Annotated in this window: 39 protein-coding genes (1 of these 39 running past the window's edge); 22 read left to right on the plus strand and 17 right to left on the minus strand. The window is 68.2% G+C overall.

The genetic code is table 11. The features are described from left to right. The 3 genes from U5798_RS19010 to U5798_RS19020 all read right to left on the minus strand — a co-directional run. On the minus strand, nucleotides 1–270 hold the beginning of the coding sequence (locus U5798_RS19010; RefSeq protein WP_124452869.1) for an AAA family ATPase. 324 nt of this gene lie to the left of the window's left edge; the window shows 270 of its 594 coding nt (coding positions 1–270); it begins with the start codon at nucleotides 268–270; its stop codon lies off the left edge, out of view. Further along, on the minus strand, nucleotides 263–1,684 hold the full coding sequence (otsA, locus tag U5798_RS19015; RefSeq protein WP_322082859.1) for an alpha,alpha-trehalose-phosphate synthase (UDP-forming): 1,422 nt from the start codon (nucleotides 1,682–1,684) through the stop codon (nucleotides 263–265). The genes U5798_RS19010 and otsA overlap by 8 nt, the downstream gene beginning before the upstream one ends. A gap of 138 nt (nucleotides 1,685–1,822) precedes the next feature. Beyond that, complete coding sequence (locus tag U5798_RS19020; protein WP_322082860.1) at nucleotides 1,823–2,020, minus strand: hypothetical protein; 198 nt, start codon at nucleotides 2,018–2,020, stop codon at nucleotides 1,823–1,825. Nucleotides 2,021–2,308: 288 nt separating this feature from the next. Between U5798_RS19020 and U5798_RS19025 the strand changes: the two genes are divergently transcribed. Together U5798_RS19025 and U5798_RS19030 are read left to right on the plus strand one after the other, a co-directional pair. After that, on the plus strand, nucleotides 2,309–2,860 hold the full coding sequence (locus tag U5798_RS19025) for a hypothetical protein (RefSeq protein WP_322082861.1): 552 nt from the start codon (nucleotides 2,309–2,311) through the stop codon (nucleotides 2,858–2,860). Beyond that, nucleotides 2,857–3,351 (plus strand): hypothetical protein, encoded by a 495-nt coding sequence (locus tag U5798_RS19030; protein ID WP_322082862.1) that lies wholly within the window; start codon nucleotides 2,857–2,859, stop codon nucleotides 3,349–3,351. The genes U5798_RS19025 and U5798_RS19030 overlap by 4 nt, the downstream gene beginning before the upstream one ends. 54 nt (nucleotides 3,352–3,405) lie before the next feature. Here U5798_RS19030 and U5798_RS19035 read toward each other — a convergent pair whose 3' ends face one another. Both U5798_RS19035 and U5798_RS19040 read right to left on the minus strand, forming a co-directional pair. Then, nucleotides 3,406–4,743, minus strand: coding sequence for an AAA-associated domain-containing protein (locus U5798_RS19035; protein ID WP_124452859.1), 1,338 nt, complete (start codon nucleotides 4,741–4,743; stop codon nucleotides 3,406–3,408). A gap of 22 nt (nucleotides 4,744–4,765) precedes the next feature. After that, the gene (locus tag U5798_RS19040) at nucleotides 4,766–6,523 is read right to left on the minus strand and encodes an ABC transporter permease subunit (protein ID WP_322082863.1); all 1,758 of its coding nucleotides are present in this window, start codon (nucleotides 6,521–6,523) and stop codon (nucleotides 4,766–4,768) included. A gap of 444 nt (nucleotides 6,524–6,967) precedes the next feature. On the opposite strand from U5798_RS19040, the gene U5798_RS19045 reads away from it, so the two are divergent. Continuing rightward, complete coding sequence (locus tag U5798_RS19045) at nucleotides 6,968–7,234, plus strand: hypothetical protein (protein WP_011545926.1); 267 nt, start codon at nucleotides 6,968–6,970, stop codon at nucleotides 7,232–7,234. Between the two features lie 42 nt (nucleotides 7,235–7,276). Here the strand turns inward: U5798_RS19045 and U5798_RS19050 are convergent, their stop codons facing one another. Beyond that, nucleotides 7,277–8,593, minus strand: a complete 1,317-nt coding sequence (locus tag U5798_RS19050) for an ATP-binding protein (RefSeq protein WP_322082864.1) — start codon at nucleotides 8,591–8,593, stop codon at nucleotides 7,277–7,279. Then, nucleotides 8,577–9,302 (minus strand): response regulator, encoded by a 726-nt coding sequence (locus tag U5798_RS19055; protein WP_006493394.1) that lies wholly within the window; start codon nucleotides 9,300–9,302, stop codon nucleotides 8,577–8,579. Before U5798_RS19055 ends, U5798_RS19050 begins: the two co-directional genes overlap by 17 nt. Nucleotides 9,303–9,526: 224 nt before the next feature. Here U5798_RS19055 and U5798_RS19060 point away from each other — a divergent pair, with 224 nt between their 5' ends. Continuing rightward, nucleotides 9,527–10,078 (plus strand): periplasmic heavy metal sensor, encoded by a 552-nt coding sequence (locus U5798_RS19060; protein WP_124452856.1) that lies wholly within the window; start codon nucleotides 9,527–9,529, stop codon nucleotides 10,076–10,078. A gap of 69 nt (nucleotides 10,079–10,147) precedes the next feature. Here the strand turns inward: U5798_RS19060 and U5798_RS19065 are convergent, their stop codons facing one another. Continuing rightward, on the minus strand, nucleotides 10,148–10,846 hold the full coding sequence (locus U5798_RS19065; RefSeq protein ID WP_322082879.1) for a pirin family protein: 699 nt from the start codon (nucleotides 10,844–10,846) through the stop codon (nucleotides 10,148–10,150). Between the two features lie 364 nt (nucleotides 10,847–11,210). Between U5798_RS19065 and U5798_RS19070 the strand changes: the two genes are divergently transcribed. The 4 genes from U5798_RS19070 to U5798_RS19085 all read left to right on the plus strand — a co-directional run bounded on the left by U5798_RS19070 (nucleotide 11,211) and on the right by U5798_RS19085 (nucleotide 14,420). Further along, nucleotides 11,211–11,993, plus strand: coding sequence for an ABC transporter substrate-binding protein (locus U5798_RS19070; RefSeq protein ID WP_148092902.1), 783 nt, complete (start codon nucleotides 11,211–11,213; stop codon nucleotides 11,991–11,993). A 229-nt stretch (nucleotides 11,994–12,222) separates the two neighbouring features. Then, nucleotides 12,223–12,912 carry an ABC transporter permease gene (locus U5798_RS19075; protein WP_124452854.1) on the plus strand — a complete coding sequence of 230 codons (690 nt, stop codon included), beginning with the start codon at nucleotides 12,223–12,225 and terminating at the stop codon, nucleotides 12,910–12,912. Continuing rightward, nucleotides 12,909–13,622 carry an ABC transporter permease gene (locus U5798_RS19080; protein ID WP_059233487.1) on the plus strand — a complete coding sequence of 238 codons (714 nt, stop codon included), beginning with the start codon at nucleotides 12,909–12,911 and terminating at the stop codon, nucleotides 13,620–13,622. The genes U5798_RS19075 and U5798_RS19080 overlap by 4 nt, the downstream gene beginning before the upstream one ends. An 18-nt stretch (nucleotides 13,623–13,640) precedes the next feature. Beyond that, nucleotides 13,641–14,420: an ABC transporter ATP-binding protein gene (locus tag U5798_RS19085; RefSeq protein WP_124452853.1), complete on the plus strand. Its 780-nt coding sequence runs from the start codon at nucleotides 13,641–13,643 to the stop codon at nucleotides 14,418–14,420. Between the two features lie 54 nt (nucleotides 14,421–14,474). On the opposite strand, the gene U5798_RS19090 is transcribed toward U5798_RS19085, so the two are convergent. After that, on the minus strand, nucleotides 14,475–14,972 hold the full coding sequence (locus tag U5798_RS19090; RefSeq protein ID WP_124452852.1) for a GNAT family N-acetyltransferase: 498 nt from the start codon (nucleotides 14,970–14,972) through the stop codon (nucleotides 14,475–14,477). Nucleotides 14,973–15,105: 133 nt separating this feature from the next. On the opposite strand from U5798_RS19090, the gene U5798_RS19095 reads away from it, so the two are divergent. Together U5798_RS19095 and U5798_RS19100 are read left to right on the plus strand one after the other, a co-directional pair. Then, nucleotides 15,106–16,032 carry a LysR family transcriptional regulator gene (locus tag U5798_RS19095; RefSeq protein ID WP_322082880.1) on the plus strand — a complete coding sequence of 309 codons (927 nt, stop codon included), beginning with the start codon at nucleotides 15,106–15,108 and terminating at the stop codon, nucleotides 16,030–16,032. A 544-nt stretch (nucleotides 16,033–16,576) separates the two neighbouring features. Continuing rightward, on the plus strand, nucleotides 16,577–17,656 hold the full coding sequence (locus tag U5798_RS19100; protein WP_124452851.1) for a porin: 1,080 nt from the start codon (nucleotides 16,577–16,579) through the stop codon (nucleotides 17,654–17,656). Between the two features lie 142 nt (nucleotides 17,657–17,798). On the opposite strand, the gene U5798_RS19105 is transcribed toward U5798_RS19100, so the two are convergent. Next, entirely contained in the window at nucleotides 17,799–18,137 is a 339-nt protein-coding gene (locus U5798_RS19105; RefSeq protein WP_006398637.1) for a P-II family nitrogen regulator, read from the minus strand. 83 nt (nucleotides 18,138–18,220) lie between these two features. Continuing rightward, complete coding sequence (locus tag U5798_RS19110) at nucleotides 18,221–19,927, minus strand: NAD+ synthase (RefSeq protein WP_322082865.1); 1,707 nt, start codon at nucleotides 19,925–19,927, stop codon at nucleotides 18,221–18,223. Between the two features lie 109 nt (nucleotides 19,928–20,036). Between U5798_RS19110 and U5798_RS19115 the strand changes: the two genes are divergently transcribed. Then, nucleotides 20,037–21,215: a GNAT family N-acetyltransferase gene (locus tag U5798_RS19115; RefSeq protein ID WP_322082866.1), complete on the plus strand. Its 1,179-nt coding sequence runs from the start codon at nucleotides 20,037–20,039 to the stop codon at nucleotides 21,213–21,215. Nucleotides 21,216–21,276: 61 nt separating this feature from the next. On the opposite strand, the gene U5798_RS19120 is transcribed toward U5798_RS19115, so the two are convergent. Then, complete coding sequence (locus tag U5798_RS19120) at nucleotides 21,277–23,523, minus strand: glycoside hydrolase family 3 C-terminal domain-containing protein (protein ID WP_322082867.1); 2,247 nt, start codon at nucleotides 23,521–23,523, stop codon at nucleotides 21,277–21,279. 145 nt (nucleotides 23,524–23,668) lie between these two features. Here U5798_RS19120 and U5798_RS19125 point away from each other — a divergent pair, with 145 nt between their 5' ends. Together U5798_RS19125 and U5798_RS19130 are read left to right on the plus strand one after the other, a co-directional pair. Continuing rightward, on the plus strand, nucleotides 23,669–24,703 hold the full coding sequence (locus U5798_RS19125) for a helix-turn-helix transcriptional regulator (RefSeq protein WP_322082868.1): 1,035 nt from the start codon (nucleotides 23,669–23,671) through the stop codon (nucleotides 24,701–24,703). Between the two features lie 49 nt (nucleotides 24,704–24,752). Continuing rightward, nucleotides 24,753–25,571 (plus strand): GIY-YIG nuclease family protein, encoded by an 819-nt coding sequence (locus U5798_RS19130; RefSeq protein WP_322082869.1) that lies wholly within the window; start codon nucleotides 24,753–24,755, stop codon nucleotides 25,569–25,571. Nucleotides 25,572–25,625: 54 nt separating this feature from the next. On the opposite strand, the gene ppa is transcribed toward U5798_RS19130, so the two are convergent. Then, on the minus strand, nucleotides 25,626–26,153 hold the full coding sequence (ppa, locus tag U5798_RS19135; protein ID WP_011352863.1) for an inorganic diphosphatase: 528 nt from the start codon (nucleotides 26,151–26,153) through the stop codon (nucleotides 25,626–25,628). A gap of 261 nt (nucleotides 26,154–26,414) precedes the next feature. Between ppa and U5798_RS19140 the strand changes: the two genes are divergently transcribed. From U5798_RS19140 to U5798_RS19160, 5 genes are all read left to right on the plus strand, one after another. Next, the gene (locus U5798_RS19140) at nucleotides 26,415–27,854 is read left to right on the plus strand and encodes an aldehyde dehydrogenase family protein (RefSeq protein WP_322082870.1); all 1,440 of its coding nucleotides are present in this window, start codon (nucleotides 26,415–26,417) and stop codon (nucleotides 27,852–27,854) included. 75 nt (nucleotides 27,855–27,929) lie between these two features. Further along, on the plus strand, nucleotides 27,930–28,688 hold the full coding sequence (locus tag U5798_RS19145) for an SDR family oxidoreductase (RefSeq protein ID WP_322082871.1): 759 nt from the start codon (nucleotides 27,930–27,932) through the stop codon (nucleotides 28,686–28,688). Nucleotides 28,689–28,835: 147 nt separating this feature from the next. After that, entirely contained in the window at nucleotides 28,836–30,140 is a 1,305-nt protein-coding gene (locus U5798_RS19150; RefSeq protein ID WP_124452836.1) for an MFS transporter, read from the plus strand. A 231-nt stretch (nucleotides 30,141–30,371) separates the two neighbouring features. After that, complete coding sequence (locus U5798_RS19155; protein ID WP_322082872.1) at nucleotides 30,372–30,785, plus strand: helix-turn-helix domain-containing protein; 414 nt, start codon at nucleotides 30,372–30,374, stop codon at nucleotides 30,783–30,785. Beyond that, complete coding sequence (locus U5798_RS19160) at nucleotides 30,782–32,008, plus strand: alpha/beta fold hydrolase (protein ID WP_322082873.1); 1,227 nt, start codon at nucleotides 30,782–30,784, stop codon at nucleotides 32,006–32,008. The genes U5798_RS19155 and U5798_RS19160 overlap by 4 nt, the downstream gene beginning before the upstream one ends. A gap of 94 nt (nucleotides 32,009–32,102) precedes the next feature. Here the strand turns inward: U5798_RS19160 and U5798_RS19165 are convergent, their stop codons facing one another. The 3 genes from U5798_RS19165 to hemC are packed head-to-tail and all read right to left on the minus strand — an operon-like array spanning nucleotide 32,103 to nucleotide 36,267. Then, entirely contained in the window at nucleotides 32,103–33,290 is a 1,188-nt protein-coding gene (locus U5798_RS19165; protein ID WP_322082874.1) for a heme biosynthesis protein HemY, read from the minus strand. 2 nt (nucleotides 33,291–33,292) lie between these two features. Beyond that, nucleotides 33,293–35,263: a fused uroporphyrinogen-III synthase HemD/membrane protein HemX gene (gene hemDX / locus U5798_RS19170; protein ID WP_322082875.1), complete on the minus strand. Its 1,971-nt coding sequence runs from the start codon at nucleotides 35,261–35,263 to the stop codon at nucleotides 33,293–33,295. Then, a complete protein-coding gene (hemC, locus tag U5798_RS19175) occupies nucleotides 35,263–36,267 on the minus strand; it encodes a hydroxymethylbilane synthase (RefSeq protein WP_124452826.1) in 1,005 nt (334 codons plus the stop codon). Before hemC ends, hemDX begins: the two co-directional genes overlap by 1 nt. A gap of 208 nt (nucleotides 36,268–36,475) precedes the next feature. Here hemC and ppc point away from each other — a divergent pair, with 208 nt between their 5' ends. Then, on the plus strand, nucleotides 36,476–39,490 hold the full coding sequence (gene ppc / locus U5798_RS19180) for a phosphoenolpyruvate carboxylase (protein ID WP_322082876.1): 3,015 nt from the start codon (nucleotides 36,476–36,478) through the stop codon (nucleotides 39,488–39,490). Nucleotides 39,491–39,593: 103 nt separating this feature from the next. Here the strand turns inward: ppc and U5798_RS19185 are convergent, their stop codons facing one another. After that, the gene (locus tag U5798_RS19185; RefSeq protein ID WP_124452822.1) at nucleotides 39,594–40,346 is read right to left on the minus strand and encodes a class I SAM-dependent methyltransferase; all 753 of its coding nucleotides are present in this window, start codon (nucleotides 40,344–40,346) and stop codon (nucleotides 39,594–39,596) included. Nucleotides 40,347–40,563: 217 nt separating this feature from the next. Here U5798_RS19185 and U5798_RS19190 point away from each other — a divergent pair, with 217 nt between their 5' ends. From U5798_RS19190 to U5798_RS19200, 3 genes are all read left to right on the plus strand, one after another. Beyond that, nucleotides 40,564–41,370, plus strand: coding sequence for a helix-turn-helix transcriptional regulator (locus U5798_RS19190; protein WP_124452820.1), 807 nt, complete (start codon nucleotides 40,564–40,566; stop codon nucleotides 41,368–41,370). 103 nt (nucleotides 41,371–41,473) lie between these two features. Next, a complete protein-coding gene (gene argH / locus U5798_RS19195; protein ID WP_322082877.1) occupies nucleotides 41,474–42,883 on the plus strand; it encodes an argininosuccinate lyase in 1,410 nt (469 codons plus the stop codon). Between the two features lie 96 nt (nucleotides 42,884–42,979). After that, a complete protein-coding gene (locus U5798_RS19200; RefSeq protein WP_124452817.1) occupies nucleotides 42,980–43,663 on the plus strand; it encodes an HAD family hydrolase in 684 nt (227 codons plus the stop codon). The last annotated feature ends 134 nt before the right edge of the window (nucleotides 43,664–43,797 follow it).

The following is a 43,797-nucleotide window of genomic DNA, read 5'->3' on the forward strand; positions in this document are numbered from 1 at the left end:
CGCGAGGTGATACGAACGCAGCTCCCAGCTCAGCATCAATTCGGCGAACGCCGCCGGGTCGCGCCACGGCAGCGCGAGGCCGTCGATGGCCATCTGGTCGCGGATCACGCCGCGCCCGGCCTCCTGCGAGCGCGCAAAGCCGGCACGCTCCAGCGCATCGAGCAGCGTGCTCTTGCCCGAACCCGGGCCGCCCGTCACGACGAAGAAGCGGCCGACGGCAGCGTCCGTCGCCTCGTCCTCGGCACCGGCGCCCGGTGCGAACTCACGCATGCGCAACCCGCCGGCCCGCACGCTGCGTGACCGACGCAGCCGCCGCGACACTGCGCAGGTCGGCGACGAACGTGTCGCGCCAGACCGACAGGTCGTTGTCACGGAGCCGCGCGAGATTCTCCTCATGACGCGCCTGCCGCTCCGCGAGCGGCATCGACAGCGCACGTTCCAGCGCCTCGGCCATCTGCGACAGATCGTACGGATTGACGAGCAGCGCGCCGGTCAACTCAGCCGCCGCACCGGCGAACTCCGACAGCACGAGCACGCCCGGATCGGCCGGGTCCTGCGATGCGACGTACTCCTTCGCGACGAGATTCATCCCGTCGCGCAGCGGCGTCACGTAGCCGACCTGCGACATCCGGAAGAACGCCATCAGCAGGTTGCGCTCGTACTTGCGGTTCAGGTACTGGATCGGCGTCCAGTCGAGTTGCGAGAAACGGCCGTTGATGCGGCCGGCTTCGCCTTCGAGCGTCTCGCGAATGTCCTGGTAGGTCTGCACGTCGGAACGCGTCGGCGGCGCGATCTGCAACAGCGACACGCGCCCCTGCCAGCCCGGCGCGTTCGCGAGCATCCGCTCGAACGACTGGAAGCGCTCGACTAGCCCCTTCGAGTAGTCGAGACGGTCGACGCTCATCACGAGCTTGCGGCCGTCGAGCGCCTCGCGCAGCATCTTCACGGGTTTGCGCGTGCCGTACTGGACGGCCGCCTGCGCGATCGCGTCGGGATTCACGCCGATCGGATAGGCGGCGACCTTCACGACCCGGCCGTGCGCGTGCAGCATCCCGTCGTCGCTTGCCGCGCCGATCCCGCGCCGTTCGATGTAGTCGGTAAATGCCTGCTCGTCGGCCTCGGTCTGGAAGCCTGCGACGTCGTACGCGCACATGAACTTCACGAGTTCCTCGTGCGGCGGCACGAGGCGCAGCATGTCGGGCGACGGGAACGGGATGTGCAGGAAGAAACCGATCGGGTTCTTCACGCCGAGCTCGCGCAGGTAATGCGCGAACGGCAGCAAATGGTAGTCGTGTACCCAGATCAGGTCGTCGGGCCGCAGCAGCGCGGCTAGCTGCTTCGCGAGCATCGCGTTCACGCGCAGATAACCGGCGTACTCCTGACGATCGAAGCGCGCGAGATCGCCGCGGTAGTGGAACACCGGCCACAGCGTCGCGTTCGAGAAACCGCGGTAGTACTGATCGTAATCGCGCCGGGTCAGCCCGACCGTCGCATACGTGACGTTGCCATCCCGCTGGATCGCGGGTTCGGCGGCGGGCGCACCTACGATCTCGCCGTTCCAGCCGAACCAGACGCCGCCGCTTTCCTTCAGCGCATCCATCACGCCGACGGCCAGGCCGCCCGCGCTCGGGCGCGTGTCCTCGCCGGCGGCGACACGGTTCGATACCACGATCAATCTGCTCATGCGGCTTCCCCTCCTCGATTCGATTGGCTGGCGCGCGACGCGCGCCCAAGCGGGCACGACTGCCCGAAGGCGGCCGTGCGGCGATTCAGTTCCGAGAAATGCAATGAAATACGGCGATGGAATGCGGCGACGACAGCATCAGGCGTCCTGCTCCTGGCCGAGATCGCGTTGGTAGTCGAGCCCTTCCGGGCGAGCGCCGCCCTGGTTGTGATCGCCGTCGGACGGCGTCTCGTCGGGCGCGCCGGCAGGCGGTGCCGACGGCGCGTCGGTCTGCGGACGCGGGCGGTCTGCCCCCGTGTCAGGTGGCTGGTGTGACAACCGTTTTGAACGACGCATGGCTGGGTGTCTCATGTGCGGCGCGGCTCGAGGCCGTCGTAGAAACATTCCATAACAAAACAGTCTAGGTCGGTTCCTTGCACGCCAAGGTAACAATTACCTTCAATTTGTAACGTTTCGACCCCTGGCCAACCATCTATCCGACAATAACGCCGCGCGTGCGCACGCGGCATGCCGGCCGGCGATTTGTCAAAGCTTTGCAGTTTTCCTATGACAATTGCGAAACAATGATGCGGCATCAGGGCGTGCATGCGCCGCCGCTCACCCAGACAGGACTTGCACTCAGGGATGAACATTCGTTTCGAATCGCCGCGTCGGGCCATGCCGGCGCGCGTCGTGCTGGCCATCATCGCCACGGCCGCACTGCTGTCGGGCTGCAACTCGCTGTACAGCGAAGGCGCGACAGCCGGCGCCGGTATCGCGGGCGCCGCGATCGCTTCCAAGGTCACGAACAACGCCGCCGTCGCGACGGGCATCGGCCTCGGCGCCGTGGCCGGCGCGCGGGCCGGCGTCCAGTACTCGCAGCGCGTCGCACACCGTTACACACAGGAACAGATCGCGAAGGCGGCCGGGCCGCTCGACGTCGGTGGCGTCGCGCCGTGGTCGACACACCACTCGTTCCCGATCGAGGACGACGAACAGGGCCGCGTGACCGTGAGCCGGCTGATCAGCGTCGGCCCGCTCGACTGCAAGGAAATCGTGTTCGCGGTCGACACGCCCGCCAAACCCGACAAGGCCGCGCAATCCGCGTTCTACGTCGCGACCCTCTGCCGCGACGGCGCCGTATGGAAATGGGCCTCGGCCGAGCCGGCGACCGAACGCTGGGGCGCGCTGCAATGAGCGTCGCGATCCGTCTCGCGGCCATCGGCGCACTGTGCGCGGCGACGGTCGCGCTGTCGGGCTGCGGCTCGGTCGGCGCCGCGAGCGGCGCACTGGCCGGCGCGGCGACGGGCCTCGTCACCGCGAACCCGGCGGTCGGCGTCGGCGTCGGGATCGCCGTGCAGGCCGCGACCGACGAGGCCGTCAACCGCACGATGAAGCAGCTCCATCAGAACCAGCAGGATGCGATCGCGAAGGTGGCCGGCAGCCTGGCCGTCGGCGAGGTGAAGCCGTGGAAGGTGAAGAACACGCTGCCGCTGGAAAACGGCGAAGGCGAAGTGCGCGTCGCGCGTGCTTATTCGACGCCGCTCGCGCTGTGCAAGGAATTCACGTTCTCGGTGAAGGACGGCGACAAGGCCAGCTGGTATTTCGCGAATGCGTGCCAGCAAGGCACGCACTGGAAGTGGGCGTCGGCGGAACCGGCGGTCGACCGGTGGGGGAATTTGCAGTAACGGCGCGATGCGCGGCGCGCTCGCCTCGCCGGAAACCGCGCGGCCCCGCCTATTTCAGGACTCGACGTCCTCGAGACTGAAGATCTCGGTCTGGTCGTTGTACGAGAAGATCTCGCCGTAACGGCCCCAGTCGATCACCGCATCGAGCGTTTCCTCGGCCGCACCGTCGGACAGGAAATCCTCGAGCTCCTGCTCGAAGCGCACGCGCGGCGCGCGATGGCCCGGACGCTCGTTCAGCACCTTCTTGATCCGCGCGGCCAGCGGCACGTGCTTCAGCAGGTGATCCGCGAACATCAGCTTGCGCTCCTGCGTGCCGAATTCCGCGAACACGCGCCCCGGCGGCGTCAGGAACACGTCGCCTTCGCGCACGTCCGCGAAGCCGAGGTACTGCAGCACTTCGGCGATCGGGAACAGGTCGTCGACCTCCAGATGCAGCGTGCGCGCGATTTCCGGCATGTCCGCGCGGCCGTGGTACGGCGCCATCGCGAGCGTTTCGATCAGACCGGCCATCAGGTTGGTCGACACCTGCGGCAGCCAGCTGCCGAGTTCGAGCCCCTTCTTCGTCGCTTCGCCGGTCTGGCGCGCGGTCATCTTCGCGTAGATGTCGTCGACGAGCTTGCGGAACGCCGGGTCGAGCCGGTTGCGCGGATGCTTGAACGGCACCTTGATCTCGGCGATCACGCGGCCCGGGTTCGACGACAGCACGAGGATCCGGTCGCACATGAACACGGCTTCCTCGATGTTGTGCGTGACGATCAGCACCGACTTGATCGGCATGCGGCCTTGCGTCCACAGGTCGAGCAGGTCGGTACGCAGCGTCTCGGCCGTCAGCACGTCGAGCGCCGAGAACGGCTCGTCCATCAGCAGGATCGTCGGGTCGACGACGAGCGCACGCGCGAAGCCCACGCGCTGGCGCATGCCGCCCGACAGCTCGCGCGGGTACGCGTTCTCGAAACCGTCGAGGCCGATCAGGTCGATCGCGGCCAGCGCACGCTCGCGCCGCTCGCGTGCGCCGACGCCGAGCGCCTCCAGTCCGGCTTCCACGTTCTGCAGCACGGTGAGCCACGGGAACAGCGCGAAGGTCTGGAACACCATCGCGACGCCTTCGGCCGGGCCGCTCAGCGGCTTGCCGAGGTAGGTCACTTCGCCACCGGTCGGCTCGATCAGGCCGGCGATGATGCGCAGCAGCGTCGACTTGCCCGAGCCGGACCGGCCGAGCAGCCCGACGATCTCGCCTTCGCGCAGCGACAGGTTCGCATCGTCGAGCACGAGCAGCTCGCCCTGCGTCTTGTTGAAGCCGCGGCAGACGTGATCGACCCGCAGGATTTCCTCACCGAGGCGCGGCGGCTGGGACGTCTGGACGGGGGCGTTTACAGCATTCGGATTGTGCATCGCGTTTCGCTCTCAATCGGACTCAGTCGAGCCGCAGCTTCGCTTCGGCGAAGGCATACAGCGGGCGCCACAGCAGGCGGTTGAACAGGGTGACGAACAGGGACATCACGGCGATGCCCAGGATGATCTTCGGGAAATCGCCGGCGGCCGTGGTCTGCGCGATGTACGCGCCGAGGCCATGCGCCTCGATCCTGGTGTTGCCCCACTGCACGGCTTCCGACACGATGCTCGCGTTCCATGCGCCGCCCGACGCGGTGATCGCGCCCGTCACGTAGTACGGGAAGATGCCGGGCAGGATCGCCTGCCGCCACCACTGCCAGCCGCGGATGCGGAAGTTCGTCGCCGCTTCGCGATAGTCGTTCGGGTAGGAGGTTGCACCGGCGATCACGTTGAACAGGATATACCACTGCGTGCCGAGCACGATCAGCGGCGACAGCCAGATGTCGGCGTTCAGGTGGAAGCGCGCGATCACAATCACGAACACCGGGAACAGCAGGTTGGCCGGGAACGCGGCGAGGAACTGCGCGAGCGGCTGCAGCTTCTCGGCCAGCTTCGGACGCAGCCCGACCCACACGCCGATCGGCACCCAGATCAAGGAAGCAATCGTGATCAGCACGACCACGCGCAGCAGCGTGATGAGCCCGAGCACGATCACGTGGCCGACCTCGGCCATCGTCACGCCGGTCGACACGAAGCTGACGACGCGCCACACGATATAGGCCGTGCCGAGCAGCACGAGGATCGCCCATGCGATGTCGACCGTGCGCGACGCCTTCTTCTCGACTTTCGGCAGCGAGAAGCGCATCGCGCCCGACAGCGGCAGGCGCAGCGGAATCCGCGCGGCCTTCGCGAAGAACCAGCCGGCCGGCACGAGCAGCTGATGAATCAGGCGCGTGCGGCGCACGAGGTCGAGCAGCCAGGACTGCGGCGCATCGCCCGACGCGGTGTTCTCCATCCGGAACTTGTCGGCCCACGCGATGAGCGGGCGGAACAGGAACTGGTCATAGGCGAGGATCACGACCGTCATCGTGACGATCACCCAGCCGATCGCGCCGAGGTTCTTGTCCGAGATCGCCTGCGCGAGATACGCACCGATGCCCGGCAGCGTGATGGTCTGGTTGCCGACGGTGATCGCCTCCGACGCGACGACGAAGAACCAGCCGCCCGACATCGACATCATCATGTTCCAGATCAGGCCCGGCATCGAGAACGGCACCTCGAGCTTCCAGAAGCGCTGCCACGACGTCAGGTGGAAACTCCGCGCCACTTCGTCGAGGTCGCGCGGCACCGTGCGCAGCGACTGGTAGAAGCTGAACGTCATGTTCCACGCCTGGCTCGTGAAGATCGCGAAGATCGCCGCGAGCTCGGCGCCGAGCACGCGGCTCGGGAACAGCGCGAGGAAGAACGTGACGGTAAACGAGATGAAGCCGAGCACCGGCACCGACTGCAGGATGTCGAGGATCGGAATCAGGACCATGCCCGCGCGACGGCTCTTGGCCGCGAGCGTGCCGTAGACGAGCGTGAACGCGAGCGACGCGACCATCGCGGCCAGCATCCGCAGCGTGGTGCGCAACGCGTATTCGGGCAGGTTCGACGGATCGAGCGAGATCTTCTGCGTCTGCAGCACGCCGATCGGCGCCATCGTTTCGTGGAAACCGACGACCGCCATCGCGATCAGGCAGATGATCAGCGGAAACGCGATGAAGTCCCACCGGTTCGGCAGCACGCGCCACGCGGACGCGTTGGCGGTCCGGTTCGGATTGAAGAATCCGACGTTCATCAGGCGCCCTCCCCGGTAAGGCCGAACGAAGCCGGCAGTCGATGTTGATTCATGGCAAAGCGCACGGGCGCGGTAATTCGATTGACTGACGATCTCGCGCACGCGCGACGCGCCGTGCGTGCAAGCTGCGCCCGCGATCCCGGGCGCGTCGGCCCGCGACGGCACGACACTACACCAACCTGTATTTCAGGTACAACCGTCCGGGGCCGGCGCACGGACCGTGCCCGACGCGCGGGCGGACGGCCGGTGCGCGGCATGGCGCAACCCGGCCTGAGACCTTCGGCCGGCAGCAGGCCCGAATTATGCCGTGATCCGGCCCGGTCGGGAACCCGCCAGCCGCACGCGGGCGCAAACCGTGTCGGGCGTCACGAGCCGGATGCGGCGAAGCGGGTATGATCGGGGCTAGCCCCCTTGGGGATCGATCGACGAGCGGGAGGAAAGGGAATGGCAGGAAACTTGGTGATCGTCTGCCGCGATCAGGATGCCGACGCGTTCTACGAACTGATGCAGGAGTACGGGTCGTTCCAGACGCGGCTGTCGTCGACGGCGTGGTACCTGAACATGAACGTCGTACCGGAATCGCTGCAGGAGGAAATCCTGGAGCGCCTCGGCCGGTATACGACCGTCTACATCTTCGAGGCCACCACCGTGACCTACAACACGATCGACAGCAACGCGGCCGAGACGCTCGGCACGCTGTTCGGCGAATGATGCCGCGCGGCGCCTGCCCGGCCGGGCAGGCGCCGCAGCTGCCTATGCAGCCTGTGCGTGGGGTTCGTCCTTCGGCACGGCCTCGAACGGGAACGTCATCGCGACGCGCAGGCCGCCTTCGGGGCGGTTGCCGATGTCGCATGCGCCGCCCAGCCTGAGCACCAGCCGTTCGACGATCGCGAGCCCGAGCCCGCTGTGGCCGTTCCCGCCGCGCGCGGGGTCGAGCCGGACGAACGGCCGCGTGGCGGCCGCGAGGTCGCGCGGCGCGATCCCGCCGCCGCTGTCGCTGACCGACAGTACGTAGCCGGCCGGCGTGCGCGCCGTCTCGACGAACACGGGCGGTGCGCCATACGCATGCGCGTTGTCCAGCAGGTTCGACAGGATCCGGTCGAGCGTCGCGGTCGGCAGCCGGAAGCCTGGATCGGCCTCCAGCCGCGTCTGGACCGTCGGTGCGTTCGGCGCGACGGCGCGATAGCTGCGTGCGATCCGCTCGCATGCCTGATCGACCGGCACCGGTTCGCTGCGATCGGCCCCGCCGTGCGCAAACACCAGGAACTGATCGACGATGTGCGACATCGAGTCGACGTCGCGCACGACGCCGTCGCGCAACCGTGCGTCGTCCATCATTTCCGCCCGCAGGCGCATCCGCGCCAGCGGCGTGCGCAGGTCGTGCGCGACGCCCGCCAGCATCACCGCGCGATCGCTCTCGGCCTGCGACACCTGCTCCACCATCTGGTTGAAGCCGTGCGTGAGCTGGCGCAGCTCGCGCGGGCCGCGCTCGCGCAGCGGCGGCACCGGCTGCCCGCGGCCGAACCGCGCGACCGCGCGGGCGAGCGAGCGCAGCGGCTGCTGCAGCTGCCAGGCCGCGAACAGCGCGGCGATCACGCCGGCCGAGAAGATCGTGCCGAGCCACAAAAGCATCCGGTCGAGCGAACGCGGCGGCCGCAGCGGCTGCACGGGCACGACGATCCAGTTGCGGTCGGCCGGCTCCTTCACCCACAGCACGGGCGGATGACCTGGTGTGCCGATCTCGACCTGCGTGCCGGGCGGCATGCGCTCGCTGACGTCGTCGCGAAACCGCTTGAGCGGCGGCGGCAGCCCCGCATTGCCGCCCTTCGGCACGTCGGCACTGTCCGGCGACACCAGCCGCACGCGCGACGGCAGCGGCTGGTCCGGCGTGCGCGCGACGTGCTGGCGCACGGCGTCGACGAGGAAGGCGGCCTCCTCGACCGCATAACGCGTCTGCATCTGGTTGCGCTCGAGCCGCATCGCGAAGAACCACGCGAAGTGCGACAGGAGCAGGACACCGATGACGAGCAGCGCCAGCCGCCCGAACAGTGAATCAATGGGTTTGCGCATGAGCCTCGCCGTCGGGCACGAACACGTAGCCGCGCCCGCGCACCGTCTGGATGAAGCGCGGCGTCGACGGATCCGTTTCGAGGATGCGGCGCAGGCGCCACACCTGGACATCGATGCCGCGGTCGGTACCGTCGTACTCGGGCCCGTGCAGCAGCTCGAGCAGGCGCTCGCGCGTGAGCGTGCGCAGCGCATGGTTCACGAAGATCTTCAGCAGCGCGAATTCGCTGCTCGACAGCGTGGCCGGCTTGCCGTCGACCGACAGCGTGCGCGCCTGGAAGTCGAGCAGGAAACGGCCGAACGCGAACGGCTCGCGCTGCTCGGGCGCGGCCGCCGACGGCGTCGCGCGGCGGCGGCGCAGCACGGCCTGCACGCGCGCGAGCAGCTCGCGCGGGTTGAACGGCTTGCCGAGGTAGTCGTCCGCGCCGAGCTCGAGCCCGACGATGCGGTCGACGTCGTCCGCGCGTGCCGTGAGCATGATCACGGGGATGTCGTCGCCGGCCGCGCGCAGCTGGCGCAGCGCGGTCAGGCCGTCCACGCCCGGCATCATCAGGTCCAGCACGATCAGGTCGGGCCGCTCGCGCTCGAGGCGCTTCTCGAGCGTCGCCGCGTCGTGCAGCACGGACACTTCCATCCCCTGGCGCACGAGATAGTCGCGCAGCAGGTCTCGGAGTTCTTGGTCGTCGTCGACGATGAGGATCTGGGTAGTCATGGCTCGAAGTTTACCGCGCGAGGGCGGAGTCGAAGAACGAAACAAAGGGACGAAAGGGTTACTGCGGGTTACCGCGCAAGGGAACTGTAATGCGCGGTAACCGGGCCGCCGCCCCACGTAACACCGGCCGGAGCCTGCATCGCTAACCTGCGTCTTACCGGATGCGGTACCCGGCTTTCCCGGCACCGCATCGCCGGACCCTTTGGATTCAAGGAGTTTCTGAAATGTATAAGAAGACTTCCCGCGTGGCCATTGCGGCCGCCACCGTGCTCGCTCTCGCATTCGGCACCGCGCACGCCGCGCAGCCCGACGACATGCCGCCTCCGGGCGGCCCCGGCATGCACCAGATGCACGGCGGGCACGAAGGCGGCCCGTTCGGCGCGATCATGAAACTGCACGACCAGCTGAAGCTCAACGCGTCGCAGGAGCAGCAATGGCAGGCGGCCGTCAGCACGATGAAGCAGAACCACGACGCGATGCGCAAGAGCCACGAGCAGATGCGCGAGCAGTTCAAGGCGCAGCAGAACCAGCCGATCCTCGACCTGAGCGCGATGCATTCGGCGCGCCAGCAGGCGGAGGCGCAGAACGCGCAACTGCGCGAGCAGACGTCCGCCGCGTGGCTCACGTTCTACAACGGGCTGAACGACCAGCAGAAGACGATGGTCAGCACGGCGCTCAAGCAGCAGTTCGCGAAGATGGAGCAGCGCCACGAGAAGATGAAGGAGCGCTGGGAGCAGCATCGCGCCGCCAAGGGCGCATCGGCGCCGGCGCAGTAAGCCGGCAGGCCGCTTCCCGGAGCGGCACCGGAGGGGACGCGGGCACCGGCCCGCGTCCCCTGTTTCGTTTCAGGCGACGTCGAACAGCAGCACCTCGGCCGTCCGGCCGCGCGCGAACGCCACCGTGTCCACGCCGCCGATCCGCGCGCCGTCGCCGGCGGCCAGCGCACGGCCGTTGACCTCGACGTCGCCGCGCACCACGTGCACATAGGTGCTGCGCCCGGCGCGCACGTCGAACGTCGCCGTCTCTTCGCCGTCGATCAGCCCCGCGAAGATGCGGGCGTCCGAGCGCATCGTCAGCGCACCGTCGCCGCCGTCCGGCGCCGCGACGAGCCGCAGCCGGCCGCGTTTCTCGTCGTCGGCAAAATGCCGTTCCTCGTAGCCCGGCCGCCCGCCCCGCTCGGCCGGCTGCAGCCAGATCTGCAGCAGATGCAGCGGACGGTCGCGCGACGCGTTGGTTTCGCTGTGCATGAGCCCCGTGCCGGCGCTCATCCGCTGGATACCACCGGCGCGGACGATCGCGCCGCAGCCGAGGCTGTCGCGGTGCGCGAGCGTGCCGTCCAGCACGCAGGTCACGATCTCCACGTCGCGCCGCGGCTGCATTCCGAAACCGCGCGTCGGCGCGATCAGGTCCTCGCTCAGCACGTGCAGCGCGCCGACCGGCGGATGCGCGTTCGCGGCGCGGCCGGCGGCCGAAAAGCTGTGACGCGATTCGAGCCAGCCTTGGCGCGTGTGGCAGCGGTCTTCGGCGCGGCGGATCTGGAACATGGCGCGGACACTCCGGGGGCAGATTACTTGTTCGGGTTTACCTCCACTGTAGGGGGACACCGAACGCACCACAATCCGCCGTCGGCGCACCGCATCGTTGCGCTTGCGCAACCAATCGCCAGAATATTCGTTGCGAATATCGCGATTGTCGCAACAGCCGAATCGAGGAATCGATCGAACGCGCCGGATTGCGGTTTTCCGGGTATCGCGTTCGGGTAAAATACCGCCCTTTTGGCGTTCGCCGTTGCGGCGACCGCCCATGCCCAAGCGCCGTTCGGCGAATTTTGGCCATCTAGAATACGCCGCGGCGCCCGATACGACCGGCCGCGAGCGTCCCCGGAAAGTCAGCAACAGAAGGATGGAAATGAAGAAGGCCGCCCTGTGCGCCGCCCTCGCCCTCGTGGCGGGCAGCGCCTTCGCGAAGGAGTGGAAGACCGTGCGGATCGGCGTCGACGCCAGCTACCCGCCGTTCGAGTCGACCGCGCCGAGCGGCGAGATCGTCGGTTTCGACGTCGATCTCACCAAGGAAATCTGCAAGCGGATCGACGTGAAATGCGTGTGGGTGGCGCAGGATCTCGACGGGATCATCCCGGCGCTGAAAGCGAAGAAGTACGACGTCATCGTGTCGTCGCTGACGGTCACGGACAAGCGCCGCGAGCAGATCGACTTCTCCGACAAGGTGTACGACGCGCCGGCGCGGATGATCGCGAAGACCGGCTCGCCGCTGCTGCCGACGGTCGCGTCGCTGAAGGGCAAGCGTGTCGGCGTCGAGCAGGGCTCGACGCAGGAAACCTACGCGAAGGCGTACTGGGAACCGCAGGGCGTGACGATCATTCCTTACCAGAACCAGGACCAGGTCTATACCGATCTCGGCTCGGGCCGCCTCGACGCGACGCTGCAGGACGAGTTGCAGGCCGACTACGGCTTCCTGCGCACGCCGCGCGGCAAGGGCTTCGCGTTCGCCGGGCCGGAAGTGAAGGATCCGAAGACGATCGGCGACGGCACCGCGATCGGCCTGCGCAAGGAAGATACGGACCTGAAGCTCAAGATCAACAAGGCACTGGCCGACATGCACAAGGACGGCACGTACGACCGGCTGTCGCACAAGTACTTCTCGTTCAGCGTCTATTCGGCTCCGGCCCGCTGAGCGCCGACCGGAAGAAGCAACGGATGCGGGGGCGGCCCCGTATCCGTGCAGTACAGGCAGTCAACCACGCGCCGCCCGCCCCCTTGCCCGCCGCTCGCGCGACGGGCTCGCCCGGCACCGTTGCCGGGGCGGACGGTCATGATACGCACGGGGCGTTCCGCGCAGCTTGGCGGACGCGTCTTTCGCGGCGCACGACGTGCGCCCTCAGGGACCACACCAGGGACCCCATATGTTTCTACAAGGCTACGGCCCGCTGATCCTCGCTGGCACCTGGCAAACCGTCAAACTGGCGGTGCTTTCGCTCGCGCTGTCGTTCCTGCTGGGGCTGCTCGGCGCCGGCGCGAAGCTGTCGCGCAACCGCGTGACGAACGGCGTCGGCACCGTCTACACGACGCTGATTCGCGGCGTACCCGACCTCGTGTTGATGCTGCTGCTGTTCTACAGCCTGCAGATCTGGCTGAACATCGCGACCGACGCGCTCGGCTGGGACCAGATCGACATCGACCCGTTCCTCGCCGGCGTGCTCGTGCTCGGCTTCATCTACGGCGCGTACTTCACCGAAACGTTCCGCGGCGCGTTCCTGTCGGTCCCACGCGGCCAGCTCGAAGCCGGCAGCGCATACGGGATGACGAACTGGCAGGTGTTCACGCGGATCATGTTCCCGCAGATGATGCGCTTCGCGCTGCCGGGCATCGGCAACAACTGGCAGGTGCTCGTGAAGTCCACCGCGCTCGTGTCGATCATCGGCCTGGCCGACGTCGTGAAGGCCTCGCAGGATGCCGGCAAGGGCACGCTGCGGTTCTTCTTCTTCACGCTGATCGCCGGTGCGGTCTATCTCGCCATCACGACGATCTCGAACTTCGTGCTGATGTGGCTCGAAAAGCGCTACTCGACCGGTGTCCGCAAGGCTGACCTATGATCGAACTCATCCAAGAATACTGGCGCAACTATCTCTACACCGACGGCTATCGCATCACCGGTGTCGCGATCACGCTGTGGCTGCTCGTCGTGTCGATCGGCCTCGGCTTCTGCCTGTCGATACCGCTCGCCGTGGCGCGCGTGTCGAAGAAGAAGTGGCTGTCGAGCGCCGTGTGGCTGTACACGTACGTGTTCCGCGGCACGCCGCTCTACGTGCAGCTGCTGCTCTGCTACACGGGCCTCTACAGCCTGCAGGCCGTACGCGGCACGCCGATGCTCGATGCGTTCTTCCGCGACGGGATGCACTGCACGCTGCTCGCGTTCACGCTGAACACCTGCGCGTACACCACCGAGATCTTCGCCGGCGCGATCAAGGCGACGTCGTACGGCGAGATCGAAGCCGCGCGCGCGTACGGGATGTCCACCTTCACGATGTATCGCCGTGTGATCCTGCCGTCGGCGCTGCGCCGCGCGCTGCCGCTGTACAGCAACGAAGTGATCCTGATGCTGCATGCGACCACCGTCGCGTTCACCGCGACCGTGCCGGACATCCTGAAAATCGCGCGCGACGTCAACTCGGCGACCTACATGTCGTTCCACGCGTTCGGCATCGCCGCCCTGCTCTATCTCGTGATCTCGTTCACGCTCGTGTGGCTGTTCCGCCAGGCCGAGCGCCGCTGGCTCGCGTATCTGCGCCCGCAAGGCAAGTAAGTTTTCGCAGGAATATTGATGAATTCCCAGACCCAGAAGCTTTTCGTCGACGAACTCCACAAGCGGTACGGCGACAACGAGGTGCTCAAAGGCGTGTCGCTGAGGGCGAACTCGGGCGACGTGATCAGCGTGATCGGCTCGTCCGGCTCCGGCAAGAGCACGATGCTGCGCTGTATCAACTTCCTCGAGCAGCCGAACGCGGGCCGCATCTTCGTCGACGGCGAGGAAGTGCGCACCGCGCTCGACAAGACGGGCGCGCTGCGCGCGGCCGATACGAAACAGCTGCAGCGCGTGCGCACCAAGCTGTCGATGGTGTTCCAGCACTTCAACCTGTGGTCGCACATGAACGTGCTCGAGAACGTGATGGAAGCGCCCGTGAACGTGCTCGGCATCCCGAAGAAGGAAGCCGAGGATCGCGCGCGCGAGTATCTCGAGAAGGTCGGCCTCGCACCGCGCGTCGAGAAGCAGTATCCGTCGCATTTGTCCGGCGGCCAGCAGCAGCGCGTGGCGATCGCCCGCGCGCTCGCGATGCATCCGGACGTGATGCTGTTCGACGAGCCGACGTCGGCGCTCGACCCGGAACTCGTCGGCGAAGTGCTGAAGGTGATGCAGAAGCTCGCCGAGGAAGGCCGCACCATGATCGTCGTCACGCACGAGATGGGCTTCGCGCGCAACGTGTCGAACCACGTGATGTTCCTGCACCAGGGCCGCGTCGAGGAAGAAGGCGTGCCGTCCGAGGTGTTTGCCAACCCGAAGAGCGAACGCCTGCGCGGGTTCCTGTCGGGCAGCCTCAAGTAACCCGCACGAAACGCACGCCGTTCGAACGGGCGCCCCGCGGCGCCCGTTTTGCGTTTACGCGGCGCTCACCGGCGCGCCGTCGGCGAATGCGCGCAGTGCATCGCCCGCCAGCCGGTAACGCACCCATTCGCTCTGCGGCGCCGCGCCGACGCTCTCGTAGAAGCGGATCGCCGGTTCGTTCCAGTCGAGCACGCTCCATTCGAACCGGCCGCAGCCCGACTCGACCGCGATCCGCGCGAGCGTCTTCAACAGCCGCAGCCCGGCGCCCGCCCCGCGAAAACGCGGCGACACGTACAGATCCTCGAGATACAGGCCCTGCCGCGCGAGCCAGGTCGAATACGAGAAGAAATAGATGGCGAAGCCGGCCGGCTCGCCGTCGACCTCGCAGACCAGCGCACGCGCCGGCGAGCCTTCGCCGAACAGGCTGCGTTCGAGCGACGCGGGCGTCGCGATCACTTCATGCTCCGCCTTCTCGTAGACGGCCAGCTCGGTAATGAACCGCAGGATCAGCGGCACGTCGGCGACGGTGGCGGAACGGATATCGATTTGCACGGGTTGAGCCCTCCTCCGGCCCGGACTTGAAACGGAAAGCGACGCCATGCGCGTGCGCTGGCACCGATCGAACCGTCATGCTACGTTCATGCCATGCCTGCAGGAAGTGCAGTTTCTTCATCCTTACCTGAACATGATGCATCCTGAACTGCGCCGCCTCGACCTGAACCTGCTGCTCGTGTTCGACGCGCTGTACCGCCACCGGTCGGTCGCGGCAGCCGCGCACGAGCTCGCATTGAGCCCGTCCGCGTTGAGCCACGCGCTCGCGCGGCTGCGCGACGCGATCGGCGACGCGCTGTTCGTGCGCCTCGGCAACGAAATGCAGCCGACCGTGCGCGCTGACGACATCGCCACGTGGGCCGGCGACGCGCTCGACGCGATGTCGAAGGGGCTCGCCCGCGCGCGCCGCTTCGATCCCGCGCACAGCGACCGCACGTTCGTGTTCGCCGCGACCGACTACACCACGTTCGCGGTGCTGCCGGCATTCCTCGCGCGGATCCAGCACGTCGCACCGCACCTGCGGATCCGCGTCGTGCATTCCGACCGGAAGATATCCGTGGACGAGCTCGCGGCCGGCCGCATCGACTTCGCGCTCGGCTATCACGAGGAATCGGCGGCCGACGCGCCGGGCATCGAGGATTTCGACTGGTTCTCCGACGACTACGTCGTGATCGCGAGCGCCGCGCATCCGGCGATCCGCCGGCGGCTGACGCTCGATCAGTACCTGGCCGCCCGCCACGTCGTCGTCACGCCGTGGAACGAATCGCGCGGCGTGGTCGACTACGTGCTAGACCGGCTCGGCCTCGCGCGGCACGTCGCCGTGCAGTTGCCGACGGTGCTGGCCGCGCCGTTCGTGATCGCGGAATCCGAACTGCTGATGACCGTGCCGAACCGCGCCGCGCAGGCGCTGCGGCACGCGGCGCCGATCCGCCTGTTTCCGGCGCCGTTCGAGATTCCGCGCTACACGGTGAAGGTCTACTCGCACGCGAAGCATGCACGCACCGATGCGCACCGCTGGATTCGCGCGCAGTTGCTCGCCGCGCGGCCGGGCCCGGACTGAGTGCCGCACGCCTTGCGCGGCGGGCGTTTCAGGCGCCACCCGGCAGTCGCCGAAACTGCCCGAATCATTACGAAATACTTACCAATTTCGCGACTTTCGCGCTTACGCCCGCGCTTTCGCAACGTCAATAGTGGCAATCCTTGACCCCTATTCGCGGAATTCGTGTCTCCCTTGCAGGACAAGGGTTTTCCGGTAATCGCCAACCCCAGGTGCACCTGTTGCGCACCGTGTTGCATGGCAATTTGGCGACAGCGGTTAGTCAAACAACGATTTCCATCGCCACAAAATTGTATTTTTGCTAAATTAGTAACCAAAGTAGCAAAACGAAGTTCGTGAAATGTAGTTTAGCTTCACGACACAACAAGGAGACCCCGCAGGCCGACCCGGCTGCGCGGGACCGCTCAACGGTTTTCCGTCTGCTTGCCCGCGTGCCGCGCTTACCGGCCCTGCACGAGGTCTCCCTGGTTATCCCGCTTTTGCCCGGCGCTCGCGCTCCGGGCATCTCGTGCAGTCTGGGTTGACTTTTTGACAGGGTATGGAGGAGATGATGAAGAAAGCTTTGGTCGCGGCCGCGCTGATGGCTGCTGGGGTGGTGACGGCGCACGCGCAGAGCAGCGTCACGCTGTATGGTCGCCTGGATGCCGGCCTTGAGTACCTGAACGGCCTGCAAAACGGCCACCAAGTGCGCGCGGAAAGCGGCGACTGGGGCACGAGCCTGTGGGGCTTGAAGGGTAGCGAGGACATCGGCGGCGGCAACAAGGTTCTGTTCCACCTCGAAGGCGCGTTCAACACGATGACGGGCGGCTTCAGCGGCTCGATCTGGGATCGTTTCGCGACCGTCGGCATCTCCAACGACCGCTACGGTACGCTGCTGCTGGGTCGCGAACTCGCGATCGCCAACGGCGTGTGGGACTTCGACCCGTTCGGCCAGTCGGCCTGGTCGACGGCCTCGCTGGTGCGCGGCCGCAACTGGAACAAGACCAGCAACAACGTGTCGTACCAGTCGCCTTCGCTCTACGGCCTCGACTTCTACGGCCAGTTCTCGTTCTCGAACTCGACCAGCTTCAACGGCAACACGACGGCCGGCCAACCGGGCCGTGCAATGGGCGGTCAGGTCACCTATACGAACTCGCTGTTCCAGTTGCGCGGCATCTACGACGAAACGCGCGACAGCAACGGCCGCTTCTCGGACGTGTTCAACTACTCGCGTGAATACTTCGCGGGCGTGAACGTGTTCCTCGGCCAGTTCAAGGTTCAGGCGGCTTACCAGGCATCGCGCGCCGACGGCAGCGGCGGCCCGGCAGTGAACGCCGGCGTGACGGGCACCCAGCAGGTGTGGGGCGGCGTGACGTGGCAGGCCACGCCGGCAGCGGCGCTGATCGCAGCCGTGTATCACGTGAACGCGAACCACGGCGGCGGCAACGCGAACATCTACACGGTCGGCGGCTCGTACAACATCTCGAAGCGCACGCTGTTCGACCTGCAGGTCGCAACGGTGCGCAACAGCAAGAACGCCAACTTCGGCCTGAACGCGAACGGCGCCGGTACGGCCGTGTCGACGGGCAACCCGAATCCGGGCGGCAGCCAGACCGGCGTCTACGCCGGTATCCAGCACCTGTTCTGATCAGGCGCCGTCAAAGAACGATTCGACAACACTTTCCACGCTGCTGCGAGAGGCGCGTATCGGTGCGGTACCCAACCGGGTATCCGCACCGTTTTTTATTCGGCGGGACCGACTTGGTACGGCCCGGTGACGAACGCGGCGCTCAGACGGCCGCTTCGTTCTCTTCGCCGGTGCGGATGCGGATCACGCGCTCGACGTCCGACACGAAGATCTTGCCGTCGCCGATCTTGCCGGTACGCGCCGCGCCGATCACCGCGTCGATCACCTGGTCGACCTGCGCTTCCGCGACGACCACTTCGATCTTCATCTTCGGCAGGAAGTCGACGACGTATTCGGCGCCGCGATACAGCTCGGTATGGCCCTTCTGGCGGCCGAAGCCCTTCACTTCCGTCACGGTCAGGCCCGTGAGACCCACTTCGGCGAGCGCTTCGCGGACTTCGTCCAGCTTGAACGGCTTGATGATGGCGGTGATGCGTTTCATGATGGTTGTCCCTCAATGCTCGTTTGGATGAAAAATCGCGTTCCCGATTGTAAGCCGGCGAGCCGCATCCGGCCCAGCACGGCTCAATCGAGACGTTCGGTAAACCGCGACGTGATCGGGTAGCGCCAGTCGCGCCCGAATGCGCGGTGCGTGACGCGGATGCCGATCGGCGCCTGGCGGCGCTTGTATTCGTTGACCTTGATGAGCCGCGTCACGCGCTCGACGTCGGCCTGCGCGTAACCGGCCGCGACGATCTCGGCGAGCGGCCGGTCTTCTTCCATGTACATCCGCATGATCGCGTCGAGCACGTCGTACGGCGGCAGGCTGTCCTGGTCGGTCTGGTTCTCGCGCAGCTCGGCCGACGGCGCGCGCGTCAGGATCCGCTCGGGGATCACGTCGCGCAGCGGGTAGTCCGCCGTTTCGTTCCGATAGCGGCAGAGCCGGTACACGAGCGTCTTCGCGATGTCCTTGATCACCGCGAAACCGCCGGCCATGTCGCCGTACAGCGTGCAGTAGCCGACCGCCATCTCGCTCTTGTTGCCGGTCGTCAGCACGATCGAGCCGAACTTGTTCGACAGCGCCATCAGCAGCGTGCCGCGGATGCGCGCCTGGATGTTCTCCTCCGTCGCGTCTTCCGCGCGGCCCGCGAACTCGTCGGCGAGCGCCGCGCGGAACGCGTCGAACATCGGCGCGATCGCGATCTCGTCGTAGCGCACGCCGACGCGCCGCGCCATCTCCGCCGCATCGGTGGTCGAGATGTCGGCCGTGAAGCGCGACGGCATCATCACCGCGCGCACGCGTCCGGGCCCGAGCGCATCGCACGCGACGGCCAGCACCAGCGCCGAATCGACACCGCCCGACAACCCGATCAGCACGCCGGGAAAACCGTTCTTGCCGATGTAGTCGCGCACGCCGGTCACGAGCGCACGGTACACCTGCGCATCCGTCGACAGCTCGGGCGCGATCGCGCCCGGCAGCGGCCGCGCACCGTCGAATTCGACGATCGCATGGCCTTCGTCGAACTGCGGCATCTTCGCGACGAGCGCGCCCTCGCCGTCGAGCACGAACGAGCCGCCGTCGAACACGAGCTCGTCCTGGCCGCCGACGAGGTTCACGTACACCATCGGCAGCCCGGTCTCGCGGATCCGCGCGCGCAGGATGTCGACGCGCACCGCTTCCTTGTTCATGTGGTACGGCGAGCCGTTCGGGATCAGCAGCACCTGCGCGCCGGCCGCCTTCGCGATCTGCGCGGCCGAGGCATGCCATGCGTCCTCGCAGATGATCACGCCGTATTTCACGCCGTTCAGCTCGAACACGAGCGGCTCGGTGTCGGTCGCGAAGTAGCGTTTCTCGTCGAACACCTCGGCGTTCGGCAGATCCTGCTTGCGGTAGGTGCCGACGATCTCGCCGCCGACGATCAGCGACACGGCATTGAAGGTATCGGTGGGCGGCACGCCGCGCTCGATCGGGCGGTTTGCATTACCATCGACGCCTGGCGCGCGCGCATCGCTGCCCGGACCGCGCAACGGATGGCCGACCAGCACCGCGAGCCCGTCGAACGCCTTCAGCGCATCGGCCAGGGCATCGAGCGCGGCGGCCGCCGCCGCGTAGAACGCGGGCCGCAGCAGCAGGTCTTCCGGCGGATAGCCGGACAGCGCGAGTTCGGGCGCGACCATCAGCTGCGCACCATCGTTGTGCGCGGCGCGCGCGGCCGCGACGATCCGCGCGACGTTGCCGGCGAAGTCGCCGACGGTGACGTTGATCTGGGCAAGTGCGAGTCGGGTCTTCATGGCGGGATCGGCGCAGCCCGGCGGCGCGCCCTGAACGGCTGACGAAATCGGCCCGGACGCGCGCCATGGCGGCACGCATCCGGCAACATCCAACGGTACGGATTCACGCTTGAAACACGAACGCATCGATTATCGCACGGGCATCCTGTCGTCCCCCGCCGAGGTGCCGGCCGACGAATGGAACGCGCTGCTCGCACGCGACGCGCAGCCGACGCCGTTCCTGCGCCACGAATTCCTCGACGCGCTGCACGTCGCACGCTGCGCGGTCGACGATACCGGCTGGTCGCCGCACTTCGTCACGCTGACCGACGAGCGCACCGGCCGTCTCGCCGCCGCCGCGCCGGTTTACGCGAAACAGCATTCGTACGGCGAATACGTGTTCGACTGGGCGTGGGCCGACGCGTACCAGCGCAACGACCTGCCCTACTACCCGAAGCTGCTGTGCGCGGTGCCGTTCACGCCCGTGCAGGGCACGCGCCTGCTCGCGGCCGACGACGACGCGCGCCGCCGGCTCGCGGCCACGCTGCTCGCGTTCGCCGAGCAGAGCGACGTGTCGTCGCTGCACGTGCTGTTCCCGACCGGCGACGAAGCGCGGCTGCTCGAATCGATGGGGATGATGCTGCGCGAAGGCGTGCAGTTCCACTGGCTCAACGACGGCTACCGCCACTTCGACGATTTCCTCGGCACGCTCGAGCAGAAGAAGCGCAAGAACATCCGCGCGGAGCGGCGCAAGGTGCACGATGCGGGCGTAACGTTCCGGCGGCTGACCGGCGACCAGATTACCGACCCCGACTGGCGCTTCTTCTCGCGCTGCTACCGGCAGACCTACCGCGAGCACTTTTCGAGCCCGTACCTGAACCTCGATTTCTTCCGCACGATCGGCGCGACGATGCCCGAGAACCTGCTGCTCGTGATCGCGGAAGCCGACGGCCGGCCGATCGCGAGCGCGCTCGCCGTATACCGGCGCGACGAGCACGGCGGCGGCACGCTGTACGGCCGCTACTGGGGGGCGATCGAGCACGTGCCCTGCCTGCATTTCGAAACGGCCTACTACCAGTTGCTCGAATTCTGCATCGAGGCCGGGCTCGATACGTTCGAAGGCGGCGCGCAGGGCGAACACAAGCTCGCACGCGGTTTCCTGCCGACCGTCACGCACTCCGCCCACTGGCTCGCGCACCCGGCGTTTTCCGACGCGGTCGCGCGCTTTCTCGAACGCGAGACCGAACATATCCACGCGTACGTCGACGAACTGCGCGAACACGATCCGTTCCGGCGCGGCAGCGCGTAGCATACAAAGATGCAGCGAGGCCGCGACCGGCCTCGCCACATCACGCACGGCCGCCCCCGGCTCAGTGCGCGGCGAGCGTCACCGCCTGCGACAGCGCCTGCGGATCGCGCGACGACGCGGCCGCCGACAGCGTGTAGCTGCCCGCGCCGATCCGCCACGCATGCGCATTCGCATCCCAGACCGCGAAGCGCTGCGCCGGCACCGCGACGCTGACCGTGCGGGCCTCGCCCGGCTGCAGCGCGACCTTGGTCCAGCCGACGAGCCGCTTCGGCGGCTCGCCGAGCGACGCCGGCAGCGCCGCGTAGATCTGCACCGTCTGCGCACCGGCCCGCGCGCCCGTGTTCGTCACCGTCACGCCGACCGTCACGTTGCCCGATGCGTCGGCCTTGGCCGACATCGCCGACAACCCGTACGTCGTGTACGACAGCCCGTAGCCGAACGGGAACAGCGGCTCGATCGCCTTCGCATCGAACCAGCGATAGCCGTACGCGAGGCCTTCCGCATAGACGGTCTGCGTGCGCGACGGATCGATCGTCGGCTGCGGCAGGTCGGCCTCCTGCTTCGGGAACGTCAGCGGCAAGCGGCCCGACGGGTTCGCGTCGCCGAACAACAGGTCGGCGATCGCCTGGCCGCCCTGCGCGCCCGGATACCACGCGTCGAGCACGCCATGCACGTTCGCGAGCCACGGCATCAGCACGGGGCTGCCGTTCTCGAGCACGACGATCACGCGCTTCGCCTTCGCGGCGACGGCCGCGATCAGCGCGTTCTGGTCGTATTGCTGGTTGTACGGATCGGCCTTCGCGTCGGGCAGCGACAGGCTCGCGAGGTCGAGCCCTTCCGTCTGCCACTGCGTCGCGAACACGATCGCGACATCGGCCTGCGCGGCCGCGCTCGCCGCGGCATTCGCGTCGGTGCCGTCGAGATAGCTGACCGATGCATTCGGCGCCTTCGCGCGGATCGCCGCGAGCGGCGCGGACTTGTACCAGGTCGCGCAGCCGCCGAACAGCATGTCGGCCGGTTGCTGGCAGGTCGTCACCGCGTTGCCGTCGATCGCCGGCACCGCGCCCGAGCCGCCGCCCGACAGCACGCCCGCGTCCGCATGGCCGCCGATCACGACGACCGACTTGAGCGCGCCGGCCGCGAGCGGCAGCACGGGCTGCGCATCGCCCGGCGCGGCTGCGTTCTTCAGCAGCACGGCGGACTGCCGCGCGATCGCGAGCGCATCGGCGTTGCCGGCGGCCTCGTCGATCGCGCCGCCCGCCTTCGGCGGAGCATCCATCACGCCGATGCGGATCAGCGTGCGCAGCTTGCGCTGCACCATGTCGTTCAGCCGCGCGGCCGACACGCTGCCGGCCTGCAGCGCCGCGCGCAGCTTCGCGTTGAAGTACGAGCCGAGCGGCGCGTTGCCGTCGTCGGCCGCGCCCGGCTGCTCCTCGTCGAGCCCGGCCTGCACGGCCGCGACGGTCGAATGCGTCGCGCCCCAGTCCGACTGCACGACGCCCTTGAAGCCCCATTCGTTCTTCAGCACGGTCGTCAGCAGAGTCGGGTTCTCGCACGCGTACACGCCGTTCAGCTTGTTGTACGAGCACATCACGTTGCCCGGCTGGCCGTCCTTCACGCCGATCTCGAACGCGAGGAGTTCGGCCTCGCGCATGGTCCGCTCGTCGACGACCGAATCGATCGTCATCCGGTTGGTTTCCTGGTCGTTGAACGCGAAATGCTTGATCGTCGCGATCACCTTCTGCGCCTGCGTCGCCTGCGTGCGCGCGGCACTCAGCGTGCCCGCGAGCACCGGATCCTCGCCCATGTATTCGAACGTGCGGCCGTTGCGCGGCTCGCGCGCGAGGTTCACGCCGCCGCCGAGCCCTTCCGCGAAACCGAGCGCGCGCAATTCGAGCGCGATGCGCGTGCCGTAGGTGCCCGCGAGCGCCGGGTCCCACGTCGCCGCGAGCGCGACCGGCGCCGGCAGCGCGGTCACGCGCGCGTTCTTCACGTTCACGCCGCCCGCCGAATCGGCGCTGCTGACCGCCGGAATGCCGAGCCGCGGCACGCCCGGGATGTAGCTCGCGCCGTTCAGCGCGCCGGCCGGGAACGGGCCGCCCAGGTCGAGTGCGGGCATGCCCGTGCCGTGCACGAGCTGCAGCTTCTCGTCGGTCGTCAGTTGCGCGACGAGCGCGGCCGCGCGCTGGTCGGCCGCCGCATCGGGGTCGGCCGGGGCGTGGATGTCGTCGCCGCCGCACGATGCGAGCAGCACCGTGAGCGCGCACGCGGACGCAATCGTCGAACACCGGAACAGCGAAGTTTTCATTGATCCTCCAGAATCGTTCTGTTGTACTTGTGGCTCGACTCCAGAGTCTAAAAATTGACCGGTCACCACGCTTGACCGGCAGGAGCATGCGTTGACCTCTCGCAGCGGGGACAAACCCGAACGGCATGACGACAGGGAGACAGACATGGAGTTGCAACAGAAATCGGTATCCGTCCGGATCTACCGCTGGCTGTGCGAAGACGCGCGCGCGAACGGCATCGATCCCGCACCGCTCTTCGACACGCTCGGCATCGGGCCGGCCGAACTCGCCGACGACACGCGCCGCATCGCGGGCGACCGGCATGTGGCCGCCATGCAGCTGACGAGCGGCTGGCCGCTGTCGTGGCATCGGCCGCCGCCGCAGGTCGTGCCGTGGCTCGTGCCGTTCCCGGAACTCGCGGGCGTCACGTGCAATGCGGCGACGCTGCGCGACGCACTGCACGGCTACCTGCACTATCGCGAGCTGATCGGCAACGTCGACTGGGTGTTCGCGCACGAGAACGGCGACGCGATCGCGCTCGAATACGTGAACGAAGGCGACGGCCGGCACGCGGGCAGCGCATTCACGAACCTCGCGATCCTCGCGGCGCTCGCGCGCCTGTACGATCCGCACGCCCGCATCGACGACGCCGAATTCGCCGGCCGCGCGTTCGCGCCCGTTGCCGCGCTGCGCGACATGCTCGGCGCACCGGTATCGTTCGACGCCGCGCACAACCGCCTCGTGCTGCGCTCCGCGCACTTCGACACGCCGTTCGAGCGCTACAACGCGCCGCTCGCCGGCATCCAGCGTCACGCGGCCGACGCCGCTCGCGAGCGCGTGCGTGCGCGCTCGACGTTCGGCTCGTCGGTCGCGCAATGCGTGCGCGACTGGCTGCGCACGTCCGACGAGGTCGACGTGCCGACCGACACGCTGATGCAGCACGTGTGCACGCGCTTCGCGATGTCGCGCTGGACGCTGCGCCGGCGGCTGCATCGCGAGGCCGTCGGGTTCCATGCGCTCGTCGCGCAGGCGCGGCTCGGCGAAGCGCGCGACCTGCTGCTGAACACACAGCTGCCGATCGGCGAGATCGGCGCGCGCGTCGGCTTCCGGTCGACGAGCGCATTCACGCGCTTCTTCACCCGCGAACTCGGTGCGGCGCCGAGCCGCTTTCGCGACGGGCACGGCGACCGGTGGCGTTGACGGGCGCTTTTTCTGAGACACTGGCGGCTTCGCATCCCGCCGCCCTGCCATGTCCTGGTTTCTGTACCTGATCGAATGCGCCGACGACAGCGTCTACACGGGCATCACGACCGACGTTGCCGCGCGCTTCGACGAACACGCGTCCGGCAAGGGCGCGCGCTACACGCGCTCGCGCAAGCCGCGCGCGGTGCTCGCATCGTTTCCGTTGCCCGACCGGTCGAGTGCGTCGCGCGCCGAGTACTGGGTGAAGCAGCTCACGGCCGCGCAGAAGCGCGAGCTGGCGACCGGATTGCGGACGCTCGAATCGGTGTTGCCTGTCGTGGTGACGCTCGATGAAAGCGAAGACGCGGCCGGGTTGAAGGCTGGCACGCGCAGACGGAAGAAGGTAAAGGCGGAAGCCGCCGACGATACGGCGCAGGCGGTTGCAACGGATCCGGTTGCCGGCAAAAACGCGACGACCGGGAAAGTCGCCAAGTCTGCGAAGCCTGCAAAAGGCAAGCAAGCCCCGAAGGCCGCGAAGGCCACGCCGGACACGAAACGTGAGAAAACCGGCACCGACACAGTCGCAAAAAAGACCTCGCCGGGTAGCGCGTCGGTAAAGAAGACCAACACGTCCGGATCCGCGTCATCGAAAAGGAAAACCCCGGTCGCCGCCGGCAAACCCGTCGCGAACGGCCGCGAAGACGCCGCGCCCGCACCGGCTCGTCGCCGTTCGTCGGCCGCGAAAGCCGTGAAAGAGATCGCGCCCTCCGTTACCGCGCCCCGCGTAAAACGCACGAAGGGTTCACCGGTCGCCTCGCCCCCGCCGGCCCCCACACCCGCACGCAAGAAACCCGCGCGCACAAAACAAAACCGCGCGGCCTCCTGAGGAGACACGCGCGGTTTGCGTTCCGTACGAACCGGCCGCCGGCCGGTACGCCGCTTACTTCTTGTAGTTCGCGGCGCCGTCGGTGATTTCCTTGTGCGCGGCTTCGATGCCGGCCCAGCCTTCGACCTTCACCCACTTGCCCTTCTCGAGCGCCTTGTATTGCTCGAAGAAGTGCTTGATCTGGTCCTTCAGGTACTCGGGCACGTCGTCGATCGACTTCAGGTTCGCCGTCATCGGGCAGACCTTGTCGTGCGGCACGGCAACCAGCTTCGCGTCGACGCCCGACTCGTCGGTCATCTGCAGCATGCCGAGCACGCGCGAACGCACGATCGAGCCGGCCAGCAGCGGGAACGGCGTGATCACCAGCACGTCGACCGGATCGCCGTCACCCGACAGCGTCTGCGGAATGTAGCCGTAGTTCACCGGATAGCGCATGCCCGTGCCGATGAAGCGGTCGACGACGAGAAGGCCCAGTTCCTTGTCCGCCTCGTACTTCACCGGATCGCTTTGCGCGGGAATCTCGATGATCACGTTGAAATCTTGCGGCAGGTCCTTGCCGGCCGGAACATGATTGAAGCTCATGAGCACTCTCTGTAGGTCGATGGGAATTCGGGACAGGGCGCCGCGGCCGTTGCACCGCCGCGGGCGTCCCCCAAGGGAATGCGCCATTATAGCCAATCGACCGGTGGCGTCCGGATGACGATCGGCGCGATAATCGTTCCGGATGGTCGGCCATCGAATCGCCGGCCGCGTCGCACGGGGCCTGCCTCGGCGCTGAAGCGCCGTCGCCGGTCGGCCGGCCGCGACGCATGGAAACCGAGTCAGCGCAGGACAGGAGCAGGCATGGAAGAGGCGAAGCACTTCATTGCGGGCGAATGGACGTTGCCCGCACAACTGGAAACCATCGCGGTCGTCGATCCGTCCGACGGCCAGCCGTTCGCGACGATCGCCCGCGGTACCGCACCCGACATCGAGCGCGCGGTCGCCGCGGCCCGCGACGCCTTCGCGGGCCCGTGGGGCGCCACGAGCGCAGCCGAGCGCGGCCGCGTGCTGATGCGGCTGTCGGCGCGCGTCGCCGATTCGATCGAGGAACTCGCCGCGATCGAGGCGCGCGACACCGGCAAGCCGCTGAAGCAGGCGCGCGCCGACGCGGCCGCGCTCGCGCGCTACTTCGAGTTCTACGCGGGCGCCGCCGACAAGCTGCACGGCGAAACCCTCCCCTACCAGGCCGGCTACACGGTGCTGACGGTGCGCGAGCCGCACGGCGTCACGGGCCACATCGTGCCGTGGAACTACCCGATGCAGATCTTCGGGCGCAGCGTCGGCGCGGCGCTCGCGGCCGGCAACGCCTGCGTCGTCAAGCCGGCCGAGGACGCGTGCCTGTCCGTGCTGCGCGTCGCCGAGCTCGCCGCCGAAGCCGGGCTGCCGGTCGGCGCGCTCAACATCGTCACCGGCTACGGCCATGAAGCCGGCGCCGCACTCGCGCGCCATCCTGGCATCGACCACATCTCGTTTACGGGTTCGCCGGCCACCGGCAAGCTGGTCGCGCAGATGGCGGCCGAGAACCACGTGCCCGTCACGCTCGAGCTCGGCGGCAAGTCGCCGCAGATCGTGTTCGCCGATGCCGATCTCGAAGCGGCGCTGCCCGTGCTCGTGTCGGCGATCGTGCAGAACGGCGGGCAGACCTGCTCGGCCGGCAGCCGCGTGCTGATCGAGCGCGCGGTGTACGAGCCGCTCGTCGAGCGCCTCGCCACCGCGTTCAACGGCCTGCGTGTCGGCCCGAGCCGCGCCGATCTCGACTGCGGCCCGCTGATCAACGCGAAGCAGCAGCAGCGCGTGTGGGATTTCCTGTCCGACGCGCAGCACGACGGCATTCCGATGGCCGCGCACGGGCAGGTCGTCGCCGACGCACCCGAAAGCGGCTTCTACCAGGCCCCTGCGCTGTTGCGCGACGTACCGCCGCCGCACCGCCTCGCACAGGAAGAAGTGTTCGGCCCCGTGCTCGCCGCGATGCGTTTCGTCGACGAAGACGAAGCCGTCGCGCTCGCGAACGGCACGCCGTACGGCCTCGTCGCGGGCATCTGGACGCGCGACGGTGCGCGCCAGATGCGTCTTGCGCGGCGCCTGCGCGCGGGCCAGGTGTTCATCAACAACTATGGCGCGGGCGGCGGCGTCGAACTGCCGTTCGGCGGCGTCGGCCACTCGGGCCACGGCCGCGAAAAAGGCTTCGAGGCACTGTACGGCTTCACCGCGCTGAAGACGATCGCGATCCGCCACGGCTGAACGCGCGGCGCGCGATACGCGGCCGGCCGCATCGCGACACACGACGACTCTCATAACCAGCACAGGAGACACACCATGCGGTTGAGCGGCAAGACGGCCATCGTCACGGGCGGCGGCTCGGGTTTCGGCGAAGGCATCGCGAAGACGTACGCGCGCGAAGGCGCGAACGTCGTCGTCAACGACCTGAACGGCGCGGCAGCCGAGCGCGTCGCGAGCGAGATCGCGCTCGCGGGCGGCAAGGCGATCGCGGTGGCCGGCGACGTGTCGAAGCAGGAAGACTGGCATGCGCTGCTGCAGGCCGCGCTCGACGATTTCCACGCGGTGCAGATCGTCGTGAACAACGCGGGCACCACGCACCGCAACAAACCCGTGCTCGACGTGACGGAAGCCGAGTTCGACCGCGTATACGCGGTCAACATGAAGAGCCTGTTCTGGTGCGTGCAGACCCTCGTGCCGTACTTCCGTGCGCAGGGCGGCGGCGTGTTCGTGAACGTCGCGTCGACGGCCGGCGTGCGGCCGCGCCCGGGCCTCGTCTGGTACAACAGCACGAAGGGCGCGATGATCACCGCGAGCAAGTCGCTCGCGGCCGAACTCGGTGCCGACCGCATCCGCGTGAACTGCATCAACCCCGTGCTCGGCGAGACGGCGCTGATGACCGAGTTCATGGGCTGCGAGGACACACCGGAAAATCGCAGTCGCTTCCTCGCGACGATCCCGCTCGGCCGCTTCTCGACGCCGCAGGACATCGCGAACGCCGCGCTGTACCTTGCGTCCGACGAAGCCGAATTCATCACCGGCGTCTGCCTCGAAGTCGACGGCGGGCGCTGCATCTAGCTGTAACAGGCGGCACGATTACCCTTCTTGCTTCACACGAAACCGGATCGGACACGCCGCTGCGTCTGCTCCGGCCAACTACAAGGACAGCGGTACATGGGATCCAAGCAACCGCTAAAGCGCTAACTTGGATCGACAGGAGACAACATGGCAACATCGACGCAATCGCTGCCGGGCTCGTCCGGCGCATTCGAGGAAGCAACCTACCGAAAGGTGTCGTGGCGGCTCGTGCCGCTCCTGCTGCTGTGCTACGTGGTCGCGTATCTCGACCGCGTGAACGTCGGGTTCGCGAAGCTGCAGATGGCGAGCGACCTGAACCTGAGCGACACCGTGTACGGGCTCGGCGCCGGAATCTTCTTCTTCGGCTATTTCCTGTTCGAAGTGCCGAGCAACATCATCCTGCACAAGGTCGGCGCGCGCGTATGGATCGCGCGCATCATGGCGACCTGGGGCGTGATCTCGATCCTGACGATGTTCGTCACGACGCCCGCGATGTTCTACGTGATGCGCTTCCTGCTCGGCGTCGCCGAAGCGGGCTTCTTCCCCGGCGTGATCCTCTACCTCACGTACTGGTATCCCGCGCACCGGCGCGGCCGGATGACGACGTTCTTCATGACGGCCGTCGCGCTGTCCGGCGTGATCGGCGGGCCGATCTCGGGCTTCATCCTGAAGGCGTTCGACGGCGTGAGCGGCTGGCACGGCTGGCAATGGCTGTTCCTGCTCGAAGGCATCCCGTCGGTGCTCGCCGGCGTGCTCGTGTTCTTCACGCTCGACGAGCGGATCGCGAAGGCAACGTGGCTCACCGACGAGGAAAAGGCGCTGCTCACCCGCAACGTCGACGCGGAAGAAGCCACCAAGGAGGACCTGCCGCTCGGCGCGGTGATGTCGAGCCCGCGCGTGTGGCTGATGGCGCTGATCTATTTCTCGTTCGTGATGGGACTCTACGGCGTCGGCTTCTGGCTGCCGACGATCATCAAGGCGACGGGCGTGACCGACACGATCATGATCGGCCTGCTGTCGGCGATTCCGTACGCGGCCGCGGTGGTCGCGATGATCCTGATCGCCCGCAGCGCGGACAAGCGCCGCGAACGCCGCTGGCACCTCGCGATTCCGGCCGCGATCGGCGCGCTCGGGCTCGTGCTGTCGGTGATCTGGGCGCACCAGACCGCACTCGCGATGCTCGGCCTCACGCTCGCGACGATCGGCATCCTGACGACGCTGCCGCTGTTCTGGAGCCTGCCGACCGCATTCCTCGGCGGCGCGGCCGCCGCGGCCGGCATCGCAATGATCAATTCGATCGGCAACCTCGCCGGTTTCCTGAGCCCGTACCTGATGGGCTGGCTCAAGCAGGCGACGGGCGCCAACGATGCGGGCATGTATATGCTCGCCGCGTTCCTCGTGCTCGGCGGATTGCTCGCGCTGTCGGTGCCGAAACGGCTGGTCGACAAGTGATGCGCGGCGCATAGCGTCTCACCGGACACGCCGGCCGACTGCCGGCCCCCGGCACGCCCCGGCAACCGGAATCCCTCCGGTCGCCGGGGCGTTTTCCATTCCGGGCAGGCGCGCCCCGGATCGGGCAGCTGCCACGCCAGCTGGATGATGGCACCTTATTCGCCAAATTACTCCCCTATACTCCTATTTATATGGAACAATAAAGAACATCAAGGGAATCAATTGCCGACCATGTTCCACACCGTCGAAGACACCGCCGCCCGCCTGCGCGTTCACCCGAAGACTGTCCTGCGGTTCATTCGCGACGGCAAGCTGCGCGCAACGCGGGTCGGCCGCGCATACCGCATCCTCGACACCGACCTCGCCGCGTTCGCGCCCACGACACCGGCCGCGCCCGTGCCGCGTGCGGTGCGCGTCACCAGCATCGTCGACATTCCGGACGCGTCGCAGTCGCTGCACCAGTACCTGTCGCGGTCGCTGCACGCGATGGCGTCCGGCCGCACGTCGTATGTCGACCCCGTGCGGATCGACGTCACGTTCGATCCCGCATCGAGCCTCGTCAAGGTCGTCGTCGCCGCGACGCCGGCCGACACGGCTGCGCTGATGTCGTCGCTCGACATGCTGCTGCAGAAAAGCGGCACATGAGCACGGTCTTCCGGTCGCCGCGCCACGCGCGTGCGATTCGCGCCGCTTACGCGGCCGCGCTGTCGCACTGGCCGGCCGGGCATCGGCGCATCACGGTGCAAACGCGCCACGGGCCGACGCACGTGATCGCCTGCGGGCCCGAACACGCGCCGCCGGTCGTGCTGATCCACGGTGCGCAGACGACGGCGGCAAGCTGGCAGCACGATGCGGCCGAATGGGCGACGGACTTCCGGCTCTACGCGATCGACGTGATCGGCGAAGCCGGACCGAGCGCGCCGTCACGGCCGCCGCTCGCGGGCGACGCGTACGCGCAGTGGCTCGACGACGTGCTGGACGGCCTGCAGGTGTCGCGCGTCGCGTTCGTCGGCATCTCGCTCGGGGCGCGAACGGCGCTCGATTTCGCGCTGCGGCGCCCCGCGCGCGTGACGCGGCTCGCGCTGCTCTGCCCGTCGGGGATCGGCCGGCAGAAGCCGTTTCTGTGGTGGGCGCTGCCGCTGCTGCTGCTCGGCGATGCCGGGCGCGCCTGCGTGCGGCGGCGCGTACTCGGCCGCCTGCCGCGGCCGTCCACGCCGGCGGAGCGTGACGCGCTCGCACTGATGCGCGCGATCGACCGCGGCTTCCGCCCGCGCCTCGAACCGATCCCGGTATTCGACGACGCGACGCTCCGCACGTTGTCCACGCCCGTATTGGCGATCGTCGGCGGCCGCGACGTGATGCTCGATTCACGCGACACGCGCGATCGCCTGACGCGCCTCGTGCCGCACGCGCAGGTCCTGTTTCTTCCGGAGCAGCCCCATTTCATCCGCGGGCAGCGCGACAACGTGCGCGCGTTTCTCGCATCGACGGAACCTACCCACATGCACCACCGAATCATTCAGGCAGCCGGCAGCCGTGTGCTGGTCCGCGATCCTTTCGCCGCCCTCGTGCAGCGGGAAAGCGATGCGCTCGAGCTCGTCGCGCTCGCGCACGAGCACGAAGCCGACTGGATCGCGATCCCCGCCGACGCGCTGCACGACGATTTCTACCGGCTCGACAGCGGGCTGGCCGGCACCGTGCTGCAGAAACTCGTCAACTACGGCGTCCGGCTCGGTGTGGTCGGCGACATCGACCGCTGGCTCGCGCGCAGCGAAGCACTGCGCGCGCTCGTTCGCGAATCCAATCGCGGACAGTCGGTCTGGTTCGTCGCGAACGAAGACGACCTGCTGCGCAGGCTCGGCGCATAACGGACGAAAAAAGGGACGGAAAGAAGGGACGAAAAAAAGCCCCGAAGGCCGCTGGGCGTTCGGGGCTTTTACGCCGTGCAGTACAGCGCCGCTGTCAGACCACGGTGATCGCGAGCGCGCTTTCGCGATAGTGCTTCGCGGCCTTGTCGGTTTCGCCGAGATGCTCGAACAGGCGCGCGAGCGCGCGATGCGCGCGCACCTTCAGCGCCTCGTTGTCGGCCAGTTTCAGCGCCGCTTCGAGGAACGACTGCGCCTTGCCCCACAGCTGCTGCTGCTGGCAGAGGCGGCCGAGCGCGAACAGCAGGTCGGCATCGTCCGGATGATCCTTCTTCCACCCTTCGGCCTTCTGGATCAGCGGCAGCGCATCGGCGCCGGCCGTGTCCGGGTAACGGCGCAGCAGACGGGCATCCCAGTTGTGCGCGAGTGCGTCCTCGACGATGCGGCGCGCTTCGTTGCGACGCTCGAGCGGCACCAGCAGGTCGGCCGCGAGATCGGCCAGACGCGGCGACTGGCGCTCGACCGGCGACAGCGACTGCCACACTTCGAGCAGGGCATCCGGGTCGTGCCGGCGTTCGCGCAACAGGTTCTCTGCAGCCTGCTGGCGCAGCCGCACGGCCGCGGCCGGATGCAGCGCCTCGCGCTTCTCGAGCGCCTTCGCGAGCTTCAGCACCTCGGCCCAGTTCTTCAGTTGCTGCTGCGCGCGCAGCGCGACCTGCTGCGCATGAATGCGCTTGCCGCCGGCCTGCATGTCGGCCAGCGCGGCGAGCGCGCCGTCGGCATCGCGCGCATCCGCGCGCATGTCGGCCGCCGCGAGCAGCCGTGCGTCCTGCCATTCGGGCGCATCGACCTTCGACAGCCAGTCGTCGCGGCGCGTGTACTCGTGCATCCGGTGCGCGGCGGTGGCCGCGACGAGACTCGCGGCGCCCAGGTTCGCATCGACCGTCAACGCTTCACGCGCGGCCTTCTCCGCGCGCGAGAAGCGGCCTGCGTACAGGTTCGAAATGGCGTCGCGCAGCGACGCCTGTGCCTTCTCGTTGCGCGAACGCGCACGATACGCGGCGACCCGCTGCGGCATGCGCCAGATGTTGCGCACGATGCGCAGCAGCGCGTACAGGACGATGAACAGCACGACGATGGCGATCACGAACAGGTTCAGCGACACGTCGATCCGGTACGGCGGATAGACGAGCAGCACCTGCCCCGCGTCGAAACGGCCGACGGTGGCGAGCGCCGCGGCGATCGCGAACAGGACCGCGAGCCAGACGATTCCTCGAAGCGTCATCGTTACCCCCGGCTCTTGAACTGCTGAACGGCGTTCAGGCTCGTGTTCAGGTTCGGCACCGCAACCGTCAGCGATGCGCCGTCAACCTGCTTGAGCAGATCCTCGACGGTCTGCGTGTCCTTCGACGCCTGATCGAAATACTTCCCGAGCGACGCCTGCGCGGCGTGCAGGTCGGCCTTCATCGCGCTGTCGTTGCGCGCGAGCAGCGACAGCCGCGCGGTGAGCAGGCGCAGCTTCACGTTCTCGCGCACGAAGTAGCCCTGGTCAGGCGACGCGAGCATCGCATCCGCGTTGTCGATCCGGCGGACCTGCACGAGGCTCTTCAGCTGCTGGCCGAGGCCGGCCGAGAAGTCGTGCCACCACACCTTCCAGCGCGGCTCGCCGGCCACGGCCGGCGATGCGGCCTCGGCCGGTGCGGCCTTCGGCTCCGCGTGCGGCACGATCGCCTCGCCGGACAGCGGCAGCGCGTCGATCTTCGCGATCGCGTCGTCGAGCTTGATCGCGAGGCCCGTGAGATCGGCGGCCGGCGCGGCCTTCAGCTTCTCGATGTCCAGCGCGAGCGCCTTGCGCACCGTGACGGCCTGCGCGCTCTGCGACGTCGCGAGACGCGCGTCGGCGTTCTGCAGCGCGATCAGCGCGAGCTGCGTGTTGCCGGTCAGCTGGAGCTGCTGGCTCGCGCTCGACAGCATCTGGTCGACTTCCTCGAGCATCCACGCGTCGCGGTTGCGCGACAGGTCCTGGTATTGCTGCTGCAGCGCCTGCTGCGCGCTCTGCGCGTCGGCGAGCTTGCCGTCGAGCTGCGCGAGCTGCGTGTCGACCTGGTGCGTGCTCGCGAGCGCCTGCTCGGTCTTCATGCGCGTTTCGGCCGCCTGCGCGTCGAGCGCCTTCTGGCGCGTGACGAACGTGCCGTCGAGGCGGTCGATCTTGCGGTTCAGCGCGTAGCCGCCGACACCGGCCGCGCAACCGAGCACGACGACGACGAACCACAGCACTGCGCTGCCGCCGCGGCGCGCGGGCGGCTCGGGCGCGCGATAAGGGGGACTGGACGGCGGCGCGGATGCAGCGGCCGGCTGGGAAGCGACGCTTTTGGAATCGTTGGTATCTGTCATGCGTTTAGTCACCGGTGCGGCTGTCGCCGGTTGGACGGCCTCGTCGGCCATCGTTCGAAACGCGCGGACGATGCGCTCATCGCCCGCGCCGGTCAGCGTAATCCTATCAAAACCCAATGCGCGAGCGGTCTGCTCGATCCGCGGGTGCGGCGTGACGAGCGGCGCATGCTTCAGCGCGTCGATCTCGGCATCGTTCAGGTGCGCCCGCGCGAGCTCGTGCAGGTTGCGCACGCCTTCCGAGCTCGTGACGAGCCACGCATGCGGCTGGCCGTCGAGCAGCGCGTGCACGCGCTCCCACGCGCCGACGCGCGGCTCCGGCACGACGCGCCGGTAGGCGGCGACGAGCGTGACGTCCGCGCCGGCCTCGCGCAGGCGCTCGGCGAGCCATTCGCGCCCGCCGTCGCCGCGCACGATCAGCACGCGCTTGGCCGCCAGCGCCTGCGCGCCGCCGAACGCGGCCTCGATGCACGCGAACAGGCTCTCGGAATCGTAATGGGGGACGCCGCCGTCGGCCGGCGCCTGCGGCGCGATCACGCGATGCGCGGGTGCCGCGATGCCGTGACGCTCGAGCGCCGCGACGCTGCCGGGCCCGACCACGCCGACCGGCAGCGCGTTCGGCCAGATCGCGCCGTACTGCGCGAGCGCGCGGTCGATCGCGTTCGGCGACACGAAAATCACCAGCGCGTAGTCGGCAAGCGCCGCGAACGCGGCGTCGAGCGGTGCCGGATCGTCGACCGGCGCAATGTCGATCAGCGGAAATTCGAGCACGTCGCAACCGGCATCGGCGAGTTGCGACGCGAGCGCATCGGACTGGCCGTCCGGACGCGTCAGGACAGCGGTGAACGCGCGCGCGCCGCCCGCCATCAGGCGTCGCCCTTGCCCGCGGCCTGCGAGCCGGCGAGCAGTGCCTGGACGATGTCGAGCGCGCCTTGCGCCTCGAGCTCGTCGGATACCGCGCGGCCGAGCGCGAGCGCATCGGCGACGGTCATCACGGCGCCGCACTCCTCGGCCGTCAGCACGCGCTTGCCGTCGGTCGTCGACACGCGGCCCGTCAGGTACAGTTCGCCCGCGCGCCACACCGCGTGCGCGGCAAGCGGCACCTCGCAGCTGCCGCCGAGCGCGCGCGACACCATCCGCTCGGCCTCGACCGCGAGCGCGGTCTGCGGGTCGTGCAGCGGCGCGAGCCACGCGGCGACGTCGTCGCGGTGCGCGGCGATCTCGATGCCGAGCGCACCCTGGCCGGCCGCGGGCGGGCTGGCCTCGACGTCGAGCAGCGTGCGAATGCGCGCTTCGAGGCCGAGGCGTTTCAGGCCGGCGGCCGCGAGGATGATCGCCGCGTAGTCGCCGCGGTCGAGCTTCGCGAGACGCGTGTCGAGGTTGCCGCGCAGCGGCAGGACTTCCAGATGCGGATAGCGCGAACGCAGCATCGCTTCGCGGCGCAGGCTCGACGTGCCGACGACCGCGCCGGCCGGCAGTGCGTCGAGCGACGCGAAGTCGTTCGACACGAATGCATCGCGCGGGTCTTCGCGCTCCATGATCGCCGCGAGCGTGAAGCCGTCGGGCAGCGCCATCGGCACATCCTTCAGCGAATGCACGGCGAGATCGGCGCGGCCGTCGGCCAGCGCGCTTTCCAGTTCCTTCACGAACAGGCCCTTGCCGCCGACCTTCGACAGCGTGCGATCGAGAATCTGATCGCCGCGGGTCGTCATCCCGAGGATTTTCACGTCACAAGCTGGATATAATTTGCGCAGCGCATCACGCACATGTTCGGCTTGCCACATCGCCAGGCGGCTCTCTCGCGAAGCAATCGTCAACGTCGCGGGCGGCTGTGCCTGTTGCGGCCCGGCCGCAGGGGTCTCGGAATTCATTGCTGGAACATCGAAGGACGGGATTGAAGATCGAACAATGGTAGCACGCACGCCCCGGCCCGCCCGGGCCCGGAGCCTGCGCCCGGCCTGCCCCTGTGCGGGTCGCGGCGCCAATGCGCGGATGTGCCGCACGTAGCTGGTTGCTTGACCGCAGTTCCCGCAGTTTCCGCAGTTCCTTTTGACTCGAGCTTTCCCAAGGAAACCCATCGTGAAGTCTTCCGGATCGGCGCGTACGGCGCGCCGCAATGCTGCCCTGTCCTCCTCCGACGCCTCGACGGACACCGTCGCCACCGCCGCGAACGGCCGTGCGAAAACGGCAACGAAACCGAAAGACCCGATACGTCAGACGAAACGCGCGGCCAAAGCCGCCGGCCCCGCTGCCCGCAAGGCCGCCGCGCCGAAGGCCGGCACGCGCACGCGCGACGACAAGGACCGTCCGCTGTTCGAGGACATCCGCTTCCTCGGCCGCCTGCTTGGCGACGTCGTGCGCGAACAGGAAGGCGATACGGTATTCGACGTCGTCGAGACGATCCGCCAGACCGCGGTCAAGTTCCGCCGCGAGGACGACAGCGAAGCCGCACAGACGCTCGAGAAGAAGCTGCGCAAGCTGACGCCGGAGCAGACGGTGAGCGTCGTGCGCGCGTTCAGCTATTTCTCGCACCTGGCGAACATCGCGGAAGACCGCCACCACAACCGCCGCCGCCGCATCCACGCGCTGGCCGGCTCGGCAGCGCAACCGGGCACGGTCGCGTACGCGCTCGAACAGCTGAAGACGACCGGCAACGCGTCGAAGCGCCTGCTGCAGCGCTTCTTCGACGACGCGCTGATCGTGCCCGTGCTGACCGCGCACCCGACCGAAGTACAGCGCAAGAGCATCCTCGACGCGCAACACGACATCGCGCGCCTGCTCGCCGAGCGCGACCAGGAACTGACCGCGCGCGAGCGCCAGTACAACGAAGCGATGCTGCGTGCGCGCGTGACCGCGCTGTGGCAGACGCGCATGCTGCGCGACTCGCGCCTGACGGTCGGCGACGAGATCGAGAACGCGCTGTCGTACTACCGCGCGACGTTCCTCGACGAACTGCCCGCGCTGTACGGCGACATCGAGGCCGCGCTCGCCGAGCACGGCCTGTCCGCCCGCGTGCCCGCGTTCTTCCAGATGGGCAGCTGGATCGGCGGCGACCGCGACGGCAACCCGAACGTGACCGCGCCGACGCTCGACGAAGCGATCAACCGCCAGGCCGCGGTGATCCTCGAGCACTACCTGGAACAGGTGCACAAGCTCGGCGCCGAGCTGTCGGTATCGAACCTGCTCGTCGGCGCGAACGACGCCGTGAAGGCGCTCGCGGCCGCCTCGCCCGACCAGTCGCCGCACCGCGTCGACGAACCGTATCGCCGTGCGCTGATCGGCATCTACACGCGGCTCGCGGCGAGCGCGCGCGTGCGCGTCGGCGAAGGCACGGTGCCCGTGCGCAGCGCGGGCCGCGGCGCCCCGCCCGTGCGCGCGATCCCGTATCCGGATTCCGAAGCGTTCGTCGCCGACCTGAAGGTGCTGACCGCGTCGCTCGACGAGCACCACGGCACGTCGCTCGCCGCGCCGCGCCTCGCGCCGCTCGTGCGCGCGGCCGAAGTGTTCGGCTTCCATCTCGCGAGCATCGACCTGCGCCAGAGCTCCGACATCCACGAAGCGGTGGTCGCCGAGCTGTTCGCGCGCGCGGGCGTCGAAGCCGACTACGCGGCGCTCGCCGAGGAAGACAAGCTGCGCGTGCTGCTGGCCGCGCTGGCCGACCCGCGTCCGCTGCGCTCGCCGTACTTCGAATACTCGGCGCTCGCGCAGAGCGAGCTCGGCGTGTTCGAGAAGGCGCGCGAAGTCCGTGCGCAATTCGGCGCGCGCGCGGTGCGCAACTACATCATTTCGCATACGGAAACCGTCAGCGACCTCGTCGAAGTCCTGCTGCTGCAGAAGGAGACGGGCCTGCTCGAAGGCACGCTCGGCGTGCCGGGCGGCGACGCGCGCAACAGCCTGATGGTGATCCCGCTGTTCGAGACGATTCCCGACCTGCGCGACGCCGCGCGCATCATGCGCGAATACTTCGCACTGCCGGGCATCGACGCGCTGATCGCGCACCAGGGCGCCGAGCAGGAAGTGATGCTCGGCTACTCGGACAGCAACAAGGACGGCGGCTTCCTCACGTCGAACTGGGAGCTGTATCGCGCGGAACTCGCGCTCGTCGACCTGTTCCGCGACCGCAAGATCACGCTGCGGCTGTTCCACGGCCGCGGCGGCACGGTCGGCCGCGGCGGCGGCCCGACCTACCAGGCGATCCTGTCGCAGCCGCCGGGCACCGTGAACGGCCAGATCCGCCTGACCGAACAGGGCGAGGTGATCGCGAGCAAGTTCGCGAACCCCGAGATCGGCCGGCGCAACCTCGAGACGGTCGTCGCCGCGACGCTCGAAGCCTCGCTGCTGCCGCAGTCGAACGCGCCGGCGCAGCTGCCCGCGTTCGAAGCCGCGATGCAGACGCTGTCCGACTCGGCGATGGCCGCGTACCGCGCGCTCGTCTATGAAACCCCGGGCTTCACCGACTACTTCTTCTCGTCGACGCCGATCACCGAGATCGCCGAGCTGAACATCGGCAGCCGCCCGGCGTCGCGCAAGCTGCAGGATCCGAAGCAGCGCAAGATCGAGGACCTGCGCGCGATTCCGTGGGGCTTCTCGTGGGGCCAGTGCCGGCTGCTGCTGACCGGCTGGTACGGCTTCGGCAGCGCGGTGAGCGCGTATCTCGACAGCGCGCAGGACGACGCCGAGCGCACGAAGCGCGTCGCGCTGCTGAAGAAGATGAACAAGACCTGGCCGTTCTTCTCGAACCTGATGTCGAACATGGACATGGTGCTCGCGAAGACCGATCTCGCGGTCGCGTCGCGCTACGCGCAGCTCGTGTCCGACCGCAAGCTGCGCAAGCACGTGTTCGAGCGGATCGTCGCGGAATGGGAGCGCACGTCGCAGGCGCTCGCGGAAATCACCGGGCACGAAGGCCGCCTTGCGACCAACCCGCTGCTCGCACGCTCGATCAAGAACCGCTTCCCGTATCTCGATCCGCTGAACCACCTGCAGGTCGAGCTGATCAAGCGTCACCGCGCGGGCGACACGAACGCGCGGCTGCGTCGCGGGATTCACCTGACGATCAACGGGATCGCGGCCGGCCTGCGCAACACGGGCTGATCCGCGTGCGGCGCGCACGCGTTGCGCGCCGGCCTGCATCGTGAAAGCCGCGAGACGCGATCATGCGTATCGCGGCTTTTTTCATGCCACGGCGCGCCGCCCGTCAATGCGCGTCGATCAGCAGCCCGTCGTGCTCGAACGAACCGTCGGGCTGCACCGCGTAGTAGGCGCGCACTTCGTCGGGGGCATGCGCCCACAGCGCGCGAATGCCCGTCACGCTGTCGGCCGGCGTGCGAATCCGCGCGACCCACGTGTCGAAATCGATCGGCAGCCGCCAGCGGCTGTGCACCTGCGCGTCGAAGCCGGCCTCGCGGAACATCGCGAGCCATTCGTCGGCACGGTAGTCGCGCACGTGCGACGCGTCGCGCAGCACTTCCGCGGCCTGCAGGTACGTGTCGAGGAGCGGATGGTCGTTGCCGGCGATGTCGATCATCAGCACGCGGCCGCCCGGCTTCAGCACGCGGCGCACCTCGGCGAGCGCCGCGCGCATGTCGTGCCAGTGATGCGCGCTCATGCGGCTCACGACCCAGTCGAACGTCGCCGTGTCGAACGGCAGCCGCTCGGCCGGCCCCTGCTGCGTGCGGATGTTCGCGAGCCCGCGCTCGCGCGCGGCCGCGTCGACGGTCGCGAGCATCGGCGCGGCGAGATCGTAGGCGACCACGGCGCGCACGTGCGGCGCGACCGCGAAGCTCGCGTGGCCGGCGCCGCAACCGAGATCGAGCACCGTCGCATCGGGCGTCGCGCTCACCGCATCGGCGAGCGCCTGCAGGTCGGCGCCCGTCGCATGAACCGTGCTCGTCAGATAGGCGGCGGCCGTCGTGCCGAATGCGTCGGCGACCTGGTCGTGGTGTTTCATCGTTCGCTCCTTTCCTTGATGCAGCGGCCGGCATGGGCGCTTCCGCGCGTGTTCCGGCCCCGTGCAACGCGTTGTGGGGGACGCCCGCTGCCCTGCCAGCGCGCGAGACGCTACAATAGGCCCGCGCCTGTACCAGTACAAGTTAAGCAGTTATTCTGGTATTCGATCCACCTGTCTGAACCTTGCCGCGTCCCCGCGGCCCTTTCGCCGTTTCCGCATGAACCAGCCGTCCTCCTCCGTCCCGCCGCTCGACGCCACGCCCGCCCGCGCGCTCGGCGAATTCATCCGCGCCCACCGCGAGCGGCTGTCGCCGCAGGCCGTCGGCCTGCCGCCCGGCCCGCGCCGCCGCACGCCGGGGTTGCGGCGCGAGGAAGTCGCGCAGCTGTGCGGCGTCAGCCCGACCTGGTACACGTGGATCGAACAGGGCCGCCCGGTGTCGGCGTCGGCCGACGCGCTCGCGCGTATTGCCGTCGCGCTGCAGCTGTCGAAGGCCGAGCGCGCGTACCTGTTCGAGCTGGCCGCGCAGCGCGACCCGGCCGAACCCGACGTCGCCGGCGGCGACCTGCCGCCGACGCTCGCCGCGACCGTCGCGGCAATCGCCACACCGGCGTACGTGCTCGACCGGCAATGGAACGCGCTCGCGTGGAACGCGCCGGCCGCCGCGCTATTTTCCGGCTGGCTCGACGGCGAGCACGACCGCAACCTGCTGCGCTTCACGTTCATGTCGCCGGCCGCGCGCACGCTGATTGTCGACTGGGAAACCCGCGCCCGGCGGCTCGCGGCCGAATTCCGCGCCGATTCGATCCGCCACTTGGCCGACGCGCCGACGCGCGCGCTGATCGACGCGCTGACCGCCGGCAGCGACGCGTTCGCGCAGTACTGGGCGTCGCAGGACGTGTTCGAACGCGAAGGCGGGCTGCGCGAATTCGACCATCCGGCCGACGGCCGCCTCGTGTACCAGCAGATCACGCTGAAACCCGCGCACCGCGAGGACCTGAAGCTCGTCGTGCTGGTGCGCGACTGAGCGGACCGACCCGTGCGGGCCACGGCCGGCAGGCCCGCGAATGCTAGAATTGCAGGATTCCCTCGGCGGCGCACGCCGCCCAACTCCCCTTCGAAGAATCGCCATGACGTCCCAACTGCACAAAAAGGGCGAGGCCTGGTCGGCCCGCTTCTCGGAACCGATGTCGGAACTGGTCAAGCGCTACACGTCGTCGGTGTTTTTCGACAAGCGCCTCGCGCTCGTCGACATCGCCGGCTCGCTCGCGCACGCGAACATGCTCGCCGCGCAGAAGATCATCAGCGCCGACGACCTGGCCGCGATCGAACGCGGGATGGCGCAGATCAAGGGCGAGATCGAGCGCGGCGAATTCGAATGGCAGCTCGACCTGGAAGACGTGCACCTGAACATCGAGGCGCGCCTGACCGCACTGATCGGCGATGCCGGCAAGCGCCTGCACACGGGCCGCTCGCGCAACGACCAGGTCGCGACCGACATCCGCCTTTGGCTGCGCGGCGAGATCGACCGCATCGGCGGCCTGCTGAACGACCTGCGCGGCGCGCTGCTCGACCTCGCGGAACAGAATGCCGACACGATCATGCCGGGCTTCACGCACCTGCAGGTCGCGCAACCCGTCACGTTCGGCCACCACCTGCTCGCGTACGTCGAGATGTTCACGCGCGACGCGGAACGCATGCGCGACTGCCGTACGCGCGTGAACCGCCTGCCGCTCGGCGCGGCCGCGCTCGCGGGCACGAGCTACCCGATCGACCGTCATGCAGTGGCGAAGACGCTCGGCTTCGACGGCATCTGCGCGAACTCGCTCGACGCCGTGTCCGATCGCGATTTCGCGATCGAATTCACGGCGGCGTCCGCTCTGGTGATGACGCACGTGTCGCGCTTCTCCGAAGAACTCGTGCTGTGGATGAGCCCGCGCGTCGGCTTCATCGACATCGCCGACCGCTTCTGCACCGGCAGCTCGATCATGCCGCAGAAGAAGAACCCGGACGTGCCCGAGCTCGCGCGCGGCAAGACGGGCCGCGTGAACGGCCACCTGATGGCGCTGCTGACGCTGATGAAGGGCCAGCCGCTCGCGTACAACAAGGACAACCAGGAAGACAAGGAGCCGCTGTTCGACACGGTCGACACCGTTGCCGACACGCTGCGGATCTTCGCCGAGATGGTCGCGGGCATCACCGTGAAGCTGGACGCGATGCGCGCGGCCGCGCTGCAGGGCTTCTCGACCGCCACCGACCTCGCCGACTACCTCGTGAAGCGCGGCTTGCCGTTCCGCGATGCGCACGAAGCCGTCGCGCACGCGGTGAAGATCTGCGACGACCGCGGCATCGATCTCGCCGACCTGACGCTCGACGAGATGAAGCAGGAACTGCCGAACGTCGCGCACCTGATCGGCGACGACGTGTTCGGCTACCTGACGCTCGAGGGTTCGGTCGCCAGCCGCAACCATCCGGGCGGCACGGCGCCCGACCAGGTGCGCGCGGCCGTCAAGGCAGCCCGCGCCGCACTGGGCGAGTAACAGCCTGCTGTCATGGACGGACGCCTTCGGCGTCCGTTTTTCATTCGGGCGGCCGTTGCGCCGTCCATCGCCTGCCCTGCTTCCCGGATGCCGCCGATGATCTTTTCCGCCGCGCTCTTCGACATGGACGGCCTGCTCGTCGATTCAGAGCGGACCATCATGAACACGTGGATCGACGTGTCGAACGCGCACGGTGTCGCGCTGACCGTCACCGACTACCTGCAGATCGTCGGCCGCTCGTTCGCCGAAGGCCAGGTCATCCTGGCGCGGCTGATCGGCCATCCCGATACGTTCGACGCGGTACGCACCCGCGTGCGCGAACAGCTCGCGGCGCCGGAACCGCATCCGAAGTTTCCGCTGAAACCCGGCGCGCTCGCGCTGCTCGAAGCACTCGCGCAGGCCGGCATTCCGTGCGCGGTCGCGTCGTCGTCCGCGGGCGACGTGATCCGCGCGCGGCTCGATGCGGTCGGCGTGCTGCCGTTCTTCCGCGCGATCGCGGGCGGCGACGAAGTCGCGCGCGGCAAGCCCGACCCGGCCGTCTACCGGCTCGCGGCCGAACGCCTCGGCGTGCCGGCGCACCGGTGCGTGGCATTCGAGGACAGCGACTTCGGCGCGCAGTCCGCCGCCGGCGCCGGCGCATCGGTCATCACCGTGCCCGACCTGAAGGCGCCGACACCCGAGATCATCGCGCTGAGCCTGCACGTGCTCGCGTCGCTCGACGAGGCGGTCGCGCTCGTGCCGTCGTGGTTCGGCCTGCAGCACACGTCGCAGCGTATGTAGGCATCAGCACACGCCGCACAATGCAAAACGGGCACCGCTGGTGAACTGAACCCCAAGAGTTGGACATAGATCCGACCCTTGGGGTTTTTTCATGACGAAATACGACGAGCGGTTCAAGCTTGAAGTGGTGCAGT

Origin of the sequence: Burkholderia sp. BCC1972 (genome assembly GCF_905339605.1) — a bacterium.
Taxonomy (GTDB): Bacteria; Pseudomonadota; Gammaproteobacteria; order Burkholderiales; family Burkholderiaceae; genus Burkholderia.

What these genes read in the sequence shown, in the direction of transcription:
- otsA (WP_322082859.1), bottom strand. Translation starts at nt 1,684, where the DNA reads ATGAGCAGATTGATCGTGGTATCGAACCGTGTCGCCGCCGGCGAGGAC.
- U5798_RS19020 (WP_322082860.1), bottom strand. Translation starts at nt 2,020, where the DNA reads ATGCGTCGTTCAAAACGGTTGTCACACCAGCCACCTGACACGGGGGCA.
- U5798_RS19025 (WP_322082861.1), top strand. Translation starts at nt 2,309, where the DNA reads ATGAACATTCGTTTCGAATCGCCGCGTCGGGCCATGCCGGCGCGCGTC.
- U5798_RS19030 (WP_322082862.1), top strand. Translation starts at nt 2,857, where the DNA reads ATGAGCGTCGCGATCCGTCTCGCGGCCATCGGCGCACTGTGCGCGGCG.
- U5798_RS19035 (WP_124452859.1), bottom strand. Translation starts at nt 4,743, where the DNA reads ATGCACAATCCGAATGCTGTAAACGCCCCCGTCCAGACGTCCCAGCCG.
- U5798_RS19040 (WP_322082863.1), bottom strand. Translation starts at nt 6,523, where the DNA reads ATGAACGTCGGATTCTTCAATCCGAACCGGACCGCCAACGCGTCCGCG.
- U5798_RS19045 (WP_011545926.1), top strand. Translation starts at nt 6,968, where the DNA reads ATGGCAGGAAACTTGGTGATCGTCTGCCGCGATCAGGATGCCGACGCG.
- U5798_RS19050 (WP_322082864.1), bottom strand. Translation starts at nt 8,593, where the DNA reads ATGCGCAAACCCATTGATTCACTGTTCGGGCGGCTGGCGCTGCTCGTC.
- U5798_RS19055 (WP_006493394.1), bottom strand. Translation starts at nt 9,302, where the DNA reads ATGACTACCCAGATCCTCATCGTCGACGACGACCAAGAACTCCGAGAC.
- U5798_RS19060 (WP_124452856.1), top strand. Translation starts at nt 9,527, where the DNA reads ATGTATAAGAAGACTTCCCGCGTGGCCATTGCGGCCGCCACCGTGCTC.
- U5798_RS19065 (WP_322082879.1), bottom strand. Translation starts at nt 10,846, where the DNA reads ATGTTCCAGATCCGCCGCGCCGAAGACCGCTGCCACACGCGCCAAGGC.
- U5798_RS19070 (WP_148092902.1), top strand. Translation starts at nt 11,211, where the DNA reads ATGAAGAAGGCCGCCCTGTGCGCCGCCCTCGCCCTCGTGGCGGGCAGC.
- U5798_RS19075 (WP_124452854.1), top strand. Translation starts at nt 12,223, where the DNA reads ATGTTTCTACAAGGCTACGGCCCGCTGATCCTCGCTGGCACCTGGCAA.
- U5798_RS19080 (WP_059233487.1), top strand. Translation starts at nt 12,909, where the DNA reads ATGATCGAACTCATCCAAGAATACTGGCGCAACTATCTCTACACCGAC.
- U5798_RS19085 (WP_124452853.1), top strand. Translation starts at nt 13,641, where the DNA reads ATGAATTCCCAGACCCAGAAGCTTTTCGTCGACGAACTCCACAAGCGG.
- U5798_RS19095 (WP_322082880.1), top strand. Translation starts at nt 15,106, where the DNA reads ATGATGCATCCTGAACTGCGCCGCCTCGACCTGAACCTGCTGCTCGTG.
- U5798_RS19100 (WP_124452851.1), top strand. Translation starts at nt 16,577, where the DNA reads ATGATGAAGAAAGCTTTGGTCGCGGCCGCGCTGATGGCTGCTGGGGTG.
- U5798_RS19105 (WP_006398637.1), bottom strand. Translation starts at nt 18,137, where the DNA reads ATGAAACGCATCACCGCCATCATCAAGCCGTTCAAGCTGGACGAAGTC.
- U5798_RS19110 (WP_322082865.1), bottom strand. Translation starts at nt 19,927, where the DNA reads ATGAAGACCCGACTCGCACTTGCCCAGATCAACGTCACCGTCGGCGAC.
- U5798_RS19120 (WP_322082867.1), bottom strand. Translation starts at nt 23,523, where the DNA reads ATGAAAACTTCGCTGTTCCGGTGTTCGACGATTGCGTCCGCGTGCGCG.
- U5798_RS19125 (WP_322082868.1), top strand. Translation starts at nt 23,669, where the DNA reads ATGGAGTTGCAACAGAAATCGGTATCCGTCCGGATCTACCGCTGGCTG.
- U5798_RS19130 (WP_322082869.1), top strand. Translation starts at nt 24,753, where the DNA reads ATGTCCTGGTTTCTGTACCTGATCGAATGCGCCGACGACAGCGTCTAC.
- ppa (WP_011352863.1), bottom strand. Translation starts at nt 26,153, where the DNA reads ATGAGCTTCAATCATGTTCCGGCCGGCAAGGACCTGCCGCAAGATTTC.
- U5798_RS19140 (WP_322082870.1), top strand. Translation starts at nt 26,415, where the DNA reads ATGGAAGAGGCGAAGCACTTCATTGCGGGCGAATGGACGTTGCCCGCA.
- U5798_RS19145 (WP_322082871.1), top strand. Translation starts at nt 27,930, where the DNA reads ATGCGGTTGAGCGGCAAGACGGCCATCGTCACGGGCGGCGGCTCGGGT.
- U5798_RS19150 (WP_124452836.1), top strand. Translation starts at nt 28,836, where the DNA reads ATGGCAACATCGACGCAATCGCTGCCGGGCTCGTCCGGCGCATTCGAG.
- U5798_RS19155 (WP_322082872.1), top strand. Translation starts at nt 30,372, where the DNA reads ATGTTCCACACCGTCGAAGACACCGCCGCCCGCCTGCGCGTTCACCCG.
- U5798_RS19160 (WP_322082873.1), top strand. Translation starts at nt 30,782, where the DNA reads ATGAGCACGGTCTTCCGGTCGCCGCGCCACGCGCGTGCGATTCGCGCC.
- U5798_RS19165 (WP_322082874.1), bottom strand. Translation starts at nt 33,290, where the DNA reads ATGACGCTTCGAGGAATCGTCTGGCTCGCGGTCCTGTTCGCGATCGCC.
- hemDX (WP_322082875.1), bottom strand. Translation starts at nt 35,263, where the DNA reads ATGGCGGGCGGCGCGCGCGCGTTCACCGCTGTCCTGACGCGTCCGGAC.
- hemC (WP_124452826.1), bottom strand. Translation starts at nt 36,267, where the DNA reads ATGAATTCCGAGACCCCTGCGGCCGGGCCGCAACAGGCACAGCCGCCC.
- U5798_RS19185 (WP_124452822.1), bottom strand. Translation starts at nt 40,346, where the DNA reads ATGAAACACCACGACCAGGTCGCCGACGCATTCGGCACGACGGCCGCC.
- U5798_RS19190 (WP_124452820.1), top strand. Translation starts at nt 40,564, where the DNA reads ATGAACCAGCCGTCCTCCTCCGTCCCGCCGCTCGACGCCACGCCCGCC.
- argH (WP_322082877.1), top strand. Translation starts at nt 41,474, where the DNA reads ATGACGTCCCAACTGCACAAAAAGGGCGAGGCCTGGTCGGCCCGCTTC.
- U5798_RS19200 (WP_124452817.1), top strand. Translation starts at nt 42,980, where the DNA reads ATGATCTTTTCCGCCGCGCTCTTCGACATGGACGGCCTGCTCGTCGAT.